Consider the following 57,671-nt stretch of genomic DNA (forward strand, 5'->3'; position numbering starts at 1 on the left):
ACGCCATTTAGCGTTCTCAATATCACGATACGCAACTAAAACCCCTGCATAACGAACATTCGGATTTATCTTCATTTTGAACTCGCTGACCGCACCAGGCTCAAATTCAAATTCATCTTTAACCAATAGATCTGGGCCCAAAACCGATTCAGGTTCATCATAAAGCGTAAAGAAGTCCTGACTGTCGAATACCGTTCGCGAGCTTAATTCGTAAACTTTCACTACCACCGGAGACGGACGCCCCTTAGCATCAGGGTTGCTATCATCCGCGACGTGAAAATTAAGATAGGTGTAGGGCTCCACCACTGCATTGACGGCTTGGCATCCAACCAAGCAAAAGAATAACAACCCTATTATCTGCGTTTTGTAGAACATCGCTATCAGTCCCCTTGTTGATCTTTTTGTTGCTGAATACTCGCTTCGTACGCTTTTACGAAATCGTCCATATACAGGCTTGGCCCCTTTTCACTTAATTCAGAGTGAAGATCCCCATACAGCTGGCAGTAGAGGTTCCAGTAGCGTGCTTTTACCTGCGCCGGGTTCATTTTTTCAAGTAATGTCTGCGCATACTGACGACTTTCAATTGAGCCTGGTTCTAAAAGCCCAAGCACGCCAACCAAAGTCCCCTCTAACCCGCTCATTAAAGCGCGTTCATGCTGCGCTATATCGCGGTGCGCTTCCTGAATGGCTGTGACTGCTGGCAAAAAACCTGGACCGTTCCGATTGAATAGATTGTGTAGCGCGTCCTCAAAAGTCGCAGAAAACTTAAGAGGATTATTTTCACGGGTATTAAACATGGTTTGGTTAACCCGAAACTCGCTCTTAAATTCAGATCGGGAGTGAAGGGTTGCCATCAACCCACTCATCATCTCGTTGAATGCCATACCTAGCTGTCCCCACCACTCGCCCTGATGCTCTTTCGGTATCATCTCTGCAGGGATGCCTGCGCCTTTCATAAACGCTTCCATCCCTGTGCTTGCAACCGAAGGCGCGGCAGATTTACTCACCACTTCTGCAGGCTTTTGTGTTTCAACTGCTGGACTGGCGGCAGCCACAGCTGGGGTTGCTAGGTTACCGACAAGGCTATCCCACTCATCTGGAATAATAGTCTCGGCGGGAGCTGTGTTTGTCTTATTAGCTTCGGTCGATGGCGGGAAAAAACTATCTGAAAGGTCGAAAGACGGTGTGGCAGAATTGTTAGAGACAACAGTTTTCGGTTCGCTCTGCTTGGCCTGATTATTCAACGCGCTCATGCTGAAGCCAAATTCTTCCTCAGCTGCTGCTAATTTTGACGGGTTGCCGTTTAATATCTGCGGATGTACAGGCTCGCTAGTAGCGTGCTTATCATCGTCCACTTTATCACCCGAGGAGATTTCGATTTCGTAATCTCCCAGTGTTAGCAAGTCACCTTCAGTTAATAGGTGCTCGTCATCACCCAAGGGGCTAACTGCGCGATTAACATACAAACCATTTGTTGACGTATCACGAACAACCCAACCTTCCGCGGATTGGCATATATCAGCATGACGTCCAGAGATAACTCGCTCAGGATCGGGAAGCTGCCATTCACAATCAGGTGCTCGTCCGATGGTAAGCCGCTCATCACTGTGCTTTGTCAGCGTCTTTGAGATTTCCAGACCAGAGGTAAAACGATGGTAGCTAACAACAGAAAGGGTCAATTCCATTTCTAATCTCTTCTTCATTCCATGAAGGTACTAAGGCGAGTTGAGACTCGCTAAACATCTTCAACTCAATATTTAACAAGGCAAGGCTAATTTGACTTACATTGAATGTCAAATCATTGACACTCAAATTGGATCGACGACAGCTTATTGACCAAAATGCTTGTTTTCTAAACTTAGGATCGCTAAAGTCCGACGTCAGCTCATTTGCAGACAGTTAGGTCAATAGTAATCAGGTTGTCTGCGCGAGGTTGAAGGCAACTCACTGGAATAGGTCGTGACATGGAAAGTCAAAAATCCCGTAATATAGATCCACGAAAAACTGACGGCACCGCAACAACACCTTCGAAGCCAAGCCAACCGGCTATTGCACAGAACACTCCCCCATCATCTGCAGATAAAACCCTTATTCGCAGTGAAAGTGGCGCAGGAAAACGCGCAAAAAAACCGACAACAGACGCACCAAATCAACTCATCGGCAAAGTAATCAACGGTCGGTACAAAATTGATAGCTTGCTTGGTAGAGGGGGAATGAGCGATGTATACAAAGCACACGATCTCCTTCTCCAGCAAGCGGGATTAGAAAATACCGCTGTCGCAATTAAGATCTTGCAAAAGCAATTTGTCAACCAACCAGAAGCGCGCCAGCTACTTGTCCAGGAAGCGCGCAGAACACAGCAGCTAAGTCATCCTAATATCATTCGAGTTTACGATTATGGCTTCGAAGCGGGTCAACACTACATGGTGATGGAGTGGCTAGACGGCGAAACACTAGAAGCGGTAATCAAGCGCTCTCGGCCCATCGGCCTGCCCTATAAAAACGCCAAGGCACTGTTAAACCAACTAGCCGATGCCCTGAGCTATGCTCACAGCCAAGGGGTTGTGCATGCTGATCTTAAACCCGCCAACATCATGCTAACCCGGGATGGCACCATCAAAGTTTTCGATTTTGGTGTCGCGCACGCCAAGCATAAATTTAATGACAAATACTCAGCTGTCATTGCAAACACAAACGCACCGGTAAATGGCTATACCCCAACATATGCGTCTCCTGAACTTATCGCAGGTAAAGAGCCTAAAACCAGTGACGATATCTACGCATTCAGCTGTATTGCTTATGAGCTAGCATCCAGCAAACATCCCTTTGATCGCCAGCCTGCAGATATAGCAAAAAAACAGAATATCTCAGCGAAGAAACCTAAACATATTCCGTGGTGGCGTTGGTTCACCTTACGCTCAGGCCTAGCCTTCAGTGCGGACAGCCGGATCGGCAGCATGGCTGAATTTACACACAAATTTAATCGCAACTTATGGCCGCTAGCCACCACCATCATGCTAACCAGTTGCTTGGTGTTCGGAAGCGCTCATATCTATCGCATGAAGCAAGATGAACTACTACTTGTTAGCGCCGAATTACAAGCGATGAGAAGTGAAGCGAATCAAGATCAAGCGATTGCTGCCCTCTCGGCGGCTGAACTTATTAAACTACTGCCAGAGATCCCAGAGCATAAGCAGCTCTTTATCAATGGCGTTCTACGTTCGAACCGGACGCAGCTATTAAGTTTTTATGAACAGCGTATTGATGACATTTTAAATAATAGAGACGGCACCTACCCCGACTACTATGCCATTGAATCCGAACTGAACGCAGCTAAAACACTTTACCCAGACTCTAATCTTTTAGCGCGCTTAGATGTCGATCTACTGCAACGCTGGCAATCTACGGTCGACATCTTAGATGAACGCTTTAACAAGCTGTTAGAGAAAGGTAATTACGCTCACAGCGAAGATGGCGATGATATCTACCAGCTACTAGCGGAACTTAAAACCATAGAAAACAGATACCGGCCCAACCCAACGGAAAAAGCTGAGCAACTGTTTGCGAAAGAGTTTAACACTGCGTTAGCCAGCCATGATGTTACCCAATTGAACGTTCTCATTGACGCCGGGGAAGTCGCATTCTCAGAGAGTCCGTCCTTAAATGACCTCATCCTGCTAGGTAAAGAACTAAAGAGTGCCGTTGCCGAAGTCGCGAATTACCAGAGACAACTCGGTTTAGGAAATGCCCCAGACTACCCGTATGAAGCTGCTGATATTTTCTATCATTCAACGTTTAACAGTTTCGATGAGCGGTTAAAACATGCGAATACCGTCGCAAAAATTGACAAGATAAACAAAGATGTCAATGCCTTAGCTAGAGATCTTCCCGGCGACTTTACCCCGTTAGTTAAGATAAGACGGTCGCTTGCAAATCGTTATCTCAACTTTTCAAATTCGTTTATCAAGCAAAGAAAAGTGCGTTCAGCGCAAAAATTGATGGAGAAAGCGAATACGCTGTTTGCCCAACTTGAAGCGGCACAAGTTGCACTTTAATGCCATTCAATGAGAGTTCAATCTGTTGATTGGGCTCTCAAAATAAGCCACTGAGAACTGTTAATCTTACCCTTTAGTAAGTGGTCGGATGAGATAATGTTTAAACGAATTACACTCCAGTTCGAAAACCAAGTTGCCCGCGTTACACTAAATCGCGCAGATAAACACAACGCGTTGGATATGTTGATGTTTACCGAACTAGCGGCGGCACAAAAGGTGATCAAACGGGATCGTCACTGCAGGGCGGTAATCATTGACGCAAACGGTGACGATTTTTGTTCTGGGTTAGACATTAAATCGGTATTAACAGATCGTCTTGCCGGACTAAAACTACTCTGGAAATGGCACCCGTGGCAGCCTAATTTAGCTCAGCAAGTGAGTGTTGGCTGGCGAACAATGCCAATCCCTGTCATTGCGGTGATCCAAGGGCGCTGCTGGGGAGGCGGATTACAAATAGCTTTAGGCTGTGATTTTCGCTTCACAACACCGTCAGCTGATTTTTCTGTGATGGAAACGCGTTGGGGATTAATACCAGATATGGGAGGGAATCGCGCCCTAATGGAGCTATCGCGTCGTGACATAGCAATGAAACTGGCAATGTCAGCGGATACCTTTGACGCAAACGAGGCTCTGCGCTTTGGTGTCATCACCGAAATCCACGACGAACCATTGGCTGCAGCAAAAGCATTCATCGACTCTCTTTGCCAGCGTTCACCTGATGCCATTTCGGCAATTAAGACTTTGTATCAAAAGCACTGGCTAAGCCCCCTTCCACGTATCTTACGGCGGGAAACTTGGTATCAATGGCGTATTCTACTCAGCCGAAACCAATCTATCGCCGTTGCCAAGCAAAAAGGCAAAGATAAGAGCTATCAAAGACGCCAATCTTGGTAGCTCTTAACCGCGAGAAGTTAATTACTGATCTGCCGGCAGGTTGCCGTTACTGCTTGGTTTCACATCAACAGTGACGGGATCGGCAGATGGAAACAGGTGAACATCTCTTTGTGGGAATGGAATACATATCCCCTCTTTATCAAAGCGCTGTTTGACTGACTTAGTTAGGTCCCAAAATACATCCCAGTAGTCCTCAGTCTTAACCCAAGGGCGCACCCAAAAATCAACCGAAGACTCCCCTAAGTTGGCTACTTTTATCATGATTTCTGGTCGTTTTAGTACCGCCGGATGTGAAGATACAACGTCATGGAGCACCCTTTCGGCATGGTCAATGTCGTCTTTGTAACTGATGCCAAACACCATATCGACGCGTCGTACTTTTTCCGCGGTGATGTTGGTGATTACATCGTTCCAAATCATATTATTCGGTACGACAATCCGTTGATTATCGATTGTTTGAATAGTGGCACTAACGAGACTTAGCTTCTTCACATTGCCCTGCACGCCACCAGCTATCACCATGTCACCAACGTCGAACGGCCGGTAAATCAGGATCATCATTCCAGATGCAAAGTTAGACAAGGTGCCCTGTAAAGCGAAACCAATCACTATCCCTGCCACACCAAAACCAGCCAACAGCGGTGCAAGCTGCACCCCCAATTGGCTTAAACCAATCATCAAGCCAATAAAAAATACGACCTTACCAGCCATAGAGATAAAGAACTCTTGCAGTAGCTTGCTCAATTTTAGCTTTGAATTACTGACCGCTTTGGTCGCGACGGTACGGGCAACATCAGCTAAAAGGTGAAAACCGAACAAAATCGCACAAAATACAATTAGCTTAACAATGAAGCTGATCGAATTTTCTCCAAACCAATTCGTTGCAGCTTCTGTCCAATTTTCTAGCAGTCTTGATAGTACTTTCACCTCAAAGATATCTTCACTAACAGCCCCTGTACTGGTGATCAATACCTGCTTAAAATAGTCAGAATTCACATCAAGAGATTCAAGCACTGTCACTGCAGCCTCAATACTCTCGGTGCAAATCTCTCGTTTTATTCGTAAGCGGCGTAACGCATATTCGATATCTTCTTTTTCGTAGGAAGTGGCTTTGGGGAGCTCTGCCGCCAACTCACCAATTCTAGTGTTGGCGAAATTCAGCAGTAAGCTAAGCTCGTTCGCGCGCAACGTAACATTTGCAACCAATAACGCACTCTGTTCAGTCACATCAACGCCGAGCTTGGACTCCCAACCCAATAGTGCCAAGCGTAACGATAACAAGCGGTTAATCCCCCTCTCTACATTAGCCATGGCTAACTCATTTTTTAGAGCTTGCTTACTATCCAAGCCATCAAATGCCGCCCGTTTATCTTCGAGATCGCTATTCCTTTGCTGATAGGATCGGTTGAGTATTTGCCCTTGAGCTACCAAGGTATTAGTGAGCAAGGTCCGCGTCTCATCGCTAACCGTCGCATCAGGATTAGCGAGCTCCTCTAGCAATCCAGGTAAAACTTCTGTTTGATAATCGAGCAGAGACTGCACGCGCAGATGCAAAAGCAACCTTTGCTCTCCTTTGGCCGTAGCATACTCATCAATAAGCAATTTGCTTGTTTCATGATTATCAACGATACGCCTAACTTCTGATTCAATATCATCTGCAAGTGCAGGGAATGTAGCGACGGCCAGCAAGATGGAAAACACCTTACAGAGAAAAAAGGAGGTGAAGCAACGCTTCCTTTGCATATCTAAGTTCCTGAAGAAGTTATAGATCTAACTACTAGTATGCATGAAAATCCTATAATTCAAGTAATCACCGTGGTGAATGTTCACAGGGTGTTACCAAATACAACTGGCATCTCAGCGGTTCAGAGTAGATATTAGTTATTAAGCGCGTTTAGAAGAGGCGAAGCATGATGAAAAAGGTACTACTCACAATCACTGGCGTCACATTAATATTATTGGGCGCAGCGCTAATCATTACACCGGTACCTGGAATACTATTTATGATCATAGGGCTAGCTTGTTTGAGCCTGGTGTATGAACGCCCTAAATCTTTACTGCGCTTGCTGCAAGCAAAGCTACATCACGGCGCACGACGCATTGATAAACGCCGTATGCAGAAAAAACTCTATCGTTAACATCAATATTGAGGAAATTTGCTTTACCCACGCCATAGGGTTGGTGACAATGTAACAATCATTAAGCTGATTGCCCGCTACAGATGTCTAAGAAATTATCCTCATTTGCCGATCTCGCTGCACTAACCGGTCAGGCAGCACCGTCCACGGTGTCGACCAATGAATCACAACAAGATCTTGTTTATAGCACCGACGGTGGTCGCGTGGTAACACAAAAGCATGTCGATACGACGGCGATAATTGGAGACGGTCGTGTTCGGATATCTCGCTCAACGAAAGGCCGCGGAGGGAAAACAGTTTCAGTTGTGACAGGGCTAGCTCTAACTCATTCAGACCTGCAAAAGCTTTGTAAAACCCTAAAGAAACAACTTGGTTGTGGTGGTGTGGTTCGAAACGGCGAACTTGAATTTCAAGGCGACAAACGCGACCAACTGCTTAACGAACTAACTAAAGCTGGCTACCAAGCCAAATTAAGCGGTGGCTAAAACAATGAAAAAATATCTTACACTTCTAGTGCTGCTTATCGTTTGTGCCTGCGCTGGTCCATTCTTTATTAAGGGCCCCGATGGCAAACCATTGCTAACCACCGCAACGATCTTTCCTCAAGATCAAAGTACCGTTTGGCGATACTGGAAAAACCGTATTCTGTTATCGTTTAAAATGCTAAGCCGACAGGCGCAGGAGAAATTAGGTGTCGAAGCTGACGCACCTAACGTGTACCGGTGGCAGGACGAACAAGGCAATTGGCATTACGGAGATGCTGAAGCGGGCAATAAAGCGGGCGCTCAAACCGAACAAGTAAAACTTAAACCGGCAAAAATTGTTGGACTTGACGGGCCATTACAGGAAGAAGATAAACCCACCGAAGCACCGGCGGCTGCTGATGGCGTCTCTCTCAGTGAATACACCGAGCGTCTCGGTAATATTAAGGCTGATGCAGAAGAAGCAAAGCGACTAATGGAACAAAGAAACGCTGCGCTGGAAAAATCAGAGTAGAAAACTCAACAGAAACGTCAACTCCTGGCGTTTCTGGTATTGCTCCCCTATTTCATCATTTGCATCAGTTATCGCCCGCCTTAACATGAGCAGTTGTAAAACTATTGTCACTATTTAGTTAAAACTCATTTATAATTGCTCTCGGCCAAGGGGTGTTCTTGTTCAGAACTGAGACATCAATGATGAACCCTTTGAACCTGAACCGGCTGGTACCGGCGTAGGAATGGCGCTTTTCATCGAGCACAAATACCAGCCCCAATCTTCCCCAAAAACTGGTAAATGCATATATGCTCTTTTCCACTCTACCCCGTAAAACTAAGCTTGCCGCCGCCATCATTACCACTTTGGGTATCCCTCTGCCTGTATTCAGCGCAGCACCTACGGTAGCAGATGAAGATATAGAGCATATCAAAGTTACCTCCAGCTTCCGCTCCGAATCACTACAACACTCAGCTTCGAGCATTACTGTTCTAGACAGCAACCTGATCCAAGACGAGGGCGGCGAACATTTTGAAGACCTCTTACACAACGTTGCCAATTTAAGTTGGGCAGGTGGAAGTTCGCGGCCAAAGTACTTTCAAATCCGAGGCGTAGGTGAACAAGAGGAGTATCAAGGGGCCCCCAACAGTTCTGTTGGTTTTGTTGTCGATGACATTGATCTTTCTGGCTTGGGAATGACCTCCAGTCTTTATGACATAGAGCAGGTGGAAGTGTTGCGTGGCCCCCAAGGCACCCGTTTTGGCGCTAATGCCCTAGCAGGTATGATCTATACGACCAGTAATGATCCGACTGACACGAGAGAGTTTGGTGCAGAGATCAGTGGTGGCCAAGAAGACCTATTCAGTTATGCAGGTTTTGCCTCTGGCCCAGTTGATAACAGCGGTGATCTGCTCTACCGCGTTTCGATACAGCAACATAACGAAAATGGCTTCAGAGATAACGATTATCTCGGTTCAGACGATAGCAACGAACGTGACGAACTAACATTACGTAGTAAGTTTCGCTGGTTTGCGAGTGATGAATTGCAAGTTGATTTAGCCCTGCTCTACGCCAACTTTGACAATGGCTATGACGCTTGGACATTAGACAATAATGGTTTTACCACCCTAACCGACCAACCTGGTAAGGATAAGCAGGAAACAACAGGCGGCTCCCTTAAGCTAAACTGGGAGCTTAATGAATTTGTTGATCTGGTATCAATATCCAGCGCTGCACATACCAATCACCGTCATGCCTATGATGGCGACTGGGCAAATCCAGAATATTGGTCTGCGTTGAGCTGTACTGATTATTATGATGAAAACGGCAATGGCGATTTCACTGACCAGATCCCCTGTCAGTACGACTACACTTGGGACAAACAGGCCACTCGTGACACTTACACTCAAGAAGTTCGCTTGTTATCTACTGAACAATCAAGGCTTTTTAGCGGCACTACCGACTGGTTGACTGGGTTGTATATACAACGCTTAGAGGAAGATAATGACCTAGAAAGCTACTATAACGGCTTCCCCGATCTGTTCCTGCAGAGTGACTACGAAGCAACTAGCATTGCGCTATTTGGTCAGTTAGATACACAGCTCAATGCCGCAGCCAGTTTGTCATTAGGACTTAGAGTAGAACAGCGCGACGCTTCATACGATGACGATGGTGGTGACTCCTTTGATCCAGACGAAACGATGTGGGGCGGCCACATCACACTCAACTACTTAATCAATGAACGCTGGCAAAGTTACGGCAAACTGGCGCGCGGATATAAGGCTGGAGGATTCAACACCGGTTTACCCGATGATTTCAGTGATAACCGAGAGTTCGACAGTGAAACACTGGATAATCTTGAATTCGGCATAAAGGGATACTGGCCAGAGCAGCAAGTATCAGTGCAGGCTGCCCTGTTTTATATGCATCGAGATGATCAACAAGTGGAAGCCTCTACTCAAGATCCGAACAACCCTCAGCGCTTCTTCCTATATACCGCGAATGCAACCAATTCCGATAGCTATGGCTTAGAGTTAGAAACGTCGTGGCAAGCGACGGATAATCTTACCCTGTACTCAAGTCTAGGCTTATTAGATACTGAATTTGACGACTATGTCGTCACCCAAGCAGATGGCTCTGAGCTCGATCTATCTGGTCGGGAACTAGCACATTCTCCCAATTATCAGTTCAGTATTGGTGCCACATGGCGTAACGATGAAGGCTGGTTTGCCAATATCAACTTGAACGGCTCTGATGGCTATTACTACTCAGATAATCACGATCAAAAAGCTGACAGCTACGAGTTACTTAACGCACGTTTAGGCTATGAAAAAGAAGATTGGTCCGTGTATCTGTGGGGCAGAAACATCACAGACGAAAAGTATGGTGTCCGTGGCTTCTACTTTGGGAACGAACCCGATCAGGATTGGGCTCCCAAACTTTATGAACGCTACGGCGATCCGCAACAATTCGGTGTTACTTTCCGCTATCACTATCTATAGGAATCATCATGAAAACGGCCGTCGAAATTAGTCTCTACCCGCTACAGGATAACTACATCGATATCATCAAGTGGTTTATTGGTCGTTTAGATGCTTACCCCGAATTGGAGCGTAAAACCAATGGCATGAGCACTCAAATTCAAGGCGACCACAATGCCATTATGACTATTTTAAGTGATGAGATGGCGAACGCCTATCAGAAATGGGGACGCGGTGTGTTTGTGTGTAAGTTTATTCCCGGCGGGGTCAATCTTGACCATAGTGAATAGCGTCATATCTGATGACTGAACAATCTTTTTCATGGTGGCAGCAAGCGATAAACCAACTTCATGGTATGTGGGGATGGGAGTTGGTGGCTGTCATACTTGCTCTGGCCTACCTAATACTAGCGATGAACCGTAGCCAATGGTGCTGGCCTGCTGCATTCGCGAGCACACTCATATATACCGTGCTTTTTTGGCAAGTTGCACTACTCATGGAATCAGCCCTAAATGTCTACTACATGATAATGGCGATTTATGGCTTTTATATCTGGCACAGGGACACGGCAGAGAACGAACAGCTTATGGTCATATCTTGGTCAGGGCAAAAGCACTTTGCTATCGTCAGCGTAGTCACTCTGCTTTCTTTGATTGCAGGCTACCTGATGTCTACCTACACCCATGCTGAGTTTGCTTACTTAGATGCCGCGACCACCTGTTTTGCAGTTTACACCACCTACCTTATCGCCATCCGTGTGCTACAAAACTGGTTGTATTGGATAGTTATCGATGCCGTATCGATCTATCTTTATTTTGAAAAAGGCCTCTATCTAACCGCGTTGCTTTTTGTTATCTACATTGTGTTGGCAATACTGGGCTACTTCAGCTGGCAACGTAAACATAGGCAGCAGGAACTATCATAGTGTCACCAGAGCTGATCGCCAGAGACTGCTTAGCGCGCGTTCCTCAAGCGCTTCTTTGTGGGCCACAGGATAGCTTATCCATAAGCCCACTCAATCAAGGCCTTGGCAATACGGTCTTTGCAATCAGCCAGGGGGATAAGCCGCCTAAACAAGTCCTACGCCTTCTTAATCAAAACTTGGCACTGATTAATCGCCACAATGAAGTTTTGGTCTGGCAACGATGCGCTGATATAGGTATCGCACCAGCACTCCTGTTCTGGAGTCATGAGCATCAATTCTGTGTCACAGACTATGTATGCCAACAAACGCCTTTCGTATTGGATATAGAGGCTCTGAGCCGCTTATTGATTCGTCTGCATGCTTTACCTGCGCTACCCACCACGTCATATTCATATCAGCACCGCGTTGAATACTACTGGAATAACCTGACTAACAAATCACATGCTCAGTGGAACACGGTGCTGAAGCCGTACATCACTCAAATACCAAACATCGTCAGTTCAATTGAACAGAGTAAACTGCCCGCGTGTGTTTGCCATCACGACTTAACACCTGAGAATATTTTGATCGGCAACGACGGAATGCAGTTAATCGATTTTGAGTATGCAGATCAAGGTCACCCACTGTTTGACCTTGCCAGCGCAACCGACGCGCTAGATAGCTGCAATAGTGACCTGTTATGGCGGCATTACGCAGCACAACGGGGCGTTAGTACAAGTGATCGGAACGAACAATTAGCGTGGCAGAGCGCACAAACGCTATACACGTTACTCAGTCTATTGTGGGTATTGTCGGAGCAAGTCGTTCATTATCGATGCGAGCAACGCGCATCAACACTGAACCTTCTTGCCAACCGCTATATGCAACGGCTCTCCAACAACGATTTTTCGTTATAACAACAGAAAGACGCCGCCGAACGCCGCGCCGCGCCGGAATCCTGCTCTGGGGTCGATAAACACTCCATGCGTCATCACAGATTAGCTAATAAAAAGCAGGAAAAGCAGCCCAAGCCACCTTCCCTGCTGGTTTGCTAAAAGTTTGCCAAAAAGAATGGGATCATCAGTGCATTCACCAAATCAATAAAGAATGCACAAACCAAAGGCACAATAATAAACGCCAAATGGGATGTACCATAACGCTGTGAGACCGCAGACATATTCGCCATGGCTGTGGGGGTGGAGCCTAGGGAGATACCACCAAAACCGGAGCACACAACCGCGGCGTCATAGTTTTTACCCATGGCAGGAAAAATAACAAAGATGTTAATCAATATTGCCATGACAAATTGCGCAGCGAGGATGGTAAACATAGGGCCAGCAAGATCGATTAAGCTCCATAACTGCATGCTCATCAAAGACATTGCTAAAAAGGTACCCAATGCCAGATCAGCGATTAATGCGACTTCAGGTGTTCTTGAGGGCCACTTGGTGCCGCTGATGCGAGGAAAAGAATCGGGTAACAAGTTAGTGATTAATATACCGGCGAACAGACAGGTCACAAACAGAGGTAATTGCAAGCCAAGTGAAGCAACACCTTCGTTCAAGAACATACCTAAAATGGCGCTAATATGAATAGCAAGCACGGCATCAAGGAAACCAAACGCGGTAATGTTTTGTCCGCCCGCTTTTTCATCAACAACACCAACATCTATCGGCGCTTGCTGCGCTGGCTTAAGATCATGTCGATTAATAAGGTACTTGGCAATTGGACCGCCCATCAGACTGGCCAATATCAAACCAAAAGTGGCACTGGCAATACCGATCTCCATGGCATTCGAAATACCAAACTCTTCACTGATGCGAGGAGCCCATGCGATCGCAGTACCATGCCCACCAATCAGCGAGACCGAACCACTGAGCATACCCACAGCGCCTTCAAGCCCAAAAGCTGCAGCGACACCTATCCCCGTTAGGTTCTGAATGACCATATAGCTAACGGTCAGCCCCAGCAGAATAACCAAGGGCAAACCGCCTTTAAGCAGGTCTTTCAGGCTGGCGTTAATACCTATGGTGGTAAAGAAATAGATCAGCAGTACATCTCTGGCCTGCAGATCAAACTGTACTTCCACACCAAATAGCCCATAAACAATACCAATAAGGATAGAAATAAGTAGTCCGCCGGTAACAGGCTCTGGAATACTAAACTCTTTGAGAAACCCGATCGCACTGTTCAGCCGTCGACCAATAAACAGAACCACAATCCCGATTGTTACAGTAAGGTATGAATCTAAACTTAGTACACCGTCGATAAACGTTAATTCCATAATTCCCCCATTATCAACCCCTTTGAAAACGTTTGTTTGGGTCTTGTCGACGCTTTCGCCGAACTCGGTTATGCAGTTGAGTCTATCAGCTCTGTTACAAATCGTTACTGTAAAACTAAATAATTCAGATCTTTAACTCCACTAGGCGGTTAGAATAAACCAGTTACGACCACCTTTACTGCACTATAGTTACAAGCGGTATCAACATGCGCCGTAAAACAACCTGACGTAGTTTCGGCTATACAAAACTCTTACCTGATAATTAAGGATGCGCTTCTATTATGTGGCGGAGCGTTCTACTTCTTGCCTCTATCGTTGCACTGACTCCCCTTGCTATCGATATGTATTTGCCAGCGATGCCAAGTATGGCGCGCGATTTCTCTACGCCGTTAAGCACCATCCAGGGTTCAATGAGTACGTTTTTGATCGGCTTTGCCATCGGCCAGCTGATTCACGGTCCGTTAACTGATGCATTGGGCCGGCGTCCCATCGCCCTGCTCGGTTTAACGATCTTTTCGTTGTCCAGTTTTTATCTCGCTAACGTTACTACGCCTAACGAATTCCTTTGGGTCAGAGTGTTACAAGCACTCGGCGGCGCATCCGGCTCCGTGGTCATCAACGCGATCATCACTGATCGCTATCGTGGACATGAAGCGATCGTAGTGCGTTCAACCATTATTATGGTGATGACGTTAGCGCCAATGTTAGCGCCGACATTAGGCGGCATGCTGCTGCACTTTTTCGGCTGGCGGAGTATTTTTGTATTCTTAGGTGCTTGGTCATTAATGGTGCTGCTATGGAGCTTTTTTGCGCTCAAAGAATCAAACAAACATAGACATGCGCTTAACTTTGGCAACATAAAGAACAACTACATCAGCGTAGTAAAACGGCCATTATTGTGGCCTTGGTTGCTTGGTATGGCGCTCAATAGTGGCGCTTTCTTTGCCTTTCTAACGGCTTCGCCTTATGTCTACATTGAAGTATTAAAGATCGATCCACAGAGTTTTGGTTTTTACTTTGGGGCTAACGTGGTGGTGATGATGTTAGGAGCCGCGTTTAATAGCCGTTTAGCACGACTATTTGGCCCAAGAACCGTGCTACGTAAGGCGCAACACTGTCAGTTGGCAGCTATTTCAACATTAGTTATATGTGTCTCCATGGACATCGTCTCCCTTTGGCTCCTTGTCCCTTTATGCGCAATATTTATGGGGTTAAATAGTTTTGTATTTCCCAACGCCAGTAGCCTGTTACTAGAGAGGTTTAGCATGAACGCTGGTACGACATCTGCGCTGCTTGGTGCCACTCAATTCGCTATGGGCGCGCTATTTAGTATCGCTGTTGCCCAAGGCCATGGCGACGGTGCAGCGCCAATGGTCATAGCCATGTTCTTCGGTGGTTTATGCGCCCATATACTGATTGGGCGAGGATTGAAATTACTCGCAACCGGTGATGTAAAACAACACGCTTAGCCAAACTGTGTGTTAAGTAATACTTTGAACATAAAACAATCAAAATCTAAGAACACTTCGCTATGATATCCCCATAATTAGAGTGAAGGCTGTCAAATGATTGATCTATACCAGTTTCCTCCCTCTTTGGGCGTGCCTAATGCGAGTTCATTGTGCCTTAAGCTTGAGACCTTTTTAAAGATTGCAGGACTAGATTACCGCAACCATTACGGGGCCGATCTGCGCAACGCGCCCAAAAGCAAAATGCCCTACGTTGTTATGAACGGTAAGGTACTAGGCGATTCAGAACTTATCATTGAACATTTGCTAGCTAACGAGGCAAAGCAAGTTGACGCGTGGCTAACTCAAGAGCAAAAGGCGATCTCTAAGAGCTTCTCCCGTTTATGTAATGAGCACCTTTACTGGGTGCTGGTCTATAGCCGCTGGCAGGACGATACCGGATGGGCACACATAAAGCAGGAGTTCTTTAAACCACTTCCTGGAATTATCCGTCCATTAGTAGCTACTGTACTCCGCAGGAAGATAAAGCGTGACCTTTGGGGTCAAGGGTTGTCTAGGCACTCAGCAAAAGAGATATGGCAGATTGCTGATAAGGATTTACAAGCATTGTCTTTCTACCTAGCAGATAAGTCCTATATGATGGGCGAGCAACCCTGCAGTGTTGATGCCAGCGTATTTGGCGTACTCGCCAACGTATGTCTCTCTAAGCCATCTACCCCCCTCACACAACTGAGCCATAACTATCCAAACTTAAACCAATATTGCGATAGGATGATGGCGCGTTTCTACGAGTAGCGTATACAAAAAAGTCAGCCCATAGGCTGACTTTTTTGAAATGACGCAGTTAAAACCGAAGCGTTAGTCTAACTTGTCAGCAGCAACATGATATGACGGATCTTCAATCACATTCACTTCAACTAGGTTACCCGCTTTGCTCAACAACATTCGACATTCAGCACTTAAATGGCGCAGGTGCAAACGTTTACCTTCTGCTAAGTATTTTTCGGCGATCGAGTCAATCGCTTCCAAGCCAGAGTGATCACATACCCTCGCCCGTTTAAACTCAATAACGACATCATCAGGATCGTTTTTCGGATCGAACAACTCTTTAAAATCACTGACTGAACCAAAAAATAGCGGTCCATCCAGCTTATAGATCTTCCAGCCATCTTTATCGATGGAATCCCTGACACCGATATGTTTAGCGTGCTCCCAGGCAAAAACTAACGCAGCGACGATAACACCGACAACAACGGCGATCGCCAGATCTGTCACCACAGTTACACCAGATACCAGGATCAGCACAAATGCGTCATGCCTCGGCACCTTGCTCAAAATACGGAAACTAGACCATTCAAATGTTGCGATTACCACCATAAACATCACACCGACCAGCGCGGCGATGGGGATCTGTTCGATCAGCGGTGCGCCCCACAAAATGAAGCCAAGCAAGAATAAGGCTGCGGCGATACCAGATAAACGACCCCGACCACCTGAGCTGACATTGATCATACTTTGCCCGATCATGGCACAGCCACCCATGCCACCAAAACTACCCGTCACGACGTTAGCCACACCCTGTGCGACACACTCTTTATTACCTTTACCGCGGGTATCTGTCATATCGTCAATCACAGTCACGGTCAGCAATGACTCGATCAAACCAATTGCAGCGAAGATAATTGAATAAGGTAAGATTAACTGCAGCGTTTCCCAGTTCAACGGCACCTGGGGCAACGCAAAACTTGGTAGTTCACCAGCGATACTAGCGAGGTCACCCACGCGCTTGGTGTCTAAATCAAACATCAAAACAACCACACTAACAGTCACAATCGCTACCAGAGCAGATGGAATCGCTTTAGTGAATCGGGGTAGAAAGTGGGTGATCGCCATTGTAATACCCACGGCTCCCAACATGAGGACAAGTTGCATCCCACTTAGCCAGTCACCAGATAACCAGCCCCACTTCCCTTCCGGCGTGAATGACTGCAATTGTGGCAGTTGAGCAAGGAAGATGACAATAGCCAGACCGTTAACGAAACCAAGCATTACAGGTGTCGGCACCATACGAATGAACTTGCCCAGTTTTAACGCCCCAGCTGTGATCTGAATAAAGCCCATCAAAACCACTGACGCGAAGAGGTATTGCACACCTGCATCCGCACCATAGCGCCGAGTAGCTTCGGCCACTAGCGCAACCATCACAACAGCCAAAGCCCCGGTTGCCCCTGAGATCATACCCGGGCGACCACCAATACAAGCCGTGATCAAACCGACCATAAATGCTGCATACAATCCCACCAGCGGGTGCACACCAGCAACAAAGGCGAACGCGACTGCTTCAGGGATCAGGGCCAAAGCCACTGTCAAACCTGAGAGCAAATCCGCCCGTGGATTTTGCGTTAAAGATGCAAATAACTTGGATAACATTTAAGACCCGACACTTTTTGAAGTAGCTCACAAAAACAGCCGCGTATGCTAACAGAATGTGACATAAAACGCAGCGCCTATTTCTTTTATGCTAGCTGCATAGTAGTCCACATTAACCAGGCCAAAACACTTACTGCTCTCTATTAGTGACAAATGGTAAAGATCTGGCATTCTTTAGCTTGAGACAGATTAGTCGTCACGCTATCTACCAGATAAGAACCAAAGATGAACAACAACCCCACACCCAAGCAGATAGTTTCCCCTTGCATTGGCAACTGCAAGCTCATCGATAATGCGTGTATTGGCTGTAAGCGCACGTTAATTCAGATCACTAACTGGCGCTCGATGTCCTCACAACAACGGGATCAAATCATCAGTGAACTCAATGAAAAACGTTCGTTGGCACCGTTGCGGACTTCAGCACCCTAATAACATTCGCAAACAGATTGCCCCAGATCCCATTCGCCGCGTTTAACAGGGAAACAGCGCGAACAACTAAGGTGATCAAATGCGCCACATTATCCTGCTTTCAATTATTACGGGTGTATTCACCACGGCATGTAGCTATTACAACGAAACCAATAACGAGGAAACGGCCGGCAACGCCGTGGAAGCGGAGATCCAGGCGCGACAAGTAGCGATGGAAAAACGGCAACAAAAGTCCGCCGCCCACAGTGATATGAGTATAGCCTTGGTCATGCCCCGTCCTGCTCGCCAAGCACCCGCAGAAAAAAATCGAGAAAACTATCAGGCATACACCTCAAATCCTATTACTAAGGTTCTCGAACAACCTGTTTCGACTTTCTCTATTGACGTCGACACCAGCAGCTATAGCAATGTGCGTCGTATCTTAAATCAGGGGGCCTTGCCTAATCATCACGCTGTTCGCGTAGAAGAGATGGTGAATTATTTTAGTTATGACTACCCGGCCCCGAAATCAGTAGAGCAACCCTTCACCGTCAGTACGGAAATAGCCCCTTCGCCTTGGGACAATGATCGTTTACTTCTCCAGATCGGTTTAAAAGGGTATGAGCTCAGTAGCAATAAGGCACTACCACCCGCCAACCTCGTTTTCCTGGTAGATGTCAGTGGCTCTATGCAAAGTGAAGCCAAGCTGCCTTTGGTCAAACGATCATTGCGAATGCTGGCATCGCAAATGCGAGACGTAGATACGCTGTCGCTCGTTGTCTATGCAGGTCAAGCTGGGACCGTTTTGCCACCCACCGCAGGCGATCAAAAAGCAACCATTTTTCAAGCGATTGACCAGCTTGAAGCGGGTGGTTCAACCAACGGCGAAGCTGGCATTATGTTGGCGTATCAATTGGCCGAAGATGCACGAGTAGCTGACGGTGTTAACCGCATCATATTGTGTAGTGATGGCGATCTTAATGTTGGCACCACCAATATTGATGCGCTAAAACAGCTGGTGGCTCGAAAGCGCGAGGACGGCATCAGTCTCACCACACTGAGCTTTGGCCATGGTAACTATAACGACGAATTGATGGAACAGATTGCTGATGTCGGTAACGGTAACGCTGCCTATATTGATACGCTGCTGGAAGCTAAGAAAGTGCTGATAGATCAGATGGGCGGTACTTTGCTAACGATCGCCAAGGACGTAAAGATCCAAGTAGAATTTAATCCCTCCCGCGTTCTTGAATATCGTCTGATTGGTTACGAGAATCGGATGCTATCAAATGATGAGTTTAATAATGACAAAGTAGATGCCGGTGATATTGGCGCAGGTCACACAGTGACGGCCCTGTACGAGCTCACCATGGTCGATGCAAAACAACCTTCCACAGACCCGTTACGTTACCAAAATGAGCATCAACCACAACCAAGCAAGAGTGAAGAAATTGCGTTTATTAAGTTGCGATATAAGCAGCCAGAAAGCAAACAGTCATTGCTGATTGAACGCCCCGTCACTGCCGACCAGATTAAGAATCCAGCCGCTGTTAGCAACAACTTTAAACTGGCAACCGCGGTCGCTGCGTTTGGACAAAAGTTACAAGGGGGGAAATTTATTGGTGATTTCGATTATGATGCCATTCTGACATTGGCTAATCCGGCCAGCGAGACAAACGCCACACCGCTTCAGAGCCAATTCATCGAATTAGTTGAGCTGGCGAAGCTTAATAGCGAATCAGGTGTATAAGGAGCAGGTGCAATGACCGAGATGGTCACCGATGAACAGTTGATGCAGCGTTTCGCCAAAGGTGATTCGACCGCGTTTAATCGACTGTTCAGTCGTTATAAACAGCGTCTATACGGCTTTCTAAGGCAACAACTGCCGGGCGCGTTAGCAGATGAACTATGCCAAGAAACATGGGAATCTGTTATTCGGCACTCTGCAAGTTATCAACCAACAGCAAAGTTTCAAACCTACTTGTTCACCATAGGTCGTCGTAAAGTGATCGACCACTGGCGGACACAGAAGCCCAGCGAATCGCTGGATGATAATTTGCTATACACCACTGGGCCCGAAGTGCGGCTAGCTAGTGAACAAACCGCCAGCGCCTTGATGACGCAAGTTGCCGCACTGCCTTTCGTTCAAAAAGAAGCATTTTTGCTCAAAGAATCAGGCATGAGTGTACAGGAAGTCGCGGATATTACCGGTGTGGGTTATGAAACAGCAAAAAGCAGACTAAAACTGGCATTTAGAAAACTTCGTTCAACACTGGAGGCCCAATATGCAGAGGCCTGATTATGAATTTGAAAAGTACCTGGATGGCGATCATCCAATATCTCAGCAGTTCCAGAAGGAACAAACGGCTCAGCCATCGATGCCAGCTGATCTCGAGCAAAGCTTACTCAGTATGGCTCATAAAAGCGCGCGGAGACGCTCGCCTCAGTGGCGCTGGTTAGCCATTGCCGCGAGCTTCGTTCTGGTATCGGTGATCTATCGCGGTAGCGAATGGGCGCTCGTGGACAGTCTGACACCATCCGAAACCATGCCTCTGAGTTTTGACGAAGTAGCACAACTTAAGCCGGTACCGCAAAATACCGGCGGAGGCCCAGGCGAGGTAACGCTAGCGAAAAGGTCGATGCGAAGCCAACAAGCTATCGTTGCGGAATCCGAGATTGCAATGCCGATAGTCCCTGACAGTAAGGCGAAGTTTCATGCGCAGTTAAGACCGTCTGGTGATACCGATCTAAGCTATCTGGTCGCTGCAGCTCCAGCAGCAGTAGGCGAATATCAATCTGGCTTAAACAAGCAATGTCTGTTATCTCAGTTCGACCGATATACAGAACAGCAGTTGGCATTAGAGCAATGGTCGAGACATTGGTTACAGATGCGCTATCCACAGTTGGCGCAGTTGGCGGTTGCACGCCAAGAGCAACGCAGTTGGAAGCTTCAGTTCGAACAGCAGTTAGTTCGACAGGTCGGTAGAGATGCGCCACAAGCTTTGCCAGCGGCTTTGCCATTCGCCGATTGGGCGGCAAGCTTTGACACCGATACACTAGAAGCAGCATGCCAAAGTAACGGTGCGCTCTGCGCGTCACTCGCGTCTTGGCAATACCAGCTAGCGCAACAACCTGAAACTCTGGCAGAAGGATTCAGCGACCTGTTCCGCTCAACAGAGTACCAAAGCAAACTACAAGCCATACCGGCACACGTGGAAGGTTGTCAGTAGTCGATGCCCAAGCAACCTGAAGAGAAACGACAGCGCTGTTTGGTGTGCCACTATCCGCGCAAGACCTGCGTTTGTGCTTGGGTATCTCGAACGAAAAACAAAACGCAGGTCTACGTTTTGCAGCACCCGAGTGAGGTTAATAAGGCAAAAGGCACTGTACGACTGCTGCAACTGGCGCTTAGCAATATCAAAGTGGTGGTTGGCGAATCGGAAAGCGATTTCACCTCACTACGAGATGAAATAGTTAAACAGGCGGCCCAAGGAACAAGCGTCGCGGTTTTGTTTCCCACTGACAGCTCAATCTCAGTAGAACATTGGGTCGCCACTGTTGCTCTGCGCCGGCCACAAGCTATCATCGTACTCGATGGAACTTGGCGTAAAGCGCTGAAACTTTACCATCACAACCCTTGGCTAGCCCAATTTAGAAGTATTGTTCTAAGCAGCGCCAGTGAGTCACAATACACCATAAGAAAAGCTCCTAAACCGGAACAGCTGTCGACACTCGAGGCCGTAGCTTGCACGCTTGAACGCTTAGAAGAGTTCAATACGCAGCCGCTCTATCGGGTATTCGAAGCAATGATTACTCAGCAGATGAAGATGATGCCCGCCGAAGTGAAAGGAAGGTACCGATGCCGCTAGTACGTTACCTGTTATCCACCTCACAAGTAATCGCTCTGTTAGTCTTGTTGCTTCCAAATGGCTTTGCCAACACTATTGAATTGAAGCCCTTCACAACTGATGGATGCAGCCTCTTCCCCGACGGTACACTTATGCAACGAACGCTTTGGCTAGCCTGTTGTGAATCTCACGACATTGCCTACTGGATGGGCGGAACATCGAAGCAACGTGTCGAAGCTGATTTAGCATTAAAACAGTGTGTCGCCGATATCGGTGAACCCATGGTTGCCGAGCTCATGCTAAGCGGTGTACGTATTGGAGGCACTCCTTTCTTACCCACGCAATTTCGTTGGGGATACGGCTGGCCATACCCAAGAGGCTACGAACCATTAACAGCGAAAGAAAAACAAAAGGCAAGCCAACTTCTGCGAACTTTTATGCAACTAAAAGACTCTAACAAAAAGGTAAACTAGGCTGTTTCTGCCAACTTTATCCAACACTTTTGTCATGGTATGGTTCAAATCTGATATGGCCTGCCCATTTTTCTAATTAGAAAACAATTTTGTTATAAATTTTAAATCATCTATTTGTATTTTAAGGCTTTAAATATGCGTTCAGTTATAACCTCTACAATTTTGATATCTGTATTAGCGCTCTCTGGCTGTCAGACAACACGGCAAAACGCCATGACAGGGGAAGAAGAAACTAACTCAACCACGAAAGGCGCGCTTTTAGGTTGTGCTGGCGGTGCACTGCTTGGTGCCATGATTAAAGATAAAAAAGCCGCGGCGATCGGTTGTGTGGCCGGGGGAGCAACAGGTGGCGCCATCGGTTATCAACTAGACGAACAGGAGGCGGCACTGCGCAAGGAGTTGGTAAATAGTGGTGTTCAGGTGCAGCGAGAAGATGACCGCATACGCTTAATTATGCGTGATCAAATCGCATTTGAAACAGGTAAATCCAGCCTGAGTCCAGCCATTTACAACCCGCTCAATAGCGTAGCTAAGGTACTCGGTGAGTTCGATGACACCGAACTGGTTATCAGTGGCCACACTGATAGCACAGGCTCAGATGCAATAAATGATCGGTTATCCAATGAACGCGCTATGGCTGTTCTGGTATATATGCGTGGTGTTGGTGTAGAGAGCCAGAAAATGCACGCTCAAGGCTACGGTAAGCGTATGCCAATGTGTAGCAACGACACGCAAGATGGTCGCGCATGTAACCGCAGAGTTGAATTGGAATTAATCCCCGCTTCAAAGAGCTAATGCCATGCTTGGTGCCAATAGCAAGTCAGGCATAAAACTGGCTATTGGTGCCAAGCATATCGCTTCATATCGACGCGCCCTCGCCTCACCAGCACCCCCTCCTTTGTCAAGCAGGCTATCTGACGACGTTCAGACTCTGAGCCCGACATAAAGGCTAACCGCCCATCGGCTTTAATAACCCTATGCCAGGGCAAAGTTGAAGACGGTGGCAAATTACGCAGTACTCTACCTACATATCGCGCATAGCCAGGCAAGCCAGCGCGCTTTGCTACATCACCATAACTAGCGACCGTACCAACGGGAATTGCTGACACGACCTGCCAAATTCGTTGATTCAATGTATCACTTGCTTCAGGCATAGCTACTTACAACAGGGCATCTTCAGTCACGCCAAGCGATGCTAATGCTTCATGATCCGCTAGCCACTCGAGTTTAGGCGGGATCACTAAGGTAGTAATAGTTTTAAAACTGGCATTGGGTAATTCAGATAAAGGCAACCTTTCTTCGCGATGCCCCTCAATGGGTAGAACTGCCGCTTCATAAAGGATCACTTCATGTTCTGGTTCATACCAACGCAACAACTTGGTCACGAGTGCCTGTACACGATCGCTATAAGTGTGAAACTGAGTGCACGTCAGATCGCCGACCACACCAATTTGCCAAAGCACCACCAAAGCCGACGGATCTAACGGTCGCTGATAAACTAAGAATTGTGTCGCCTCATAGGACTGCAAACCACTCATGCCAGGATCTAAACCTAGATCAGCATACAAGCAGGCGTCTGCAGAGATCGCGGGTTCCATAATCGCTTCATAGCCCTCTTCCCTCGCCTGCTTAATAGCGGCGTGAGGCACATCAGCGAAAACCCCCGGGTGACCATAAAAGATAGCGCATACATTCTTTCCTGCTCGTAAAGGCTCCAGTATAGCGAGTTCCATTTCCCGATAGGTTTGCCTGCGATCTTTCTGTCCATCTTTGCCATACAACAGCGAAAGGTCTATCAACGCCGGATACTTGCCTTTTAACCAGGTCAACGAAAAATCATCCATCATCGCCAACACAACATCTGCTTTATCAAGTTCCGACTCGACGCGTCGAGTCAAATGACGACCTAACTGTATCCCAAACCCAGTGATCACCAATTTACCTCTAAGCAAATTATTCGCCTTTAACAATGGCTAACTCCTTGTCGCTCTTCGCCGGGTTCTCTTCAATCTCGCGGTACAAAGAGATGCGGTTACGACCACTATTTTTCGACGCGTATAACGCTTGATCGGCTTGTTCTACCAGTTCACTTAATGTAATAGCTTGTCCTTCAGCAACCGATATACCGAAGCTTAATGTAATCGTGACAGTCCTGTTTTCAGCCTGAATAGGTCGTAAGGCGCTTTTGCATCGCTCAGCAATATGCATCGCCTGCTGATAACTGGCCCGCGGTAAAAACAATACGAACTCTTCGCCACCGGCTCTGGCGATAATGTCATGACCGCGTAATCCCTCTTTTAGCTGATTCGCTACCGTTTGCAGAACGCGATCGCCGATACGGTGACCATAAGTGTCATTTACAGCCTTAAAGTGATCGATATCTGCCATAATTACTGCAAAGGGTTCGCTACAAGCCAAACTGGACTTAAGCAGTTTCTCACCATGCTCATAAGCATGTCTGCGGTTAAACACTTTCGTTAAACCATCAACTTCGGAAAGCTGACGATAATATAGATTTCGTTGCCGGTAGCGCGTCAGCAGCATCAACAGCACAATCAGTAGTAATACTGCGCCAGCCAAAATAGAGGCCAATAACCAACGTTGTTGATTGATAGCGTTCTCACGTAACGTCAGCAGTACTTTATCTTTTTCTAGCAGCTCTAGTTGTTGCGCTTGCTGCTCAGTTTCAAATTCTGTTTGCAGGTAGGCGATACGCATCGCCTTGTTGTCATCCATCACTTTCTGCACCGCGATCATATACTGGCGATAGTAGATAAGTGCGGATTTCAGATCCCCTTGCTGTTCACTTAACTCAGCAGCGAGCAGAAAAGGTTGTTGTAGTTCGTCCCAAAGATTGTTTTCTATCGCGTTGGGGATCAAGGATGCTAACATCGCTAATGATGTTGCTGGCGTACCGAGTTCGACGGCCAAACTGGCTTTGGCTAAACGGGTATTTATCACACCATAGAGGTAGTTGAGCTCAACAAAATCATTTTCCGCCAGCTCGTAGTGCTCCAAGGCTTGCTCATAAGCTAAGCGATTAACATAAACATCCGCTATCACGCTGTGGGCATTGGCTGCATAAAGCTTTTCTGAAGATAACTGGCAATACCCTAACTGTTGCTCTGCTGTTTTTAATGCGGCGTCATACCGAGACATGTTGAGGTAGATGACCGAAGCAGCCTTCGCCACCATACAACGTTCGCCATCTGTCACGCCGTCCGCAATCGTCGATATTGCCACCGCCTGCTCGACATATTGCAACGCCTTATCATGAGCACTAGCGCGGGAAAACAGCTCGGCAGCCAATGTTAAAACAGATAACTGAGCATCTTCAGAATTTACTTTAGGCAACAGTTGTAACGCATAATTTAAATAAGAAAACGCTCGGCCATAATCACTTTCTAGATCCGCGACTTGACTAAGAAGGTGATAAGCTCGCAATTCTTGTGCGGGTTTGAGATCAGAATAAAACAGCTCTGAGATAATATGCTTTGCGGACTCATATCGTCCGTACAAAGTATGCTGATGTGCTTGCAATAATGATAGTCGGTCACGTTGCACTGGTGTTAAGTCCGCAGATGCTTCGAGTCGCTCAATCAATACTTTCACTTGCCCTGTATCGCTAACACGCAATCGCTCAGCGGTAAGCAACAATTGCTCGGTATTGGTTTCGTCGGCACAATAACCAGCTAGCGGTGTCCAATAAATGAACACCGCAATAAGCATTAAATACCGCATCTATTTCGCGTACGAGTTTACTGTTTTCTTGGGGTTTGCCTTGGCCTGTAACCCGGTCAACACTTCCAAAGCAGCCACATCCTGAGCTAACAATAGCTGCTGTTCTTGCGCTGACAGTTCAGCATCAGCCATTAACTTTTCAGGCTCTAATTGGTATGCAGTAGCAAATGAAGCATCAGCTCCTAACTTATGCATGAAATCAATTAATTTGGACATAGTTCCTTCCTTATTCCGTCAATGGTTCTTCTCTCAAATCTACGAATAGTGCAAGAATAATTAATGACTGCACTGCGATCTACCTAATCAAAACTAGCGACATTTACTCGGTAGAGCAAGGTTAAATAAGCAAAAACTGGTTTAAATTCATTATTATAAGAAAGACAAACTAAAATATACCATTGCAGCGCTATTGATAAAGTGACTAATCGGAGAGTGTGCTTAAGACGGGGTTCAATGGCGCTTGATAGAATTCGACCCGATCGCGCCCAGCTCTTTTGGCTGAATAGAGTGCTTTATCCGCACAGTCGATCAACTTATCTAACGATGCCGTTTTATCGGCCTCATCGACTACTGCAGCACCATAACTAAGTGTAACGGTAACCATACGTCCCTGCTCATGAACTGGCACCATAGACAAACGACACCTGTCTATCACAGCCTGCGCTTGTGCTTTGTTGGCACCGGGCAAAAACAGGGTAAATTCTTCACCGCCGGTACGGGCTAAAATATCGTTTTGTCGAATGCTGCTACGTAATTGGCTTGCAACTGCTTTTAACATGCGGTCACCGGCAGCATGACCATAGGTGTCATTCACCTGTTTAAACCAATCGATATCAGCCATGATGACGGTAAAAGGTAAACTACGTTTTTGATGAGAAGCGTATACCCGTTCAGCAATTTCCAATCCGTGTCGACGATTATAGATCTCGGTTAATCCATCCACGGATGCCAAATGCCGGAACTGATGACTATTACTTTTATAACGGGTCATCAGGTAGAAAAGCAGCAAACAGACGCCGACCGTCACAGCCAACACCGAACCCAATATCCATAACCGCTGGCTACTGGCTGACTCACGTAACTCGAAAAGCTGTTGTTCTTTCTCCAACAGCGCGAGTTGACGATTCTTTTCATTGGTTTCAAATTGGGTTTGTAAAAAGGCCATGCGCTGGGCCTTTGCATCATCCATAATGCGGTTGGAAATAATCCGCTGCTTTTTATAATACTCCGCCACAGCCTTGTGATTGCCCTTCTTCTCTTCTAGTTCAGCGGACAATAGCAATGCATCTGCATACTCAACTAGCATTTCAAATCGTTCCGCCTCAGGCACAACGATGTCTAACAATTGCTCAGCAGCCTGATCATCGCCCATTAATACCAATAGCTTTGCTATCTGCAACTTCGACTCAATGATCCCCCAGCGATAGTCAACAGCTTCTAAATGAGCCAGACCTTCAAGTGCTTTTTCATAAGCTTGTTGATAACCGCCACGGGAAGACAACATTTCTGAATAAGTCAGCTTAGCCATGCCCAGGTAAAGCACCTCATTGCCAGCCTCGCAAAACTTTAACGCTTGGTTGTAAGTCTCTTCAACCGCCAGATCATTTTTCATCTCTTGATAGACAAACATCAAACCAATCAGTGCGTCACATTGCGCTTTATCCGTGCCGATTTGCTTAGCAATAGCCACATCACTTAATGCGTACTCTTTGGCTTTCTCATGGTCTCCGGCACCGATGAACTGCTCGGCAGCAACACTGTACACAATCTGTTGTGAGGCAATATCTGTGGTTAACTCGACCAACGGCAACATCTCATTCAGATAACGAAACGCTCGCTCGTAGTCACTTTCCACGTAAGCCATCTGTGACAGCAACGAATAGGCGCGGATCATCTGCTCGGTAGCGAGGTCATGATAAAACAGGGAATTGATTTTCTGTTTGGCGTGTTCATAAGCACCTTTCAGTATCAACTGATGTGCGTCGACCAAAAGTAACCTATCCCGCTCTTTTTGCGACAGCTGGTCAAAATTGCTATTTAATTCAGCAAGTAGCGCTTGCACTTTGGCTGGTTCAGAGTGGCTGAGGGCTTCAGCCTCAGTCAATAGACTATGATAATGAGAAGAGGTTGCGTGAGCCTGAATGCTAGTAAAATAGATTAACAACAAGGCACAAAAGCATACTGAAGACAGTCTGAACTTCAGTATTTTCTGCTTGCTCAACTTTTTTCCTAACAAAAAATAGACACTCACATAGTATGCGGCATTAAACGGGCCGCTTTCCCTTGTATATTTCGCTAGTTTACTTAATCCAACGATGAGGCGCCACGGTTCCTTTAGCGATAACGAAAATTCTGGTCAGGCCAAAATAATGCAGGGAGGGTTTCCCAAACTGGGTCTATATTTAGAGTGATTCGATTAATTAGGGATGATAACGAATGTCTAACCCCGCCCACAAAATATTGGTATTAGCTACCACATCCTCACTAACCGATGCTGAATCAAATATGTTGGTCGAATTAACTAGCGATGCTGATCGATTCATCAATCATAACTTACCAATAGATTGCCGGGGGCAACATCGCTGTGGCATGGCCTTACGAGCAACGCCCATCAAAGCCTAAGCTTACAACAAGTCTTAGATTTGGCTGATTAGGCAGCTTCATAGGCCCGCAGCATTACCATAGGATAGAAGGAGATATACAATGTCTGTACCCATAACGAAAGTCATGTTGATTGTTTCAACTGCTACAGAGGCAAATGCTGATTCTGATATGTTTGTCGAGTTGCATATCGCCGGTTTATCAAGTGCTGAACTCCCCTTAGCAGGCACCCAAGGCACATCAAAAGTATTTGAGATTCCAACATCTGGTGAACTAAACTTGGATCAGATTTCCCCGGTAGATATAGAGCTCAGCGTCGATGGCGATGCGCCATCAAGCTTTAACGCATGGTTACCTGGCAGTTGCTATGTGCTTGGCAAAGGGGATTCAACCGATTATCAGTTACTCTGCGCCATTCCTGAGTGGCCCAGTTCAATCTGGTTTTGTGCTGATAGTAATGCCCATGAGGATCCGCCCGCCTTTGGCGGCATAGTGAAGTTACAGATGGTGCTTGACGCCATGTAGCGCCTAAAGGGGCGAGATGCTGCCCCTTGATTTTTTCCTAATCTTTGACAAACACGCGAAAAGAAACGTCAATAGTCAGCGTTAAATGCTCAAGTGAGGTCACCTTCTCTATCCCCTCTTTCGGTGCGCGATGCATGTGTGGCGTCATTCCCAACAACCGTTCAATATCTGCACGTGGCAGATCACGTTTCACTGTCAGTCGCTCACTGTGAGACAGCGAAAAACCTGCCTCTATCGCCCCATCATTGGACGCCGGCTGAAACGGTTTGATTGTCGGATAGAGCAACTTCCGCATTTCGATCAAATGATCTTCATACGTATCAACCAGTATTAGCACGCCACCGGATTTAAGAGTATCAGCAAAAGAGTCATAGCAATGGAAGCCGAATGCACAAAGAATAAGGTCAGTACTCGCCCTATTTACGGGAATAGACTTATTACTCGCTACAATCCATTGAATCGATTTGTCGCGTTTGGCCGCAGCTTGCACTGCCCATTTTGATATATCTAATCCGCAGATAAGTACCTCTGTCGCCAGTGATAAGCGGCGCAGATGAGTGGCTAATTCAGTCAAATAGTAACCCTCACCACACCCGCCATCAATCACTGTATAACTCTCTAGCGAAGAACGAGTAGTGAGCTGTTTGCTTACAAGATCATTGATTTTCTCAGCTATCGCATCGTAATACCCGCCAGCCAAAAAGGCGTGGCGCCACTGCACCATCTGCTTAGAATCTCCAGGGGAAAGGCTGCGTTTGTTTTGCACCGGTAGCAAATTCACATGACCATTACGTGACTTATCAAAACTATGGCCAGCACCACAAACCAAACGCGAGGGCTCAGCGACCAATGGTTTTGCGCATAGCGGACAGACAAGCTTATTCAATGGGGAAACTATCATTAACGGATGCCACTTAGAGACTTTCAGCGCATATAGTAAGCCAACCTGCGAACAGCGGCCATCCCTCTATTAGACAAGGCTCTGCATAACTACACATGGTGCCTTGTCGATAGACAATAACGATAGAAAGTTGCCGATGACTTTTATCGCTTTGCAATCGGGCGCTCTAGCGTTCAATTTCAACGCAATCACGTCCATTTTCCTTGGCGCGATATAGTGCATTATCCGCCCTCTGGATCAGTTCAGACAAATTACTGTCATCTGCTGTTAATTGCGCCACCCCAATACTGACTGAAACCTTCATATCAACGGCAATAGTCGAGGTATCAATGTCTGAGATCTTTTGACGCAACCGCTCTGCAACCTTAGCCGCATGATCCAGTCCGGCTCCGGGTAATAGCGCTAAAAACTCCTCTCCCCCAGTTCTGCCAACTCGATCCTGATAACGCATGACGGACAATGATGCTGGTGCAATCAGTCGTAGCACTTCATCACCACCGTGGTGGCCATAGGTATCATTTATGCGTTTAAAGTAATCAATATCAAACACAAGTACTGAGAATGGCGCGTGTTCAGCTCTCGCATGATCGATCATCTCTTTGCCACGTTGAAGGATGTCACGCCGGTTAGGTAATCCTGTAAGCTCATCAGTTGATGCTAACCGGTGTAGCTGCCGCTTACTGTTCACCTGTCGAATGAGAAACACCAAGGCTACCAACAAAAGTACGCCACCAAGAAACAGCACTATCAGTTGCCATCTCCGTCGCTCCTCTAACGACTCGACCTGCTTTTGCTTAATTAAAGTGTCCGCTTTCAAACGCTCATTTTCAGCTTCTTTTCTTGCGACATCAAACTCAACCTGCATTCGAACCGTTTGCTGCTTACGCAACATAAGATCGAGTTGTTCATGATTGCGCTGATACTCTTCAGTGGTTTCATAGGCTTCCTGCCAGCGTTTCTCTGCTGACAAGGCTTTAGCTTTTGCTTGCAGCAACCAAGCTAAATATCGAAAATTCTTCTCTTTACGAATGCTGGGTTCAGCGAGGTCAAAATAATCAAGTGCCTTTTGGTTGTCACCCAACTGGTAATGTGCTCGTCCGATAAATAAGTGCACTAATGCCGATGTGCCAAAATCTGGATGTTCGTCGAAAATAGCTTCCGACAACGACAAATGCTTAAGCGCTTGCGTAGGTTTCTCTAGAGCAAGCATTACCCCAGCAATGTTTAAACGCGAAAATGCAACACCGTAATCATCAGATTGAGCTAAATAATAATCTAATGCATCGCTATATAGCGTATAAGCTTGTTGATATTGGCCTTGATCCTCAAGCACCAAGGCAATCTGTTCACGTATCGCTAACAAGGCACTGACCTTGTCCTCTTCAAGAAAAATACGCTCCAACTGTTGGTAATACTCCAGCGCACGATCAAAGTTACCTATTCGGCGGTAGGTATTCGCTATCGAAGCCATGTTTTGGCGGATCCAATAGGTGATATCAGCTGATTCGTAATACTTCTGTGCAACAAGAAGATCCCCGAGACCAAGCGCTAACTCCCCTTGATAGGCATAGAGATCGCCACGGCTCGAATATGCATCGGCGATCAATTGCTCATGTTCACTGTTGGTAACTAGCTCAATTGCAAGGTTGTAATCTTGCAAGGCCAGATCGACATCACCATATACTTGCTCGTAATAGCCGCGACAGAGATGGAAGTCCGCTATCGCAGCCAAGTCGTTGGCGGCTTCAGCCTCAGCAATATAGTTAGTAGCCACCGCAATGAGCTTAGGTGGTGTCTGAACATCGTTCGGCTCCAAGCTCCAGCAATGTAGACGTTTCCAACGCATTAACAACGCTTTGTCGGCCACATCAATGGTGTTATATAGCGACTGTAAACGCCGTTGGAATTCTGCCGTAGTGACATACTGCCCAGCTTCTAGCGCATCAAACTCGCGCTCAATTTCTGATGGCGCGGCAGCCCAAATAATGCTGCTGCCCAAAATGACAATCAGCGTTGCCGTTGCTAACCGGCTGAAAATTTTAAACAAGATGAAACCTTATAGCTTTTAAGTTGGAAATATTGGGTATATAGCCCTCAGAACCGCATTTTACCGTGGAACAACGATAAGTTTAGTACTGAATGCAATAGGCTTGATCTCAAACAGACATGTCTAATGCATATTAATGGTTCGTCGATAGGGTTGCCTAAGCTGGCGTTAATGGCGCCGTAATTACAAACCGCAAACCACCACTTTGACCATGAGAGGCTGTTATCTTTCCGCCTAGTTTTTGCGTCACCATATTGTAGACGATATGCATCCCCAGCCCGGTGCAGCCCCGGTTTCGACCCGTCGTAAAAAAGGGTTCAAAAAGGCGACTCATCACCTCATCGGAGACACCAGCGCCATCATCTTCATAGCTGAGTGTTAAATTATCGGCCGTTGCTTCATAACTAATGCCTATGCGATGGATTTGGTTTTTCTCAAAGCCATGCTTAAGACTATTTAAAACAAAGTTGCAGATAATATGGCTAAATGCACCTGGATAACTGTCAAGTTCTAAGTTCTCATCGCCCTTCACTTCTATTTCTACCTGATACTTCTTGGTTTCCGCTTGCAGGCTAGCGACGACCTCACGCACATACGTACCCAACCGGAAAATTCTGCGATAGCCACTGGACTGGTCGACAGAAACCTCCTTGAAGGTTCTAACCAGTTCGGCTCCCCGATGGAGGTTATATTCGAGAAGTGAGAGCACTTCGTCTGATCGCCCAAAAAAACGCTGTAGTTCGCTACGTTTTAATTTTCCAGCGTCAAAACTATTCACGATAGACCGAAGATCATCGGCCATCGTCGTCGTGGCAGTTAATGAGATACCTAATGGCGTGTTTATTTCATGGGCTACGCCAGCAACTAACTGGCCAAGTTGAGCATTTTTTTCTGTTTCCACCAAATGGCTTTGTAGCTTTCTTAACTGTTCAAGGGTATCTGACAATTCAACATTCGTTGAGCGTAACAACTCGGTACGTTCCAAAACCTTGCACTCTAGCTGAGCCTGATCTTCTATCACTCGGCTGGTAAGCCTATTAACCAGGGCTAAAAGCTGCGATGGCTCTCGGTAACGGACGTCTACAGAAGACTGACCATAGTCACCAAGGGAGATACGTGCGACAAGGTTAGACAACTGTTTAAACGGTGCTAGGAGTCGCTTTGCCACGATAAACGATACGATAAGGACAGCCGTCAATAGCGCTGCCAGCACTAAGCTAAGTTGAATAATGGTTTTATTAACCTGCGTCGACACCATGGATTTCGGTACGCCGACTTCAATCACTAACGATACGTCAGCACCAGCATCCTGCTCCACGACGTAAGTAATATAGTCGCCGCGATCATACTGGCTGTTATACGCATCGTGATCGTTAATAACGATGGAAAACAATCTCGCCCCATCCAATGTGCCAGACACCTTATCTACCATCTCATCAACATCAATGAACATAACTAACGCACCAGTTAAAGTGGTGGTCGGCGCATCTTTCAAGCTAACAAGATGCAGTGGAGTCATGAAAGTGACAACTGAGCGAGAGTCTCCTTCGTCAAACGATAACGAAATAATATCGACTTTGATTTCATCGGTGTGATCGGCGAGAAGATTTGTTTTCAAAAAGTCCTGCAATTGAGAATCGATCGCTGATAAGTCGTACAATAGATACTCAATAGGGCTTGCTTCTGTGGCTACACCAAGACTATCGAATATCACCGCGCCGACACCGGATTGCTCTCTAACCAGCCAGCGATCGAGTTTTGCAGTAGCATAGCCGGCGAAAGCACCATTTCGTGACGCTTGCGCTACATCATTGTCGCTCCCAATTTCGACGACGCGCTCCATTGTTCCGGTGATATCTGCTGCAATTAGCCCACCAACAGCATCGGCTTGCAACCTGGCGCGGTTTTGACTTTGACCGACGAGAACTTCCTGTAAGGTGGATACAAAACCAACGCTGATTAACAGAGCAGGCAGCAAAGCAAAGCCAACAATGACTGCGACTAAAATACGACTTAACTGTGGTTGATCTTTATCCGTAATATTCATTATTTCTGCGTTTCTGACTGACGTCGCAGCTCTCGCTCAGCATGGGTTTGCATAAACTCAACCGCCTGCTCTCCGGTCGCTTTACCTCGCATATAGAGCGCAACTCCCTTAGCCATACCGATCCATGCGGCGGACATTTCTGGCGACGGAGGCATGGGGATCGTGTGCTCCATCTGCGCAAAAAACACCGCCATATCTGGATCATCTTTGAATGATTGCTTAATTTCGCTATACGCCTGTGTTGTTGTCGGCATCATCCCAGTCTCCTGATACATCACTCTCTGGGCGTCTGCCGTCAGCATGAACCGAACAAAACTGTCGATATCTGATTTTCGGTGTCCGTTTAAGGCGTCCCCCGGAAACATCAAGGTAATTGAAGAGCTCATTGACCGCATTCGAGCGCCGTCGACCTTTGGTAACATGGCAACACCAAAATCTAGTCCAAGCTTTTGCTTTAGCTGGTTAAATGCCCAGTCGCCATTGATCGCATAGGCGTACTCACCGGCAATGAACTTTTCATAAACACACTCATAGGAACAGCGCATGTTAATAACGCCGAGTTCAGTTTGTTGCCGATAGTACTCTAAGCCTTTAGCAATCTCCGGCGAGCCAAGTTGTATGCCATTGTCATCAACAGGTACTCCACCAAACGCCGTCAAAAATGGTATCACCCAGTACATTTCCATCGGCTTCCAGGCAATTAGATTTACTCCTTTCCCCTCTACAATCTCTCGTTGAGCGATTAGCCCGGCCCAACTGTTCGCAGACTCAGCAACCAGGCTCTTATTGAAGTAGAGCATCAAGTGGTTGCCGTAAAGCAAAGGAACGCCATACTGTTTGCCGCCATCAGTCACACTGCTTGTTGCCCCCTCGATCATCGGTTGGCTAAACGGTTCAGCGATCTCTGATAACTTCAAAATGGCACGGTTACCAATAAAGTCTGATGGTGCAAAGATAATGTCAGGGGCGACGCCCTCACCCACAGCTCGAATCGAAGAGGCTTTCAGGTCACCAGTCGGCATGTGCTGCACAACAAGCGTTATCCCGGTCTCAGCGTGAAATTGCTGACCAAGCTTGGTAAACGCACTTTCTGCTTCAAATTTTTCGTACCAAAGTACGAGTTGGCGCTCTTTGCCCAATACCCCAGCACTGATCGGCAATGAAGCGACTAAGATCAACCAAATAAATCTAACGAAAAAAGTGTATCTCATTGTCATGTCGCCCTATTTCTCCTGAGTAGTAAGCATGGCTAAGATAGAATATTTTTTCCTCTTCTTGGGTCAAATAATCATTCGTTAACGGGGAACCAAATCACGGTCTAGCAATCAGATTGCCTAAGTCTGCTCCGTATTGGCATTATCATCACCGAGCAACTATATCTAGCTAACTGTAGCCAGTACATTTTCATCCAGAATAATAAGGTGGAACCCACTTTGATAAGAATGCCCATTGATGAGTTAAAGCACCGCAGCGAACAACACCCCGACAAGATCTATTTACGCCAACCGGACAATGGCCAGGTTCAAGACTATAGCTGGGCACAGGTATACAGCACTGCAACGCAGCTTGCAGGCGCGTTAGTACATCAAGGGTTAAAAAAAGGAGATCGTGTCGCTATTATCGGGAAGAATTGCGCAGAGTGGTTTATAGCTGACTGGGCGATCATGATGGCAGGAATGATATCGGTTCCTATCTATCCAACGGTCGGTAGAAAAACGCTGGCTCACATACTTAATCACAGTGAAGTAAAGCTAGCGTTTATCGGTAAGTTAGACAATAACCATGCCCTATCTGAGGTGGTAAAGAATACCGCATTCAGCACCTTGCTAACCGTTGCCATGCCTTATCCAACAGTTCCATGTGATTTTAGCTGGGCCAATTTCTTAAACGTGGCACCGCCTCTTGCTGACCTTCATACACCTGATGATGATGAAGTGATGACCATCATCTATACCTCTGGCAGCACCGGTACCCCAAAAGGCGTTGTGATGAGTTACGAGGCCTACCGCTATGCGAGTGCCCAAACCCAATTGAGTTTAGGCGTACTTGATAGTGATCGCGTGATATCTTATCTGCCTCTAGCTCATATCACCGAGCGAGGCGTGATCCAAGGTCCTAGCCTGTATGCGGGCTGTACCGTCTATTTTGTCGAGTCGTTAGCTACCTTTATTGAAGATCTCAACCGGGCACAACCAACATTTTTCCTATCCGTGCCCAGACTTTGGAACAAATTTCTTGCCAATATTCATGCGCGACTGTCGCCGAAGAAGTTATCATTTCTTCTGTCACTCCCTATCGTAGGTAACGTCGTTGCGCAAAAAATACGCCGCACGTTGGGGCTGGATAAAGTCAGGGTTTTCGGCTCAGGCTCGGCGCCGATATCGCCGGAAATACTCCGTTGGTATAAAAAACTGGGAATGAACATTTCCGAAGGCTGGGGAATGACAGAAACCGGTGGGCTTTCCTGCTGTAACCTACCTTTCAACGAACTGCATATCGGTAGCATCGGCAATCCTATAGAAGGTACTGAAATTAAACTGTCGAAACAGGGAGAGATACTGATACGCTGCCCCGGACTGTTCCAAGAGTACTATCAGGATCCTGAACTCACCGAAGCTAGTTTCACTGAAGATGGCTTCTTTTGTACCGGAGACAAGGGCACTTTTAACAGCGAAATAGGCGCCTATCAGATCACTGGGCGTGTCAAAGAGCTATTCAAAACAGAAAAGGGAAAATATGTTGCCCCCGTGCCACTGGAGTCTCGCCTTGGTGAAAACGAATTACTAGAGCAGATCTGTGTCATGGGCACGCTAATGCCACAACCGGTCGCCGTTGTCGTATTAAGCGAGACCTCCAGCAAAATGAGTAACTCGGCGATCGAACTTAGCTTATCGGCAACACTCGAAAAGATTAATCGACGTTTGGAAGCCCATGAAAAGATCGCTCAGATATTCGTAGCTAAAGACGAGTGGACAATAGAAAACGATCTATTAACCCCAACCCTTAAGATAAAACGAGCAGATATCGAGGAGCGTTATCTTCCGTTGATCGCCAACCTTTCAGAAAAAAAGGTAGCGTGGGAACAATAGCTACCCAGATAGAAATAGAAATAGAAATAGAAATAGAAATAGCGTACTGAATCGATATCAGCACGCTATTTCTATTAAAGAGGGATCAAAATGAGGTACGTTTGTAACGACGGTATTCCGGCTTCCAAAAGCTGTCATCAATCGCTTGCTCTAGGGCGTCGTCACTGATCTGAGTAGCCACGCCATCTGCCATTGCAGCAATAGCGACATCAAATGCAATTTTCCGGCTAACTAACTGCACATCTTCCATCGGTGGCAGCAACGCACCTACACCATCAATAGCCAGCGGAGACGTATCAGCTAGAGCGCGACTAGCAGCCATCAACATATTATCAGTGATACGCTTAGCACCGCAGGCCAGCGCCCCCAGTCCAATACCTGGGAATATGTAACTGTTATTGCACTGTGCTATCTCAAACACCTGCTCACCTAATGCAACGGGCGAAAATGGGCTACCCGTAGCAACAAGCGCTTCTCCCTGTGTCCATTGCAATATCTCTGCGGGCGTTGCTTCAACGCGACTGGTCGGGTTCGACAGTGGCAACACAATCGGCCGAGAGCAATGCTGATGCATCTCTCTAATTATCTGTTCAGTAAATAGCCCTGGCACCCCAGAAACGCCGATCAATACACTCGGTTTCCCCTGCTTCACGACGTCGAGCAGCGACACATTGCCCTCTTCGTCACTCCAGTGGCCGGTTGACTCGATACTTTGGGTCAATTTTTGTTGAAACGGCAACAAATTGGGCATCCCATCTTGGAGAAGGCCCCAACGATCGACCATATAAACCTGTGATCTCGCTTGGCTATCTGAGATCCCTTCGGCCACCATCTGCGCAATAATTGCTTCAGCGATCCCACAACCAGCGGAACCGGCACCAAGAAAAGCTATACGTTGTTGGTGCAGAGCGCTGCCAGCCGCTTTACAGGCCGCGAGTAATGAACCAACCGTAACCGCTGCAGTACCCTGAATGTCATCATTAAAGCAACATAGTTTATCTCGATAGCGTTCTAGTACGGGCATCGCATTCTTCTGAGCGAAATCTTCAAACTGCACCAGCGCGTCAGGCCAGCGTACTTTAATCGCTTCCATCACATCATCAACAAATCGATAGTACTCATCGCCGGATATACGGGGATGACGCCACCCCAGATACATGGGATCATCGATGAGCTGAGGGTTGTTGGTGCCCACATCTAAGACTAGGGGCAGCGTGTAGGCGGGGCTAATGCCACCACAAGCGGTATAAAGGCTCAGTTTTCCTATCGGGATCCCCATGCCACCAATACCTTGATCGCCCAACCCCAAAATACGTTCGCCATCGGTAATAACGATCACTTTTACATTATGACGAATAGAGTTATTAAGAATATCTTCGATACGCTCCCTGTCGGGATAACTAACAAATAGGCCACGAGAACGACGGTAATTGCGAGAAAACTGTTCACAGGCGTGACCAACCGTCGGCGTATAGATGATCGGCATCATCTCGGAAATATGATCAGCAACCAGCTTATAGAACAGTGTCTCATTGGTGTCTTGAATGTTACGTAGATAGATATGCTTATATATGTCAGATTCAAACGCTTTATACTGCAGATACGCACGCTCACCTTGCTCCTCGATGCTCTCAATAGCACTCGGAACCAGCCCTTCAAGATTGAACTCTCGCCGTTCAAGCTCGGAGAAACCACTGCCCTTGTTGAGTAAGGCAGTTTCTAACAGAATAGGGCCAGCATAAGGAATGTAGACGGGGCGTTTATCAGGCATCAGATGACTCGTTATTGGCGCCAACGGGCGATTGTTTTGTTTAGATATATCTTAAAACGCAGTTAAGACTGCAATTTCAGACAGTGTACCACCGCCATCCTTTTGATAGAAAAACAAAAGAATGGCGCTTCAAGTCATTTTTAATCTCGAAAATTATCGAACTGAAGCGCTTGCTCTAACTCTTCCGCCCTTAGCATTGCGATAACGGACTGCAGGTCGTCACGCTTTTTGCCGGTAACCCGCACCTTTTCACCTTGAATAGACGCCTGAACCTTTAGCTTTTTCTCTTTGATTAACTTGACTATTTTTTTTGAAAGCAAAGTGTCGAGTCCCTGCTGAAAACGCACAATACGACTAAATGACTTACCTCTATGGATATCCTTTTCGTCGATTTTAATCGCTTTGGGATCGACATTTCGTTTAACCATTGCGGCACGCAGCATGTCTTCCATCTGCTGCAGTTGGAAATCACCTCCTTCCGCTTTAATGGTTACCACCAGTTCCTTTAAATCAAAGCTCGCTTCGACATTTCTAAAATCAAAACGGTTGTTCAGCTCCCGACTCGCATTTTCCACAGCGTGTTTCACATCCACGACATCGACTTCAGAAACAACATCAAACGTAGGCATCTCTATTATTCCTCATACACAAAAACATAGGGTTAGAAGCGGTCAACGTATTCTAAACGCTAATCTGCTTTGAATCATGGCTTTGGATGCACAGATATTGCAAAATTAACCCTCACTGGAAGAATAGATTTGCTGCTATTTCAAGCAGTATTATGCATATCCATAGCTAAAACCTAAATATTCATGCATATTTTTCGAATAAAAAGCGAGAAATTACCCACGCATAATGGTATAAACCACGGTTCGGATCTTTCTTAATTGTACGGAGCCTAATGCTCTGCGCATAAAAATGCGCGTCTGACCAAGCGTGTTCCCCCTTGGTCGTCGTATTAAAGAAAGTGACATTACAGGGATCGATCGGCACTGAGGCGGTAACACGCGCCCAGCTACTCATAGAAGTAAACGCAATAGCGTAAATGCCTGATCCAACGAAAATAGGTGCATCCCGTTAACCGACACGCACCCAGATATAGGAAGTGTTAGATGACCACTAGTAGCAAACAATCTACTGGCCTTTATCGCTCTGATTTCGAGCATGATAGTTGTGGAATTGGCTTTGTCGCCAGCTTAAAAGGCGAGAAGTCTCACGACATTATTGAAAACGCTCTGACCATGCTGACCTGCATGGAGCATCGGGGTGGTACCGGCTGTGACGTTGATAGTGGTGATGGTGCCGGTATTCTGATCCAGATCCCTCACGATTTTTTCAATGCAGAGTCAAAAAAGCTTGGCTTTGCCTTACCTGCAGCCGGTGGTTACGGTGTTGGTATGGTGTTCTTCCCACCAAGCCTCGAAGAAGCAGCCAAATGTCGTAACATTCTGAATCAAAACATTCAGAAATTAGGTATGACCTTGCTTGGCTACCGCCCAGTGCCAAGAGACAACTCTAGCCTCGGTCAAGCCGCGCTCGATACCGAACCAACTACCGAACAGGTATTTATCGAAAAGCCGGCCGAGCTGACGCAGCAAGAATTTGAGCGTAAGCTTTTTGTATTGCGCAAATACACTGGCCACACACTGAATAACAGTGTGGTAAAAGAGAAAGACGATTGTTATATCGCTTCACTTTCAACACGCACAATTGTCTATAAAGGGCAATTAACGACCGCTCAGGTGCGTAAGTATTATCTGGATCTGCAAAACGATGATGTAACTTCATCGTTGGCCATGTTCCATTCGCGCTTCTCTACCAATACATTCCCAGCATGGCGTCGCGCCCAACCATTCCGTTATATGTCTCACAACGGCGAGATCAACACGGTAAAAGGTAACGTCAACTGGATGGCCGCCCGTGAAGCGCTGTTTGAAACAGTCAACTTCACCGATGCAGAGATGGAGATGTTGCTTCCTATCTGTAACCGCGGAAATTCTGACTCAGCTAACTTGGATATGGCGGTTGAGCTATTAGTACTCAGCGGTCGCCCACTGGCACAAGTGATGATGATGGTTGTACCAGAAGCCTGGCAGAGTCAGACCGACATGGACCCTGTTAAGCGTGCGTTCTACGAGTACTACAGCTGCATCATGGAACCATGGGACGGACCTGCGTCTATCTCGTTCACAGACGGTAACGTCATTGGTGCAACACTAGACCGGAACGGCTTACGCCCTTCTCGCTATCTTGTCACTGATGATGGCATCGTTGTCATGGGTTCAGAAACCGGTGCATTGGTTGTTGACCAATCAAAAGTGGTACAAAAGGGCCGCCTGCAACCCGGTAAGATCTTCATCGCCGATCTGGAACAAGGTCGCATCATTGCCGATGATGAAGTGAAAACAGATATCTGTTCACGCCAGCCTTATGCAAAATGGTTAGACGAGAACAAGATCGTTATTGATGACCTCCCTACCCCCGCCGCATCAGTTGCTCAACCCGTGCTTACCGATCTGCGCAAACGCCAGAAAGCGTTTGGTTATAGCAACGAAGACTTGAACCTGATTCTGGCTCAAATGGTCGGTACAGCAAAAGAGCCTTTAGGCGCCATGGGCATAGACAGCCCGCTGGCTATCCTGTCTGACAAGTCGCAGAACTTGTCGAACTACTTTAAGCAGTTGTTCGCCCAGGTAACTAACCCGCCTATCGACCCTATCCGTGAAGAGATGGTGATGTCGCTGCGCACATATGTTGGCGGTAACCAGAATCTACTCACAGAAACACCGCTTCACTGCCATAAGGTTGAGATTAAGCAACCCGTCCTCAGCAATGCGCAGTTAATGAAGTTGAAGCACATTGATCATAACCATTTCCAGTCAAAAACACTGGATACGGTATTCGCAACGACAGGAAAAGATGGCGAACTAGAGAAAGCGATTGATCGCGTTTGCCGTTATGCGAAAGATGCCGTCGAAGATGGCTACTCAATCATTATCTTGAGCGACCGCGCTACAGATAGCGATCATGCCGCCATCCCTTCACTGCTGATCACTTCAGCCGTTCACCACTACCTGATCCGCGAAGGCCTACGCACTAAAGCGGACCTCATCATTGAAGCGGGTGACGTACGTGAAACCCATCACTTTGCAACACTGATCGGTTATGGTGCATCTGCAGTAAACCCTTATCTGGCGCTGGAAACATTGCTGGAACTGCGCAATGACGGCGTAATTAAAAGCGAATTCAGCGACCAACAGGTTTTCGATAAGTACGTTAAAGCCGTCAATAGCGGCTTGCTGAAGATCTTCTCGAAGATGGGTATTTCGACGTTGCAGTCATACCAAGGCGCTCAGATCTTCGAAGCCTTGGGTATCAGCTCTGACGTGGTTCAGAAATACTTCACCGGCACAGTAACTCGTATCGAAGGTATCGGCCTTAACGAGATAGCTAAAGAAACCCTTGATAGCCACCGTGAAGGATTCCCACCAGCGGATCGTATTCATGTCGATGACTTGTTGAAGTCAGGCGGTGATTACGCATGGCGTAAAGACGGTGAACGTCACCTCTTCAACCCAACAACCATTCGTCTGTTACAGCACGCAACAGAAGAAAATAACTACGACACGTTCCGTGAATACGCGAAAAACGTTGATGACCAAAGCACCGAGGCATTCACCCTCCGTGGTTTGATGAAGTTCAAATCTGATCGCGCTTCCGTACCGTTAGAAGAAGTCGAATCAGTAGAAAACATCTTCAAACGCTTCGCGACTGGCGCCATGTCATTTGGCTCCATCTCTTGGGAAGCCCATACAACATTGGCCATGGCCATGAACCGTATTGGCGGCAAGAGTAACTCTGGTGAGGGCGGCGAAGATCCAATCCGCTTCACACCTGAAGCCAATGGCGATTCGAAGTTATCGAAGATTAAGCAGGTTGCTTCCGGTCGTTTCGGTGTCACTAGCTACTATCTGGCAAACGCAGAAGAATTGCAGATTAAGATGGCACAGGGCGCTAAGCCGGGTGAAGGTGGACAGCTGCCAGGTCACAAGGTCGATGCATGGATCGGTAAGACGCGTGGCTCAACCCCAGGCGTAGGTCTGATTTCACCGCCGCCACACCACGACATCTACTCCATCGAAGATTTAGCACAGCTAATCTACGATCTGAAGAACGCAAACCGCGAAGCACGTGTCAACGTTAAGCTGGTATCAGAAGCCGGCGTTGGCACCATTGCCTCTGGTGTATGTAAAGGTTACGCAGACGTTGTCCTTATCGCTGGCTACGACGGTGGTACAGGTGCATCGCCTCTAAGTTCAATTAAACATGCAGGTCTCCCTTGGGAACTCGGCTTGTCTGAAACGCATCAAACCCTAGTACGCAACAAGTTGCGTAGCCGTATTACGGTACAGGCCGATGGCCAGATGAAGACGCCACGTGACTTGGCCGTTGCCACACTGCTGGGTGCCGAAGAATGGGGTATTGCAACCGCAGCCTTGATTGTTGAAGGTTGTACCATGATGCGTAAGTGCCACCTCAATACCTGCCCTGTCGGTATTGCGACTCAGGATCCTGAGCTGCGCGCACGCTACAAAGGTAAAGTAGATAACGTCGTTAACTTCTTCACCATGCTGGCCGAAGGTCTGCGTGAACTGATGGCTGAACTGGGCTTCCGCACCATTAATGAAATGGTTGGTCAGACTCAGTGCCTCGAGATTCGTGACGATATCGACCACTGGAAATTCAAGAGCGTTGACCTCACCCCAGTACTGTTTAAAGCAGACAACCATGGTGGTGAAACCCTTTATAACAGCATCCCGCAAAAGCATCTGATTGATGACATTGTCGACCGCAAGCTAATTGCTGATGCCAAGCCTGCTCTCGACAATCAGACCGAGGTCAACCTGGCCTACGAAATCATCAACACAGACCGCAGTGTCGGCACCATGTTGTCCAACGAGATTTCGAAGAAGTATAAAGGCGAAGGCCTGCCGGAAGACACGGTTAAGGTTAAGTTCAACGGTTCTGCGGGCCAAAGCTTCGGTTGCTTTGCAGCCAAAGGGATCCGTTTCGAACTCGAAGGTGACTCTAATGATTACTTCGGTAAAGGTCTGTCCGGCGGTAAATTAGTTGTTTACCCAGCCAAAGAGGCGCCTTTCGCGCCACGTGACAACATCCTTATCGGTAACGTTGCCTTCTTTGGCGGCACTGACGGTATCTCCTTTATTCGCGGTATCGCTGGCGAACGCTTCTGCGTACGTAACTCCGGTGTCACTGCGGTTGTTGAAGGTGTAGGTGACCACGGTTGTGAGTACATGACCGGAGGTAAAGCCGTGATTTTGGGTGCAACAGGCCGTAACTTCGCTGCGGGTATGTCCGGCGGTGTGGCTTACGTACTAGACGTCAATGGCGACTTCGCTGACAAGTGCAACATGGAGATGGTTGAGCTTGAGAACATCGAAGATGCGGCAGAAAGCGCAGAGCTCAAGGCCCTGATCGAACAACACAAAGAAAATACCGGTTCAGATGTGGCAGAAGAGCTATTAGCGGATTGGGATGCAGCCATCGCCAAGTTCGTTAAAGTAATGCCTGTCGATTACAAACAGATGCAAGCCTACATGAATGTTGCACGTGCCAGTGGCAAGTTTGAATCCGACTATGACGTGGCTGTTGAAGCCTTCGACATGCACCTGAAAAATCTGGCAGCTCAGAAAGCCTGAGCCGGAAAGGAGAAGAAATCATGGGTAACCCAACAGGATTTTTGAAAGTAGAACGTGCGCTGCCAGCTGATCGTCATCCAGAAGAGCGCCTGATCGATTGGTTAGAAGTGCATGAACATATGCCGGAAGATGGCATCAAAGAGCAAGCCGGTCGTTGTATGGATTGCGGCGTGCCATTTTGCCAATCAGGCGAATCACAGTACGCGCCAGCCGTTGCTGGCTGCCCGGTAAACAACGTCATCCCGGAATGGAATGATTTGGTTTATAACGGTCGCTGGAAGCAAGCACTGCAGTTACTGCACAAAACCAATAACTTCCCCGAGTTTACCGGTCGCGTCTGCCCTGCCCCTTGTGAAGGCAGCTGTGTCCTCGGCATCAATGCCGATCCGGTCACAATTAAGCATCACGAATACGCGATCATTGAACGCGGTTTTGAGGAGGGCTGGGTAGTTGCAGAACCTCCTTCGCGTCGCACAGGCAAAACTGTCGCCGTTATCGGCTCAGGCCCTGCGGGACTCGCCGCCGCTGCGCAACTTAATCGTGCTGGCCATATGGTGACCGTTTATGAGCGTGCTGACCGTATCGGTGGCTTGTTGATGTATGGCATTCCAAACATGAAGCTGCAAAAAGAGATCGTTCAGCGCCGTGTTGACCTGCTGGCTGAAGAAGGCATCGTCTTCGTCACCAACACTGAAATCGGTAAAGATATCTCTGCAGACGAATTGAAGAGCAACTTTGATTCTGTTGTTATCGCAACGGGTGCAACCGTGCCAAGGGATCTGCCTGCAGAAGGCCGTCAGCTGAATGGCATTCACTTCGCGATGGAGTTCTTGGGTAAAAACACCAAGAGCCTGCTCGACAGTGAACATAAAGACGGTAACTACATCAATGCCAAAGACAAAAATGTCGTGGTAATTGGTGGTGGTGATACCGGAACCGACTGTGTGGGCACATCATTGCGCCACGGCTGTAAGAGCGTTATTCAGCTTGAAATTATGCCTGAGCCGGCAGCAGAACGTGCTGATAACAACCCTTGGCCTCAGTGGCCGAAGGTGAAATTGGTAGATTATGGTCAGCAGGAAGCCGTCGCGGTACAGGGTGATGACCCGCGTGATTACCAGATGATGACCAAGCACATCGAAGATGATGGCAAAGGCAACGTCAAAGCTGTTCATACTGTCGCCATTGAATGGCAAAAGACTGACGATGGCCGTATGGCGCCAGTTGAAGTACCAGGTAGTGAGAAGGTCTACCCTGCGGATATCGTGCTGTTAGCCATGGGCTTCATGGGCCCAGAAGGTGATTTGCTTGATTCATTGGGCGTTGAAAAAGACGCGCGCTCAAACGCCAAAGCTGACTACGACAAGTTCGCCACAAACGTGCCGGGTGTATTCGCTGCGGGTGATGCCCGTCGCGGACAAAGCTTAATTGTTTGGGCTATCGACGAAGGCCGCCGCGCAGCACGCGAAGTAGATACCTTCTTGATGGGTAAAAGCTACCTGCCGTAAAGTATTACGCTGATACTCGCTGTATATAGAAAGCCCTTCTCTGAAGGGCTTTTTTTATTTCCCAAATAGCCAATGTTAGACTTTTCAATAAAATACAAATACTACAAACATCTAACTAGAAAGCTCTTCATCAAAGCTTTCCTTCCGACAGTACGTTTTTGGTATGTTTTATTCGCTAATTTTCTGAGCAAACTAACCCTTTGTAACCTTGGAAATTATATCAATAACCAGAATAATAGGTGGGTCTGGCACCACACAAGTAACGATACCTCACCCATAATTACTAGACGGTCTATCAAGCTGGAGTTTAGTCATGGGGTATCGGCCGTCTATTTCACGCTTAAAGATTTTATTACAGATAGTGCTAGTCTCGATAATCAGCTTCTACGGTTGGCAATGGTTAACTTTTGTAGACAAGTACCAGCATAGGCAAGTAGCTAACTACCCAAATGTAAATCGGACGATACCGATATTGTCGACAGTAAAACGGCACATACGTGATACCCCGCGGCCTGTTGAGTCATTTCCATTTCCAATCCCATTGGGGGGCGTAGGCCCTGACAAGCCGCTTTATGCCGGCACCAACCAATACCCATTCTTTTGCATGAGTGTGGACTCCCAATTGGGACAGCCGTTGGTCGATAATAATGCAGGCTTAGGGGTGCCGATCTATCAACAAGCCTTTGCAGGGAACGAAAGTCATATAATTGGACATAGTAAAGATTGCCTAATAGAGACGACTTTGCACTACTACTATCAAGAAAAAGATGGCTCATTTACACGCTTTAATTTCGACGCCCCACCAGAATACGAAGAAGTTGCAAAAATAGACTTAGGCAGTGAATTAACGCCGTATATTATCCGCGTAGAAACGGGCAGTATTAATCGCTATCTCTATATGATTGCGATGCCGGTAAGCTGGCCAAAATCGCCCGAAAGAGATTCGTCACAGCTTTGGAACAAGCGCCTTATCTACCAATTCAAGGGCGGTTCGGGGATTGGTTTTAGGCAAGGAAAGCTTAGAATACGTGGGCTTATTGAGAAACGCTCAGCACAATTGGCGCAAGGCTACGCGTTAGTTACATCAACAGCTAATCGCACCAGCTATACCTATAATATGCTGCTCGCCGAAGATACCGTTGCCAGAGTGAAATCCCAGTTTGTCAGCTTGTATGGCGATCCTATTTATACTGTAGGTGTTGGTGGTTCTGGCGGAGGATTGGCGCAATACCTGATTGCTCAAAATCGACCGGGGTTGATTGATGCTGCCCTCCCCCTATATAGCTACTCTGACATGGTGTCGCAGACAATATATGGCTTAGATTGTGAACTAATTGAGCATTATTTTTCTATCACGTCACTCAATCGTTCGAAGTGGAGCGACTGGAGTTTAAGGCGCTCGATCTTGGGCGTTAACACCAAGCAAGGACATATCCATAGATACGCTTGGCTACAACCCATAAACCAACTAGCGGCTGGGGTATGGCCCGAATATCCCCAAGGAAACAGTGAATGTCAAAATGGCTGGTTTGGTTTAACTTCACTCATACACAATCCAAGACAAAGCTACCTACGATCCTATTTTTCCAAAGCGGTTAGACAACAAGTTCACTGGAGCTACTGGGAAGATATGGTCGGATTCTTTGGTCGTGACAAGAGCGGTCATGCCAACACGACATGGGACAACCGTGGTGTGCAATACGGTCTTAACGCCCTTAGAAATCGAGAAATATCGCCTGACGAGTTCCTTGATTTAAACCGGCAAATAGGAGGATGGAAGCCACAAAATGAGATGGCGCCAGAAAAGCTATATACCGTTTTCGGTCCACAAAAAAAGCCATTATGGATGAGCTTATGGAGCCGGCACAATATTACAGCACCAGATACGAACACCGGAGTAGCGCCTCGCAGTAAGGCCAGCTTAAAGGCGATAAAATCAGCCTATCGCAGCGGCCAAATATTTATCGGTAATATCAACATCCCAGTTTTGGATATAAGACACTATCTCGAACCAGAGCTTAACATGCACCATGTTTCAGCGAGCTTCGAAGCAAGACAGCGCATAATCAACTGGAAAGGTAACCGAGACAATCAGGTGATCTGGGTGGCGCACCCAGATTTCGATCCACAAAAAGAAGCATTCAAGGAGATGGACAACTGGATGATGAACTTATTATCTAGTCCAGAGCGCACTGCAGCAAACAGCCGCCCTACCGCCATCCAAGATCGTTGCATTGATGCCAATGGTGACACCATCGCACAAGGCCCAACCGTATGGGATGGGAAATGGAATGCTAGAAAACAAGGGAAGTGCCACCAAACATACCCCATGTTTAGCACATCTCGGATCCAAGCAGGAGGACCTTGGCAAGGTAGTGTATTTATTTGTCATCGAATACCTATCAAACAAGCCATTGCTTCAGGCATATATGGTGATATAGATATGACAAAGCACCTTCACACATTAGGCAAAATATTTCCTGATGGTGTCTGCGACTATACGAAGGGAGATAAAGGGCGCCCCTTAGACCTAATGCCAAGAATCAAGAACTAAGTCTACGTATAACAACGATCCAAGCCATACAAGTTAGGTATGGGTTTGATGCTTTTAATTGCCTCCAAGATACATTTGCAATATGTTGGCTATATATCATCAAGCTACGAACCGCAGGCGAATCAATCCAAATGAAGTTCCTCCCCAAAAGCTTCCAAATCTTTATCGCATTGTTTCTATCTGTTGGCATATCTGGTTGTAACTTCATGCGCTTGGGTAATGATTTGGAGGAGATGCGCGAAGAGAGGCGTCTCATTTCCGGGCAGGTAGTTGTAAATGATGCAGTACCGGCTGAAGGTCCTATCATCCTAGTTCGTTATCAGAAACAGGGTGAAAATTATCTAATGCGAACATTTGAGAGGTTACCTGAAAGTCTTTCTTTTTTAGTGATTTTATCAAAGCAGCCCTCTTTCTTAATAGCTATCGAAGATCGAAATAGCGATGGGAGATATAACCCAGGGGAGCGCTACGGCTTCTGGGGACAACCATCGCCACTAACAATGAACATGACGACCGGAACTTTGGAAATAGTTATCGACCAGACGGCAGCACTTAACAAAACGTTTATAGATGATGTGTTGAATTTTGACATTGCATACCTACCAGGTCAGCAACTAAATATGATTGGTGCTGTCACTGACTTAAACGACTTGAATATTGGCGTAAGCGGCGCTCAAATCGGCGTATGGCAACCTAATAAGTTTGTTAAAACAAAACCTTTGGGTATATTTCAGCTACAACCCTACGTAGCTGATAAAATCCCCGTTCTTTTTGTTCATGGAATGGGTGGTTATCCAGAACAATTTTCTCTCTTCATCGACAACCTGGATCTTACTAAATTTCAACCTTGGGTATACTCCTACCCCTCAGGCCTGCGCCTGAGCGTAGTTAGCTATCATTTGAACCTCGTTCTACAGCACCTGCATCAAGCGCAGCACTTTGAAGAGATTCATATTGTCGCGCATAGTATGGGAGGACTGATTAGTCGAGGCGCACTTAATAGGTGTGGGCCGTCTTGCACATATGGCGGTAGCCTAACAACAATCGCCACTCCTTGGCTTGGACATAAAAGTGCACGTTCAGGCGTAAGAATGGCACCGCAAGTGGTTCCATCTTGGTTTGACATGCAACCGGAAAGCAAATTTCTCAGCCAACTTGTGGAACAAAACATGGTAAACACATTTGATTTCAATTTGGCTTTTGCTTACAGAAATCAAGGCTTAAGCCGGGAAAATAGCGATGGTTCAGTAACTCTCGAAAGTCAGTTAGCTACTTCTTATCAAAAGTCAGCCACCCATATCAGAGGAATAAACGCGACACATACCACCATACTTAAAACCCAAGAGTTATTCGAATGGTGGGAAAACAGTGTTACCAAGGAAGCTAGGTAAAATGAACCAGCATGAATAATGAAGATGCAATAGGTATTAAGTTACGTCAGGTTGAGCATTCACAGACTAAACCTGACTTAACTTAGACAATCTATAGTGGTTACAAAGAGACAATCATTCCTTTTAGAGCCACACCAGCAATCACCGTACCGGCACCACACTCAAACTTCTCTTCACTACTATAGCTTCTTTTCTTATAGTATGAGGTGATGCCAACAACTGCATTGTGCCCCTCTTTCACTGCACGCTGCTGAAGTGCTTTAATTGCAGATAAAAACACCCATGCACATGCTTCTTCATCACTTTTCGCAAATGCGTTAGTCTTCTTGTTCGTGACAACTTCACCAAATGTCTTCGCTGGCGTAGCGTGAGTTTGCTCACCAAAAAATAGTTTTACGTCTGGATTAAGCACTTTCACGCCATCAGCAGAATTCAATACTTGCTTGATATTCACATGCACAAGATCATCTCGAGCAAATGCTGATTGCATACCGAACATCGATAATGCCAATATCAAAGTGACAACTACCTTCATTATTTATCCCTATTTCGTATCTCGATTTAGACGGTGCAGTGGAATTAGGCACTTACGCGGCGACACTCAATCAACGTATGTCCAAGACCCACGTTATCAACTTCCCGCGTCACTGTAAGACCAGCCTCACCCATAAGCGCCTTCATATCGCTCGAGTGATACATGCGACTATTACCGTTAGCCATCACAGTAAAATAAAGCGATGTAGCGTTAACAGACAACGCTGCCATCTCAAACGGCTGTCTATCCCAAAATGTCTCCATAATGTAGAGATAACCGTTTTCTGGCAATGCATTACAGCACTTTTTCAATATGTCCAAGATCTGTGCTTCGGAAAAGCAATCTAGAAATTGACTCATCCAAATAGCATCGGCGCCACTGGGCAGTGTCGCGCCGCTTTCTAACATATTAACAGCCCTTCCGCTAACGCGATCCGTGGCTGCATGACCGGTCATACTTTCCTGCAATAAATCAATCTGCTCTGGCAGGTCGACGACGATAACCTTTAGCTCATCATCATTTTCGACACAATAACGGGCCCATTGACCAGTGTTACCGCCGATATCAATCAAGGTCTTAGGTCGATGAGTTAACACGATTGGAAACGCTTCTGGAAAAGAGTGATCAGAATAATAATGATCAAACCCAAACCAACTCGACTGAGCTGGCTCAGGCAAAGACGAAAGAGCAGGATAGATTGTTGGCCAATCACCAAATACTTTTAATCCTTCAGGCTTACCAGACTTAATTGAAGCCTCTAGCGCATTCAGTCCCTCGTAACAAACATCTTTCGTAAAGTCGAGGTTCACCTTTGTCATTGGATCATTGAGGATAAAGAAACCTGTTTTCGACAAAACATAATTAGTTTCTTTCTTCCAAACGATACCAGCACTAAGCCCCATATCTAAGAGAACCTTAACGCCATAAACCGATACAGATGTCTCTTCTGACAGTTCTTCGGCACTTAGCCCAACCTCTCGCGCGTCATACAGCGCTTTAAGCAAACCCAGATTCCTAGCGGCAATTGTCGCTTGAAAAATAAACGGAGCAAATGCAATTCGCTGGGCCTCGGAACGAGCTTCAAGTGCTGAACGCTCATCATTCGAATAATAATCTGGCATGTTAATTTCTTTTAATTACAATGTGTTAATCAGCAGTGAGTTGTGAATATCTAAATTTAGATTATTTACCCACTGATTATATTTTTTATGAATATTTTGGCCGTCATACTTTAGATTGTCACTATCTCTATAAGAGATGTGATAATTCTTTTCGTTATATCGAATATCAACAGCAGCAAAGTGTGAGCGAACATGGATCTCGGCGACAATATGTCCTTCCTCAACTTTGTTCATTAACCACCCCCTGGTATTACCCGCTTTGAGTATTGCTTTCGACACTTGTGCAATCGATAAACCAGGAGGTATTGATTGATTATTCAAATCATTAACAGGCGTTGAACGACAGCCACCGATAAACATCGAAAGTATGCTTATCACAAACAAAAAGTATATTTTCCTCGACACCTTTAATCATCCTTAAAATTAATTGACTACCGCTAGCCAGCGTTCGCCAGAAGCTGGCGCGACCTTAACATACAATGCTAAATCTCCTCGACTGGTTTTAGCTAATCGTCACAGATTTGTTGCTGCGGCTCAAACTATCCAACCTTTAAGTTAGAATTTTAAGATATACATTTGCATACGAGGATGCAGAATCGGTAAAATCGCGCCCCCTTTGTTAAACTAGTCACCAACAACGTCGGAATCGGTAAGTAAGCAGTGGAAGAATTCCCTCTACAACTCGTCAATTGGTCAGCATGGGCACCCACGCTTGAAACCAAAGTAGCCTGGGAAAACTGGGCTGGTGTACCGCCGACAATGGAAGAGCCAAAAGTACCTCAGGCAAAATGCATTCCGCCAATGCAAAGACGTCGATGCAGTCGACTAACCAAAATGGCGTTACAAGTCGCTAACGAGGCTTGTGAAGAGTTGTCCGTAGACTTCAGCCTATTTTGCAGCCGACATGGAGAACTCCACAGAACCGTTAAATTGCTGGAAGATGTTGTAACGCAAAATGAGCTATCGCCAATGGCTTTTGCGCAGTCGGTTCATAACACCGCATCAGGCCTGCATGGGATCATCAATCAAACCTATATCCCCTCAACTTCGATTGCCGCGACAAGGGATATGGTTGAACAAGCATGGATTGAAGCCTACGCGTTTCTGAGACTAAACCGTGACAAAAAGGTACTGATGATCGTGTTTGACGAAACAGTGCCATCACAATACCGCCCATATGTATCACATCAAGAGGATATAGCATTTGCTCTGGTGTTAGAGTCAAACCCCTTATCCATAACCAGCCAAACTATTTCACTAATAAAGAATTCGGCCAGCCAAGTTCAACCGACAAAAAATAATAGCTTATCAAGTCCCTGGCAATTCATGCAGTCAATGCTAGTTGGAAACGCCGAAGAAATTGACAAGCGGTGGATTTGGCAATTTCAATGATAAATACAATTTCTAAGACATGGCGAGTCATAGCTACAGGGTTTTGCTTCTTAAGCTTTGGGCTGGGTGGTTTCTTGTTGACAATTTTTGTTTTTCCCGCGATTTATCTTATCGCTCCTAAACCTGCACGCCGTCGAAACCTGACACAATCAACGATTAGCAAGGCATTTCTATTTTTTACAAGGGTGATGCAACACCTGGGCGTTATGGAATTATCCACGCAAGGTATTGAAGCTCTCAAGCTCCAACGCGGCGCGATTATTGTAGCAAACCACCCTAGCCTTATTGATATCGTGCTGCTGGGAGCGATGATGGAAAGATTTGACTGCATCGTAAAACAAAAATTGTGGCAACATCCTTTACTTGGCGGTGTCATGCGCGCAGCTGGCTTCATACCCAACAACGCTGGCGAATCAGTGATCCAAACCTGCCAATCGCATTTGCAAGAAGGACGAAATATTGTCATTTTTCCTGAAGGAACTCGGACCGTGCCTGCCCAACCTCTTAAGCTACAGCGAGGTGCAGCACAAATTGCGTTACGCACGGGTGCCCCTATTAGGCTTGTTCATATAACTTGCGTTCCAACAACACTTGCGAAAAACGAACCTTGGTATAATGTGCCGACGATCAAACCCCACTTTTCGCTAAAAGTAGGCAAACTGATCCAATCAAATGAGTTTCTCGGCGACGGCAAAGAGTATTCAGTCGCAGCCCGACAACTAACAAGATATTTAGCTCAGCGTTTAGAAGAAGAGAGAAAGTAAAGTGACAGAATTAAAAGTCGAGATTAAACAGTTAATAATAGACGCGTTGAATCTTGAAGATATTTCGATACAAGATATCGAAGACGAGGCTCCGCTGTTCGTCGACGGGCTAGGCTTGGACTCTATTGATGCACTAGAACTCGGCGTCGCGATAAAGAAGCGTTACAATGTCATGCTGGAAACTGATTCCAAGGAAACGCGTAAGCATTTCTATTCAGTACAAACTTTAGCTGAATTCGTCAGTAGTAAAACCGAGTAAGGGCGACGTGATGTACACAAAAGAGCAAATACTTGATGAGGTTAGAAGCGCTATGGTTGATCTATTTGAGCTCAACCCCGCCGAAATCACGGTAGAAGCCAATTTGTATAAAGATCTTGATTTAGACTCAATTGATGCTGTCGACCTTGTTGTGAGAATGCAAAATTTTACAGGTGAGAAACTGGCTCCGAACCAGTTTAAGAGCGTCCGAACAGTTGGTGATGTCGTCGAAGCAATAGCTGGCCTTGTGCGCTAGACCTATTTTGTATGTTAAAGGCTCTTGTCACCATCACACTATTGGTACTAATCATAAGCTACCCCGTTTTGGTGTATTTGGGTCTCAAACATCTAAAAGTAAGTGAGCTTGGGGTTATCCTGATTGGGTTATTTATTGCCCGGCTTTGCTTCACAGCGAAATCAACCAGCAAGAAATTGGTTTTGCCACTCTCTATCATCGGCTGTGCGCTAGCGCTGATCGCTATTGCTTCAGATTCAACACTATCGCTGACCTTTTATCCTGTTGTAGTAAACACAACCATGTTTATCTTGTTTGGTCAAAGCTTGCTCTACGGACAAACAATTATTGAACAACTAGCGAGGCTGAAGCATCCAGATTTACCCGAAGAGGGCATCATTTATACTCGGAAAGTGACTTGGATATGGACAGTGTTCTTTGTGGTTAACGGAAGTATTGCACTTTATACTGCCCTCTATTGCTCATTGGAGGAGTGGACATTTTATAATGGCTTCATCGCATACATTATGATGGGAATACTGCTTCTTGGAGAATTAATTTTTCGACGTTTTGTATTGAAAGTCGGCTAAATTATGACGCAAGAAAATCACATCAAAATCATGGAGAAGTTAACCCAAGAAGATGAGGTGCTGGTCGCATTTTCGCTTGACGGAACGCTCATAAGACGAGGTGAATTTCGTCGTGCGATCGGTGCTCTGCAGTTACGTTTACGACAAACGCTCGGCGATAAACAAAAGCACTTAGCGTTATGTTGCGACAATGCCTACTCTTTCGCTGTCGCACTCTATGCAAGTATCGGTCTTGACCAACATATTGTCATGTTACCAAATTCGCTGAGTGAAACCTTAGAAGCCCATTCGAACGTATTCGATGCAGTCATCTCAGATCAGCCACTAACGTTTCGAAAGCGCCCAGTAATAGCAACCAACTCGACTTCACTTACCGAGCAAAAACACAATGTGGAGCTAGATTTATCACTCAGTAAAAGTCAGATACACATGTTTACTTCTGGCTCTACCAGTGACCCTAAAAAAATCACTAAAAGTTTCCATCAACTGCTAGATGAAGTCTTAACGCTAAGAACCTTGTTTAAAGATCAGCTCGAAGGCTGCCATTTTATCGCAACGGTATCCCACCAACACATTTATGGCACCCTGTTCCAAGTACTTCTGCCAATACAAAGCCTGCAGCCGTTTTGCTGCGATCAGATAGAATTTCAGGAGCAACTTTCAGCCTTACCTGAAGAGCGCTATGCCCTAATTTCAAGTCCCGCTTTTCTGAAGTGCCTGCAGCCTAATGATGGCACCACCTCACGGTTATCATGTACATTTTCCTCAGGTGGGCCACTCTTACTTGGGGACAGTCAACGTGCGTCAGCCATACTTGGAAGTGCCATTTATGAGATTTTAGGAAGTACAGAAACGGGTGGTATAGCCTGGCGCCAACAACTCGCTGATGACTCGGCCTGGCGACCACTGCCTCAAGTTAAGATTGATGTGTCAGAAGACAGTACGTTAGTCGTTAGCTCACCGTACGCGGGGGGAACTCAACATATTCAAGATCAAATTGAAATTCTGGACGACGGAAGTTTCCTCCATAAAGGTCGCGCAGACCGCGTTGTTAAAATTGGTGAAAAGCGTTTAAGTCTCCTGGAATTAGAAGCTCACGCCCAATCATCACCATTAGTTGCAGAAGCCGCTGCACTCACGGTCATTAAGAGGGGAAGAGAGCGCGTTGCCCTTGTGGTTGCCTTAACCCAAAACGGCAATATCTTACTAGCGGAGAATGGAAAACATCACTGTAACGAAGCCATAAGGCTATATCTGCAACAGCGTTTCGATCGTGTATTATTGCCAAGGTATTTTCGCTATTGCACGCATCTACCAATAAACAAACAGGGAAAACGTGTTGAGCGGCAGCTACAAGCGCTATTCATCGAGGAGAATACATAGATGGAACTACCTACAGTGAGTGACGTAATAACTAGTGAAGCGTCTGTCACACTTCAAATGACGATAGACGATGCTCTCCCCTATTTTAAAGGACACTTCCCGAATGCCCCTATCCTGCCCGGCGTTGCACTACTCAATTGGGCTGAGCACTTCGCCAAACAATATTTCATACTGAACGCTGTCTTCAAAGGGGTAGACAACCTAAAGTTTCAGCAAGTTGTAAAACCCTGTTCATTACTTAATTTGTCGCTAAGCTATAACCAAGAGAAGCAGTCCGTTCAATTTGAATATACGTCGCCTGAGCATAAGCATGCCTCCGGCAGGATTTTGTTCACATCGTGAATTACTCACCTTGCATAATAATCCCAATCTACAACCACGGTAGCACTATTGGTGCGACGGTTTCTTCCCTGCTTACCTACAACCTGCCAATACTCATAGTCGATGATGGTAGTGATGCATCAACGCATGAAATTTTGGATACGTTGGCGACTCAAAATACGCTAGTTAGTGTTGACCATTTGCCAAGTAACCTAGGGAAAGGCGGCGCAGTAATGGCTGGCATCAGGAAAGCCGCTAAATTAGGGTATAGCCATGCCATACAGGTTGACGCAGATGGACAACATGATCTTAATGATCTGACCAAGTTAGTGAAACTCGCCCACGAAAACCCTAACGCACTCGTTAGTGGACAGCCTGAATATGATGAATCGGTACCGACACACCGCTACATCGCACGCTATATAACACACGTTTGGGTATGGATAGAGACGCTATCTTTTAGTATCAAAGACTCTATGTGTGGTTTTAGAGCTTACCCTATAAAACCATGTGTAGAGGTACTAGATTCTGCCAACCTAGGGCAGCGCATGGACTTTGATCCTGAGATCATGGTTCGCCTTTATTGGCATGGTGTTCAAATAATCACTATGCCAACAAAAGTCATTTATCCCAAAGATGGGGTGTCGCACTTTCGCGGGCTAGAAGATAACCTCCGTATATCTTGGATGCACACACGCTTATTCTTTGGCATGTTGAAAAGGCTGCCCTTTCTAGTATTCCGAAAACGTAAAGCACACTGGTCAGACACTCCTGAGCGTGGTGGTGTCAGGCTCATGCTCGCGCTATACCACAGCTAT

At 46.6% G+C, this 57,671-nt stretch carries 52 protein-coding genes and 1 riboswitch (2 of these 53 cut by a window edge); of the genes, 33 read left to right on the forward strand and 19 right to left on the reverse strand.

The window, feature by feature from the left end; translation table 11 throughout:
• Both tssJ and tagH read right to left on the reverse strand, forming a co-directional pair.
• Positions 1–375: the 5' portion of a type VI secretion system lipoprotein TssJ gene (tssJ, locus tag DU002_RS01900; RefSeq protein WP_114336649.1), read on the reverse strand. The gene continues 78 nt to the left of window position 1, outside the view; the window shows 375 of its 453 coding nt (coding positions 1–375); its start codon is at positions 373–375; its stop codon lies beyond the left edge, outside the window.
• A 5-nt stretch (positions 376–380) separates the two neighbouring features.
• Entirely contained in the window at positions 381–1,685 is a 1,305-nt protein-coding gene (tagH, locus tag DU002_RS01905) for a type VI secretion system-associated FHA domain protein TagH (RefSeq protein WP_158537934.1), read from the reverse strand.
• A gap of 279 nt (positions 1,686–1,964) precedes the next feature.
• Here tagH and DU002_RS01910 point away from each other — a divergent pair, with 279 nt between their 5' ends.
• Both DU002_RS01910 and DU002_RS01915 read left to right on the forward strand, forming a co-directional pair.
• Positions 1,965–4,055, forward strand: a complete 2,091-nt coding sequence (locus DU002_RS01910) for a serine/threonine-protein kinase (protein ID WP_114336651.1) — start codon at positions 1,965–1,967, stop codon at positions 4,053–4,055.
• A 96-nt stretch (positions 4,056–4,151) separates the two neighbouring features.
• Positions 4,152–4,949: a crotonase/enoyl-CoA hydratase family protein gene (locus DU002_RS01915; RefSeq protein WP_114336652.1), complete on the forward strand. Its 798-nt coding sequence runs from the start codon at positions 4,152–4,154 to the stop codon at positions 4,947–4,949.
• 21 nt (positions 4,950–4,970) lie between these two features.
• On the opposite strand, the gene DU002_RS01920 is transcribed toward DU002_RS01915, so the two are convergent.
• On the reverse strand, positions 4,971–6,692 hold the full coding sequence (locus DU002_RS01920; RefSeq protein WP_233496366.1) for a mechanosensitive ion channel family protein: 1,722 nt from the start codon (positions 6,690–6,692) through the stop codon (positions 4,971–4,973).
• 167 nt (positions 6,693–6,859) lie between these two features.
• On the opposite strand from DU002_RS01920, the gene DU002_RS01925 reads away from it, so the two are divergent.
• The 7 genes from DU002_RS01925 (at position 6,860) to DU002_RS01955 (ending at position 12,363) form a co-directional block, all read left to right on the forward strand.
• Positions 6,860–7,087, forward strand: coding sequence for a PGPGW domain-containing protein (locus tag DU002_RS01925; RefSeq protein ID WP_114336653.1), 228 nt, complete (start codon positions 6,860–6,862; stop codon positions 7,085–7,087).
• Positions 7,088–7,170: 83 nt separating this feature from the next.
• A complete protein-coding gene (locus DU002_RS01930) occupies positions 7,171–7,572 on the forward strand; it encodes a translation initiation factor (RefSeq protein WP_114336654.1) in 402 nt (133 codons plus the stop codon).
• Positions 7,573–7,576: 4 nt separating this feature from the next.
• Positions 7,577–8,083, forward strand: a complete 507-nt coding sequence (locus DU002_RS01935; protein ID WP_114336655.1) for a DUF4124 domain-containing protein — start codon at positions 7,577–7,579, stop codon at positions 8,081–8,083.
• 138 nt (positions 8,084–8,221) lie between these two features.
• Positions 8,222–8,324, forward strand: a riboswitch (TPP riboswitch).
• Positions 8,325–8,370: 46 nt separating this feature from the next.
• Complete coding sequence (locus tag DU002_RS01940; RefSeq protein WP_114336656.1) at positions 8,371–10,563, forward strand: TonB-dependent receptor; 2,193 nt, start codon at positions 8,371–8,373, stop codon at positions 10,561–10,563.
• Between the two features lie 8 nt (positions 10,564–10,571).
• Positions 10,572–10,832, forward strand: a complete 261-nt coding sequence (locus tag DU002_RS01945) for a YkoF family thiamine/hydroxymethylpyrimidine-binding protein (RefSeq protein WP_114336657.1) — start codon at positions 10,572–10,574, stop codon at positions 10,830–10,832.
• Between the two features lie 11 nt (positions 10,833–10,843).
• Positions 10,844–11,467 carry a nicotinamide riboside transporter PnuC gene (gene pnuC / locus DU002_RS01950; protein ID WP_114336658.1) on the forward strand — a complete coding sequence of 208 codons (624 nt, stop codon included), beginning with the start codon at positions 10,844–10,846 and terminating at the stop codon, positions 11,465–11,467.
• Positions 11,467–12,363 carry a phosphotransferase gene (locus DU002_RS01955; RefSeq protein WP_158537935.1) on the forward strand — a complete coding sequence of 299 codons (897 nt, stop codon included), beginning with the start codon at positions 11,467–11,469 and terminating at the stop codon, positions 12,361–12,363. Before pnuC ends, DU002_RS01955 begins: the two co-directional genes overlap by 1 nt.
• Positions 12,364–12,497: 134 nt before the next feature.
• On the opposite strand, the gene gltS is transcribed toward DU002_RS01955, so the two are convergent.
• Positions 12,498–13,730, reverse strand: coding sequence for a sodium/glutamate symporter (gltS, locus tag DU002_RS01960; RefSeq protein WP_114336660.1), 1,233 nt, complete (start codon positions 13,728–13,730; stop codon positions 12,498–12,500).
• A 281-nt stretch (positions 13,731–14,011) separates the two neighbouring features.
• Here gltS and DU002_RS01965 point away from each other — a divergent pair, with 281 nt between their 5' ends.
• Positions 14,012–15,199: a Bcr/CflA family multidrug efflux MFS transporter gene (locus DU002_RS01965; RefSeq protein WP_114336661.1), complete on the forward strand. Its 1,188-nt coding sequence runs from the start codon at positions 14,012–14,014 to the stop codon at positions 15,197–15,199.
• Positions 15,200–15,295: 96 nt separating this feature from the next.
• Positions 15,296–15,994, forward strand: coding sequence for a glutathione S-transferase family protein (locus DU002_RS01970; RefSeq protein WP_114336662.1), 699 nt, complete (start codon positions 15,296–15,298; stop codon positions 15,992–15,994).
• A gap of 63 nt (positions 15,995–16,057) precedes the next feature.
• Here DU002_RS01970 and DU002_RS01975 read toward each other — a convergent pair whose 3' ends face one another.
• Positions 16,058–17,629 (reverse strand): SulP family inorganic anion transporter, encoded by a 1,572-nt coding sequence (locus tag DU002_RS01975; protein WP_114336663.1) that lies wholly within the window; start codon positions 17,627–17,629, stop codon positions 16,058–16,060.
• Between the two features lie 225 nt (positions 17,630–17,854).
• Here DU002_RS01975 and DU002_RS01980 point away from each other — a divergent pair, with 225 nt between their 5' ends.
• The 7 genes from DU002_RS01980 (at position 17,855) to DU002_RS02010 (ending at position 23,153) form a co-directional block, all read left to right on the forward strand.
• The gene (locus DU002_RS01980) at positions 17,855–18,058 is read left to right on the forward strand and encodes a DUF1289 domain-containing protein (RefSeq protein ID WP_114336664.1); all 204 of its coding nucleotides are present in this window, start codon (positions 17,855–17,857) and stop codon (positions 18,056–18,058) included.
• Positions 18,059–18,137: 79 nt separating this feature from the next.
• On the forward strand, positions 18,138–19,787 hold the full coding sequence (locus DU002_RS01985) for a vWA domain-containing protein (RefSeq protein WP_199405139.1): 1,650 nt from the start codon (positions 18,138–18,140) through the stop codon (positions 19,785–19,787).
• 12 nt (positions 19,788–19,799) lie between these two features.
• The gene (locus DU002_RS01990; RefSeq protein WP_114336665.1) at positions 19,800–20,336 is read left to right on the forward strand and encodes a sigma-70 family RNA polymerase sigma factor; all 537 of its coding nucleotides are present in this window, start codon (positions 19,800–19,802) and stop codon (positions 20,334–20,336) included.
• Positions 20,323–21,267, forward strand: coding sequence for a hypothetical protein (locus tag DU002_RS01995; RefSeq protein ID WP_114336666.1), 945 nt, complete (start codon positions 20,323–20,325; stop codon positions 21,265–21,267). Before DU002_RS01990 ends, DU002_RS01995 begins: the two co-directional genes overlap by 14 nt.
• A gap of 3 nt (positions 21,268–21,270) precedes the next feature.
• Positions 21,271–21,906: a tRNA-uridine aminocarboxypropyltransferase gene (locus DU002_RS02000; RefSeq protein WP_114336667.1), complete on the forward strand. Its 636-nt coding sequence runs from the start codon at positions 21,271–21,273 to the stop codon at positions 21,904–21,906.
• Entirely contained in the window at positions 21,897–22,358 is a 462-nt protein-coding gene (locus tag DU002_RS02005) for a hypothetical protein (RefSeq protein ID WP_233496368.1), read from the forward strand. The genes DU002_RS02000 and DU002_RS02005 overlap by 10 nt, the downstream gene beginning before the upstream one ends.
• 135 nt (positions 22,359–22,493) lie before the next feature.
• Positions 22,494–23,153, forward strand: a complete 660-nt coding sequence (locus DU002_RS02010) for an OmpA family protein (RefSeq protein ID WP_114336668.1) — start codon at positions 22,494–22,496, stop codon at positions 23,151–23,153.
• A 41-nt stretch (positions 23,154–23,194) separates the two neighbouring features.
• On the opposite strand, the gene DU002_RS02015 is transcribed toward DU002_RS02010, so the two are convergent.
• The 5 genes from DU002_RS02015 to DU002_RS02035 all read right to left on the reverse strand — a co-directional run bounded on the left by DU002_RS02015 (position 23,195) and on the right by DU002_RS02035 (position 28,320).
• The gene (locus DU002_RS02015; protein ID WP_114336669.1) at positions 23,195–23,512 is read right to left on the reverse strand and encodes an MGMT family protein; all 318 of its coding nucleotides are present in this window, start codon (positions 23,510–23,512) and stop codon (positions 23,195–23,197) included.
• A gap of 6 nt (positions 23,513–23,518) precedes the next feature.
• Positions 23,519–24,310 carry an SAM-dependent methyltransferase gene (locus DU002_RS02020; protein ID WP_114336862.1) on the reverse strand — a complete coding sequence of 264 codons (792 nt, stop codon included), beginning with the start codon at positions 24,308–24,310 and terminating at the stop codon, positions 23,519–23,521.
• Between the two features lies 1 nt (position 24,311).
• On the reverse strand, positions 24,312–26,099 hold the full coding sequence (locus DU002_RS02025; protein WP_114336670.1) for a GGDEF domain-containing protein: 1,788 nt from the start codon (positions 26,097–26,099) through the stop codon (positions 24,312–24,314).
• The gene (locus tag DU002_RS02030; RefSeq protein ID WP_114336671.1) at positions 26,100–26,315 is read right to left on the reverse strand and encodes a hypothetical protein; all 216 of its coding nucleotides are present in this window, start codon (positions 26,313–26,315) and stop codon (positions 26,100–26,102) included.
• Positions 26,316–26,520: 205 nt separating this feature from the next.
• Entirely contained in the window at positions 26,521–28,320 is a 1,800-nt protein-coding gene (locus tag DU002_RS02035; protein ID WP_114336672.1) for a GGDEF domain-containing protein, read from the reverse strand.
• 215 nt (positions 28,321–28,535) lie between these two features.
• Here DU002_RS02035 and DU002_RS19250 point away from each other — a divergent pair, with 215 nt between their 5' ends.
• Positions 28,536–28,721: a hypothetical protein gene (locus DU002_RS19250; protein ID WP_147271757.1), complete on the forward strand. Its 186-nt coding sequence runs from the start codon at positions 28,536–28,538 to the stop codon at positions 28,719–28,721.
• An 81-nt stretch (positions 28,722–28,802) separates the two neighbouring features.
• Positions 28,803–29,225, forward strand: a complete 423-nt coding sequence (locus tag DU002_RS02040; RefSeq protein WP_114336673.1) for a hypothetical protein — start codon at positions 28,803–28,805, stop codon at positions 29,223–29,225.
• Positions 29,226–29,262: 37 nt separating this feature from the next.
• Here the strand turns inward: DU002_RS02040 and DU002_RS02045 are convergent, their stop codons facing one another.
• The 4 genes from DU002_RS02045 to DU002_RS02060 form a co-directional block, all read right to left on the reverse strand.
• On the reverse strand, positions 29,263–30,126 hold the full coding sequence (locus DU002_RS02045) for a putative RNA methyltransferase (RefSeq protein WP_114336674.1): 864 nt from the start codon (positions 30,124–30,126) through the stop codon (positions 29,263–29,265).
• 166 nt (positions 30,127–30,292) lie between these two features.
• The gene (locus DU002_RS02050; RefSeq protein WP_114336675.1) at positions 30,293–32,173 is read right to left on the reverse strand and encodes a GGDEF domain-containing protein; all 1,881 of its coding nucleotides are present in this window, start codon (positions 32,171–32,173) and stop codon (positions 30,293–30,295) included.
• Between the two features lie 157 nt (positions 32,174–32,330).
• Positions 32,331–34,220 (reverse strand): sensor histidine kinase, encoded by a 1,890-nt coding sequence (locus DU002_RS02055; protein WP_114336676.1) that lies wholly within the window; start codon positions 34,218–34,220, stop codon positions 32,331–32,333.
• Positions 34,220–35,431 carry a sugar ABC transporter substrate-binding protein gene (locus DU002_RS02060; protein ID WP_158537936.1) on the reverse strand — a complete coding sequence of 404 codons (1,212 nt, stop codon included), beginning with the start codon at positions 35,429–35,431 and terminating at the stop codon, positions 34,220–34,222. The genes DU002_RS02055 and DU002_RS02060 overlap by 1 nt, the downstream gene beginning before the upstream one ends.
• A 231-nt stretch (positions 35,432–35,662) precedes the next feature.
• On the opposite strand from DU002_RS02060, the gene DU002_RS02065 reads away from it, so the two are divergent.
• A complete protein-coding gene (locus DU002_RS02065) occupies positions 35,663–37,309 on the forward strand; it encodes an AMP-binding protein (protein ID WP_114336678.1) in 1,647 nt (548 codons plus the stop codon).
• A gap of 85 nt (positions 37,310–37,394) precedes the next feature.
• Here the strand turns inward: DU002_RS02065 and DU002_RS02070 are convergent, their stop codons facing one another.
• Positions 37,395–39,083, reverse strand: a complete 1,689-nt coding sequence (locus DU002_RS02070) for an NAD-dependent malic enzyme (protein ID WP_114336863.1) — start codon at positions 39,081–39,083, stop codon at positions 37,395–37,397.
• Positions 39,084–39,220: 137 nt separating this feature from the next.
• Entirely contained in the window at positions 39,221–39,709 is a 489-nt protein-coding gene (locus DU002_RS02075) for a YajQ family cyclic di-GMP-binding protein (protein WP_114336679.1), read from the reverse strand.
• Positions 39,710–40,192: 483 nt separating this feature from the next.
• Between DU002_RS02075 and gltB the strand changes: the two genes are divergently transcribed.
• From gltB to DU002_RS02095, 4 genes are all read left to right on the forward strand, one after another.
• Positions 40,193–44,800, forward strand: coding sequence for a glutamate synthase large subunit (gltB, locus tag DU002_RS02080; RefSeq protein ID WP_114336680.1), 4,608 nt, complete (start codon positions 40,193–40,195; stop codon positions 44,798–44,800).
• A gap of 20 nt (positions 44,801–44,820) precedes the next feature.
• Positions 44,821–46,308, forward strand: coding sequence for a glutamate synthase subunit beta (locus tag DU002_RS02085; RefSeq protein ID WP_114336681.1), 1,488 nt, complete (start codon positions 44,821–44,823; stop codon positions 46,306–46,308).
• Positions 46,309–46,621: 313 nt separating this feature from the next.
• A complete protein-coding gene (locus tag DU002_RS02090) occupies positions 46,622–48,862 on the forward strand; it encodes a DUF6351 family protein (RefSeq protein WP_114336682.1) in 2,241 nt (746 codons plus the stop codon).
• Between the two features lie 131 nt (positions 48,863–48,993).
• Positions 48,994–50,253: an esterase/lipase family protein gene (locus tag DU002_RS02095; protein ID WP_114336683.1), complete on the forward strand. Its 1,260-nt coding sequence runs from the start codon at positions 48,994–48,996 to the stop codon at positions 50,251–50,253.
• 100 nt (positions 50,254–50,353) lie between these two features.
• Here the strand turns inward: DU002_RS02095 and DU002_RS02100 are convergent, their stop codons facing one another.
• From DU002_RS02100 to DU002_RS02110, 3 genes are read right to left on the reverse strand one after another with little or no spacing between them, the layout of a single operon-like run.
• Positions 50,354–50,788 carry a hypothetical protein gene (locus DU002_RS02100; protein ID WP_114336684.1) on the reverse strand — a complete coding sequence of 145 codons (435 nt, stop codon included), beginning with the start codon at positions 50,786–50,788 and terminating at the stop codon, positions 50,354–50,356.
• Between the two features lie 44 nt (positions 50,789–50,832).
• Positions 50,833–51,909, reverse strand: a complete 1,077-nt coding sequence (locus tag DU002_RS02105; RefSeq protein WP_114336685.1) for a methyltransferase — start codon at positions 51,907–51,909, stop codon at positions 50,833–50,835.
• Between the two features lie 15 nt (positions 51,910–51,924).
• Positions 51,925–52,269: a hypothetical protein gene (locus DU002_RS02110; protein ID WP_114336686.1), complete on the reverse strand. Its 345-nt coding sequence runs from the start codon at positions 52,267–52,269 to the stop codon at positions 51,925–51,927.
• A gap of 300 nt (positions 52,270–52,569) precedes the next feature.
• On the opposite strand from DU002_RS02110, the gene DU002_RS02115 reads away from it, so the two are divergent.
• The 8 genes in view from DU002_RS02115 to DU002_RS02150 are tightly spaced (at most 11 nt apart) and all read left to right on the forward strand, a layout consistent with a single transcriptional unit that may run on beyond the window.
• Complete coding sequence (locus tag DU002_RS02115; RefSeq protein ID WP_114336687.1) at positions 52,570–53,301, forward strand: beta-ketoacyl synthase chain length factor; 732 nt, start codon at positions 52,570–52,572, stop codon at positions 53,299–53,301.
• Positions 53,298–54,065, forward strand: coding sequence for a lysophospholipid acyltransferase family protein (locus DU002_RS02120; protein ID WP_114336688.1), 768 nt, complete (start codon positions 53,298–53,300; stop codon positions 54,063–54,065). The genes DU002_RS02115 and DU002_RS02120 overlap by 4 nt, the downstream gene beginning before the upstream one ends.
• Before the next feature lies 1 nt (position 54,066).
• Positions 54,067–54,324 carry a phosphopantetheine-binding protein gene (locus tag DU002_RS02125; protein WP_114336689.1) on the forward strand — a complete coding sequence of 86 codons (258 nt, stop codon included), beginning with the start codon at positions 54,067–54,069 and terminating at the stop codon, positions 54,322–54,324.
• A 10-nt stretch (positions 54,325–54,334) separates the two neighbouring features.
• Entirely contained in the window at positions 54,335–54,580 is a 246-nt protein-coding gene (locus DU002_RS02130; protein ID WP_114336690.1) for an acyl carrier protein, read from the forward strand.
• Positions 54,581–54,591: 11 nt separating this feature from the next.
• Entirely contained in the window at positions 54,592–55,149 is a 558-nt protein-coding gene (locus DU002_RS02135; protein ID WP_114336691.1) for a COG4648 family protein, read from the forward strand.
• A 3-nt stretch (positions 55,150–55,152) separates the two neighbouring features.
• A complete protein-coding gene (locus DU002_RS02140; protein ID WP_114336692.1) occupies positions 55,153–56,532 on the forward strand; it encodes an AMP-binding protein in 1,380 nt (459 codons plus the stop codon).
• Positions 56,533–56,874, forward strand: coding sequence for an ApeI family dehydratase (locus tag DU002_RS02145; RefSeq protein WP_114336693.1), 342 nt, complete (start codon positions 56,533–56,535; stop codon positions 56,872–56,874).
• A protein-coding gene (locus tag DU002_RS02150) for a glycosyltransferase family 2 protein (RefSeq protein WP_199405140.1) crosses the window boundary here: on the forward strand, positions 56,871–57,671 show its start. Its footprint extends 879 nt past the window's final position; 801 of the gene's 1,680 nt are visible here — the first part of the coding sequence; the start codon lies at positions 56,871–56,873; the stop codon falls past the right edge of the window. Before DU002_RS02145 ends, DU002_RS02150 begins: the two co-directional genes overlap by 4 nt.

The organism is Corallincola holothuriorum, assembly GCF_003336225.1.
In the GTDB taxonomy this organism is placed as follows: Bacteria; Pseudomonadota; Gammaproteobacteria; order Enterobacterales; family Neiellaceae; genus Corallincola; species Corallincola holothuriorum.

What these genes read in the sequence shown, in the direction of transcription:
- DU002_RS01935 (WP_114336655.1), top strand. Translation starts at nt 7,577, where the DNA reads ATGAAAAAATATCTTACACTTCTAGTGCTGCTTATCGTTTGTGCCTGC.
- DU002_RS02055 (WP_114336676.1), bottom strand. Translation starts at nt 34,220, where the DNA reads ATGAATATTACGGATAAAGATCAACCACAGTTAAGTCGTATTTTAGTC.
- DU002_RS19250 (WP_147271757.1), top strand. Translation starts at nt 28,536, where the DNA reads ATGTCTAACCCCGCCCACAAAATATTGGTATTAGCTACCACATCCTCA.
- DU002_RS01940 (WP_114336656.1), top strand. Translation starts at nt 8,371, where the DNA reads ATGCTCTTTTCCACTCTACCCCGTAAAACTAAGCTTGCCGCCGCCATC.
- DU002_RS01965 (WP_114336661.1), top strand. Translation starts at nt 14,012, where the DNA reads ATGTGGCGGAGCGTTCTACTTCTTGCCTCTATCGTTGCACTGACTCCC.
- DU002_RS01930 (WP_114336654.1), top strand. Translation starts at nt 7,171, where the DNA reads ATGTCTAAGAAATTATCCTCATTTGCCGATCTCGCTGCACTAACCGGT.
- DU002_RS02030 (WP_114336671.1), bottom strand. Translation starts at nt 26,315, where the DNA reads ATGTCCAAATTAATTGATTTCATGCATAAGTTAGGAGCTGATGCTTCA.
- DU002_RS01975 (WP_114336663.1), bottom strand. Translation starts at nt 17,629, where the DNA reads ATGTTATCCAAGTTATTTGCATCTTTAACGCAAAATCCACGGGCGGAT.
- gltB (WP_114336680.1), top strand. Translation starts at nt 40,193, where the DNA reads ATGACCACTAGTAGCAAACAATCTACTGGCCTTTATCGCTCTGATTTC.
- DU002_RS02085 (WP_114336681.1), top strand. Translation starts at nt 44,821, where the DNA reads ATGGGTAACCCAACAGGATTTTTGAAAGTAGAACGTGCGCTGCCAGCT.
- DU002_RS02100 (WP_114336684.1), bottom strand. Translation starts at nt 50,788, where the DNA reads ATGAAGGTAGTTGTCACTTTGATATTGGCATTATCGATGTTCGGTATG.
- DU002_RS02075 (WP_114336679.1), bottom strand. Translation starts at nt 39,709, where the DNA reads ATGCCTACGTTTGATGTTGTTTCTGAAGTCGATGTCGTGGATGTGAAA.
- DU002_RS02065 (WP_114336678.1), top strand. Translation starts at nt 35,663, where the DNA reads ATGCCCATTGATGAGTTAAAGCACCGCAGCGAACAACACCCCGACAAG.
- DU002_RS02000 (WP_114336667.1), top strand. Translation starts at nt 21,271, where the DNA reads ATGCCCAAGCAACCTGAAGAGAAACGACAGCGCTGTTTGGTGTGCCAC.
- DU002_RS01970 (WP_114336662.1), top strand. Translation starts at nt 15,296, where the DNA reads ATGATTGATCTATACCAGTTTCCTCCCTCTTTGGGCGTGCCTAATGCG.
- pnuC (WP_114336658.1), top strand. Translation starts at nt 10,844, where the DNA reads ATGACTGAACAATCTTTTTCATGGTGGCAGCAAGCGATAAACCAACTT.
- DU002_RS02045 (WP_114336674.1), bottom strand. Translation starts at nt 30,126, where the DNA reads ATGATAGTTTCCCCATTGAATAAGCTTGTCTGTCCGCTATGCGCAAAA.
- DU002_RS01920 (WP_233496366.1), bottom strand. Translation starts at nt 6,692, where the DNA reads ATGCAAAGGAAGCGTTGCTTCACCTCCTTTTTTCTCTGTAAGGTGTTT.
- DU002_RS02130 (WP_114336690.1), top strand. Translation starts at nt 54,335, where the DNA reads ATGTACACAAAAGAGCAAATACTTGATGAGGTTAGAAGCGCTATGGTT.
- DU002_RS02105 (WP_114336685.1), bottom strand. Translation starts at nt 51,909, where the DNA reads ATGCCAGATTATTATTCGAATGATGAGCGTTCAGCACTTGAAGCTCGT.
- DU002_RS02005 (WP_233496368.1), top strand. Translation starts at nt 21,897, where the DNA reads ATGCCGCTAGTACGTTACCTGTTATCCACCTCACAAGTAATCGCTCTG.
- DU002_RS02145 (WP_114336693.1), top strand. Translation starts at nt 56,533, where the DNA reads ATGGAACTACCTACAGTGAGTGACGTAATAACTAGTGAAGCGTCTGTC.
- tagH (WP_158537934.1), bottom strand. Translation starts at nt 1,685, where the DNA reads ATGGAATTGACCCTTTCTGTTGTTAGCTACCATCGTTTTACCTCTGGT.
- DU002_RS02040 (WP_114336673.1), top strand. Translation starts at nt 28,803, where the DNA reads ATGTCTGTACCCATAACGAAAGTCATGTTGATTGTTTCAACTGCTACA.
- DU002_RS02095 (WP_114336683.1), top strand. Translation starts at nt 48,994, where the DNA reads ATGAAGTTCCTCCCCAAAAGCTTCCAAATCTTTATCGCATTGTTTCTA.
- DU002_RS02110 (WP_114336686.1), bottom strand. Translation starts at nt 52,269, where the DNA reads ATGTTTATCGGTGGCTGTCGTTCAACGCCTGTTAATGATTTGAATAAT.
- DU002_RS01990 (WP_114336665.1), top strand. Translation starts at nt 19,800, where the DNA reads ATGACCGAGATGGTCACCGATGAACAGTTGATGCAGCGTTTCGCCAAA.
- DU002_RS01910 (WP_114336651.1), top strand. Translation starts at nt 1,965, where the DNA reads ATGGAAAGTCAAAAATCCCGTAATATAGATCCACGAAAAACTGACGGC.
- DU002_RS01985 (WP_199405139.1), top strand. Translation starts at nt 18,138, where the DNA reads ATGCGCCACATTATCCTGCTTTCAATTATTACGGGTGTATTCACCACG.
- DU002_RS02025 (WP_114336670.1), bottom strand. Translation starts at nt 26,099, where the DNA reads ATGCGGTATTTAATGCTTATTGCGGTGTTCATTTATTGGACACCGCTA.
- DU002_RS02140 (WP_114336692.1), top strand. Translation starts at nt 55,153, where the DNA reads ATGACGCAAGAAAATCACATCAAAATCATGGAGAAGTTAACCCAAGAA.
- DU002_RS01945 (WP_114336657.1), top strand. Translation starts at nt 10,572, where the DNA reads ATGAAAACGGCCGTCGAAATTAGTCTCTACCCGCTACAGGATAACTAC.
- DU002_RS01980 (WP_114336664.1), top strand. Translation starts at nt 17,855, where the DNA reads ATGAACAACAACCCCACACCCAAGCAGATAGTTTCCCCTTGCATTGGC.
- DU002_RS01995 (WP_114336666.1), top strand. Translation starts at nt 20,323, where the DNA reads ATGCAGAGGCCTGATTATGAATTTGAAAAGTACCTGGATGGCGATCAT.
- DU002_RS01925 (WP_114336653.1), top strand. Translation starts at nt 6,860, where the DNA reads ATGATGAAAAAGGTACTACTCACAATCACTGGCGTCACATTAATATTA.
- DU002_RS01915 (WP_114336652.1), top strand. Translation starts at nt 4,152, where the DNA reads ATGTTTAAACGAATTACACTCCAGTTCGAAAACCAAGTTGCCCGCGTT.
- gltS (WP_114336660.1), bottom strand. Translation starts at nt 13,730, where the DNA reads ATGGAATTAACGTTTATCGACGGTGTACTAAGTTTAGATTCATACCTT.
- DU002_RS02010 (WP_114336668.1), top strand. Translation starts at nt 22,494, where the DNA reads ATGCGTTCAGTTATAACCTCTACAATTTTGATATCTGTATTAGCGCTC.
- DU002_RS02135 (WP_114336691.1), top strand. Translation starts at nt 54,592, where the DNA reads ATGTTAAAGGCTCTTGTCACCATCACACTATTGGTACTAATCATAAGC.
- DU002_RS02120 (WP_114336688.1), top strand. Translation starts at nt 53,298, where the DNA reads ATGATAAATACAATTTCTAAGACATGGCGAGTCATAGCTACAGGGTTT.
- DU002_RS02060 (WP_158537936.1), bottom strand. Translation starts at nt 35,431, where the DNA reads ATGAGATACACTTTTTTCGTTAGATTTATTTGGTTGATCTTAGTCGCT.
- DU002_RS02090 (WP_114336682.1), top strand. Translation starts at nt 46,622, where the DNA reads ATGGGGTATCGGCCGTCTATTTCACGCTTAAAGATTTTATTACAGATA.
- DU002_RS02015 (WP_114336669.1), bottom strand. Translation starts at nt 23,512, where the DNA reads ATGCCTGAAGCAAGTGATACATTGAATCAACGAATTTGGCAGGTCGTG.